At 57.2% G+C, this 57671-nt stretch carries 42 protein-coding genes and 11 pseudogenes (2 of these 53 running past the window's edge); 23 read left to right on the forward strand and 30 right to left on the reverse strand.

Translation table 11 applies throughout. The features are described from left to right. The 4 genes and pseudogenes from DJ75_RS10340 to DJ75_RS10355 all read right to left on the reverse strand — a co-directional run. Window positions 1-98 (reverse strand): annotated as a pseudogene (locus DJ75_RS10340) (hydroxyisourate hydrolase) (its annotated part extends 148 nt beyond the left edge of the window); the annotation flags it as partial. Further along, window positions 95-202 (reverse strand): annotated as a pseudogene (locus tag DJ75_RS10345) (IS6 family transposase); the annotation flags it as partial. The pseudogenes DJ75_RS10340 and DJ75_RS10345, both read right to left, overlap by 4 nt. A 163-nt stretch (window positions 203-365) precedes the next feature. Beyond that, the gene (locus DJ75_RS10350) at window positions 366-1433 is read right to left on the reverse strand and encodes an isocitrate/isopropylmalate dehydrogenase family protein (RefSeq protein WP_094524391.1); all 1068 of its coding nucleotides are present in this window, start codon (window positions 1431-1433) and stop codon (window positions 366-368) included. 413 nt (window positions 1434-1846) lie between these two features. Further along, window positions 1847-3178, reverse strand: a complete 1332-nt coding sequence (locus tag DJ75_RS10355; protein ID WP_094524392.1) for a glycerate kinase — start codon at window positions 3176-3178, stop codon at window positions 1847-1849. Between the two features lie 796 nt (window positions 3179-3974). Here DJ75_RS10355 and DJ75_RS19400 point away from each other — a divergent pair. Both DJ75_RS19400 and DJ75_RS10370 read left to right on the forward strand, forming a co-directional pair. Then, window positions 3975-4532 (forward strand): annotated as a pseudogene (locus DJ75_RS19400) (M20/M25/M40 family metallo-hydrolase); the annotation flags it as partial. Between the two features lie 287 nt (window positions 4533-4819). Further along, window positions 4820-5622: pseudogene (locus DJ75_RS10370) on the forward strand (IclR family transcriptional regulator). Between the two features lie 71 nt (window positions 5623-5693). Here the strand turns inward: DJ75_RS10370 and DJ75_RS10375 are convergent. The 3 genes from DJ75_RS10375 to DJ75_RS10385 form a co-directional block, all read right to left on the reverse strand. Continuing rightward, window positions 5694-6956, reverse strand: a complete 1263-nt coding sequence (locus DJ75_RS10375; RefSeq protein ID WP_094524515.1) for a Zn-dependent hydrolase — start codon at window positions 6954-6956, stop codon at window positions 5694-5696. A 126-nt stretch (window positions 6957-7082) separates the two neighbouring features. Then, window positions 7083-7499, reverse strand: coding sequence for a DUF3830 family protein (locus tag DJ75_RS10380; RefSeq protein WP_094524395.1), 417 nt, complete (start codon window positions 7497-7499; stop codon window positions 7083-7085). A gap of 44 nt (window positions 7500-7543) precedes the next feature. Further along, entirely contained in the window at window positions 7544-8914 is a 1371-nt protein-coding gene (locus DJ75_RS10385; protein ID WP_094524396.1) for a dihydroorotase family protein, read from the reverse strand. 222 nt (window positions 8915-9136) lie between these two features. Between DJ75_RS10385 and uraD the strand changes: the two genes are divergently transcribed. The 8 genes from uraD to DJ75_RS10425 all read left to right on the forward strand — a co-directional run bounded on the left by uraD (window position 9137) and on the right by DJ75_RS10425 (window position 19086). Next, window positions 9137-9640, forward strand: a complete 504-nt coding sequence (gene uraD, locus DJ75_RS10390) for a 2-oxo-4-hydroxy-4-carboxy-5-ureidoimidazoline decarboxylase (protein WP_094524397.1) — start codon at window positions 9137-9139, stop codon at window positions 9638-9640. 213 nt (window positions 9641-9853) lie between these two features. Next, window positions 9854-10789 carry a factor-independent urate hydroxylase gene (gene pucL / locus DJ75_RS10395; protein ID WP_094524516.1) on the forward strand — a complete coding sequence of 312 codons (936 nt, stop codon included), beginning with the start codon at window positions 9854-9856 and terminating at the stop codon, window positions 10787-10789. Beyond that, window positions 10786-11133, forward strand: a complete 348-nt coding sequence (gene uraH, locus DJ75_RS10400) for a hydroxyisourate hydrolase (protein WP_094524398.1) — start codon at window positions 10786-10788, stop codon at window positions 11131-11133. The genes pucL and uraH overlap by 4 nt, the downstream gene beginning before the upstream one ends. Before the next feature lie 261 nt (window positions 11134-11394). After that, window positions 11395-12765, forward strand: a complete 1371-nt coding sequence (locus DJ75_RS10405; RefSeq protein WP_094524399.1) for a uracil-xanthine permease family protein — start codon at window positions 11395-11397, stop codon at window positions 12763-12765. 200 nt (window positions 12766-12965) lie between these two features. Further along, window positions 12966-14300, forward strand: a complete 1335-nt coding sequence (locus DJ75_RS10410) for a 5'-deoxyadenosine deaminase (RefSeq protein ID WP_094524400.1) — start codon at window positions 12966-12968, stop codon at window positions 14298-14300. A 150-nt stretch (window positions 14301-14450) separates the two neighbouring features. After that, window positions 14451-15842 carry an NCS2 family permease gene (locus DJ75_RS10415; protein ID WP_094524401.1) on the forward strand — a complete coding sequence of 464 codons (1392 nt, stop codon included), beginning with the start codon at window positions 14451-14453 and terminating at the stop codon, window positions 15840-15842. Between the two features lie 177 nt (window positions 15843-16019). After that, complete coding sequence (locus tag DJ75_RS10420; protein ID WP_094524402.1) at window positions 16020-17249, forward strand: MFS transporter; 1230 nt, start codon at window positions 16020-16022, stop codon at window positions 17247-17249. 172 nt (window positions 17250-17421) lie between these two features. Next, window positions 17422-19086, forward strand: coding sequence for an adenine deaminase (locus tag DJ75_RS10425; protein WP_094524517.1), 1665 nt, complete (start codon window positions 17422-17424; stop codon window positions 19084-19086). 145 nt (window positions 19087-19231) lie between these two features. On the opposite strand, the gene DJ75_RS10430 is transcribed toward DJ75_RS10425, so the two are convergent. After that, window positions 19232-21673, reverse strand: a complete 2442-nt coding sequence (locus DJ75_RS10430; protein WP_094524403.1) for a xanthine dehydrogenase family protein molybdopterin-binding subunit — start codon at window positions 21671-21673, stop codon at window positions 19232-19234. Beyond that, window positions 21670-22218 carry a (2Fe-2S)-binding protein gene (locus DJ75_RS10435; protein WP_170938354.1) on the reverse strand — a complete coding sequence of 183 codons (549 nt, stop codon included), beginning with the start codon at window positions 22216-22218 and terminating at the stop codon, window positions 21670-21672. The genes DJ75_RS10430 and DJ75_RS10435 overlap by 4 nt, the downstream gene beginning before the upstream one ends. 489 nt (window positions 22219-22707) lie before the next feature. Here DJ75_RS10435 and DJ75_RS10440 point away from each other — a divergent pair, with 489 nt between their 5' ends. Both DJ75_RS10440 and DJ75_RS10445 read left to right on the forward strand, forming a co-directional pair. Further along, a complete protein-coding gene (locus DJ75_RS10440) occupies window positions 22708-24126 on the forward strand; it encodes an amidohydrolase family protein (protein ID WP_094524404.1) in 1419 nt (472 codons plus the stop codon). 218 nt (window positions 24127-24344) lie between these two features. Further along, window positions 24345-25175: an IS5 family transposase gene (locus DJ75_RS10445; RefSeq protein ID WP_094524405.1), complete on the forward strand. Its 831-nt coding sequence runs from the start codon at window positions 24345-24347 to the stop codon at window positions 25173-25175. A 149-nt stretch (window positions 25176-25324) separates the two neighbouring features. On the opposite strand, the gene DJ75_RS10450 is transcribed toward DJ75_RS10445, so the two are convergent. After that, a complete protein-coding gene (locus DJ75_RS10450) occupies window positions 25325-26488 on the reverse strand; it encodes an XdhC family protein (RefSeq protein WP_094524406.1) in 1164 nt (387 codons plus the stop codon). A 148-nt stretch (window positions 26489-26636) separates the two neighbouring features. On the opposite strand from DJ75_RS10450, the pseudogene DJ75_RS10455 reads away from it, so the two are divergent. Continuing rightward, a pseudogene (locus DJ75_RS10455) lies at window positions 26637-27637 on the forward strand (IS630 family transposase). 246 nt (window positions 27638-27883) lie between these two features. Here DJ75_RS10455 and DJ75_RS10460 read toward each other — a convergent pair. The 3 genes and pseudogenes from DJ75_RS10460 to DJ75_RS10470 all read right to left on the reverse strand — a co-directional run. Further along, a pseudogene (locus tag DJ75_RS10460) lies at window positions 27884-28210 on the reverse strand (PadR family transcriptional regulator); the annotation flags it as partial. A 49-nt stretch (window positions 28211-28259) separates the two neighbouring features. Then, on the reverse strand, window positions 28260-29576 hold the full coding sequence (locus DJ75_RS10465) for an RNA-guided endonuclease TnpB family protein (RefSeq protein ID WP_094524407.1): 1317 nt from the start codon (window positions 29574-29576) through the stop codon (window positions 28260-28262). 162 nt (window positions 29577-29738) lie between these two features. After that, the gene (locus DJ75_RS10470) at window positions 29739-30539 is read right to left on the reverse strand and encodes a hypothetical protein (RefSeq protein ID WP_094524408.1); all 801 of its coding nucleotides are present in this window, start codon (window positions 30537-30539) and stop codon (window positions 29739-29741) included. A gap of 115 nt (window positions 30540-30654) precedes the next feature. On the opposite strand from DJ75_RS10470, the gene DJ75_RS10475 reads away from it, so the two are divergent. Next, window positions 30655-31143, forward strand: a complete 489-nt coding sequence (locus DJ75_RS10475) for a winged helix-turn-helix domain-containing protein (protein WP_094524409.1) — start codon at window positions 30655-30657, stop codon at window positions 31141-31143. A gap of 212 nt (window positions 31144-31355) precedes the next feature. Further along, window positions 31356-31775 (forward strand): annotated as a pseudogene (locus DJ75_RS10480) (RNA-guided endonuclease TnpB family protein); the annotation flags it as partial. On the opposite strand, the pseudogene DJ75_RS19405 reads toward DJ75_RS10480, so the two are convergent. Beyond that, window positions 31761-32099 (reverse strand): annotated as a pseudogene (locus tag DJ75_RS19405) (heavy metal translocating P-type ATPase); the annotation flags it as partial. The pseudogenes DJ75_RS10480 and DJ75_RS19405 overlap by 15 nt on opposite strands. 23 nt (window positions 32100-32122) lie before the next feature. Here DJ75_RS19405 and DJ75_RS10490 point away from each other — a divergent pair. Next, window positions 32123-32326 (forward strand): hypothetical protein, encoded by a 204-nt coding sequence (locus DJ75_RS10490; RefSeq protein WP_094524410.1) that lies wholly within the window; start codon window positions 32123-32125, stop codon window positions 32324-32326. Window positions 32327-32733: 407 nt separating this feature from the next. On the opposite strand, the gene DJ75_RS10495 is transcribed toward DJ75_RS10490, so the two are convergent. Next, window positions 32734-35454, reverse strand: coding sequence for a type IV pilin N-terminal domain-containing protein (locus DJ75_RS10495; RefSeq protein ID WP_094524519.1), 2721 nt, complete (start codon window positions 35452-35454; stop codon window positions 32734-32736). 437 nt (window positions 35455-35891) lie between these two features. On the opposite strand from DJ75_RS10495, the pseudogene DJ75_RS19120 reads away from it, so the two are divergent. Next, a pseudogene (locus DJ75_RS19120) lies at window positions 35892-36106 on the forward strand (hypothetical protein). Here the strand turns inward: DJ75_RS19120 and DJ75_RS18240 are convergent. After that, window positions 36093-36641 (reverse strand): DUF6498-containing protein, encoded by a 549-nt coding sequence (locus DJ75_RS18240; RefSeq protein WP_141212011.1) that lies wholly within the window; start codon window positions 36639-36641, stop codon window positions 36093-36095. The pseudogene DJ75_RS19120 and the gene DJ75_RS18240 sit on opposite strands and share 14 nt — an antisense overlap. Window positions 36642-36873: 232 nt before the next feature. Between DJ75_RS18240 and DJ75_RS10505 the strand changes: the two genes are divergently transcribed. Further along, window positions 36874-37647: a hypothetical protein gene (locus DJ75_RS10505; protein WP_094524411.1), complete on the forward strand. Its 774-nt coding sequence runs from the start codon at window positions 36874-36876 to the stop codon at window positions 37645-37647. Window positions 37648-38475: 828 nt separating this feature from the next. Here DJ75_RS10505 and DJ75_RS10510 read toward each other — a convergent pair. Further along, entirely contained in the window at window positions 38476-38907 is a 432-nt protein-coding gene (locus DJ75_RS10510; protein WP_094524412.1) for an ester cyclase, read from the reverse strand. 181 nt (window positions 38908-39088) lie between these two features. Here DJ75_RS10510 and DJ75_RS10515 point away from each other — a divergent pair, with 181 nt between their 5' ends. Continuing rightward, entirely contained in the window at window positions 39089-39898 is an 810-nt protein-coding gene (locus DJ75_RS10515) for a winged helix-turn-helix domain-containing protein (protein WP_094524413.1), read from the forward strand. 420 nt (window positions 39899-40318) lie between these two features. Here the strand turns inward: DJ75_RS10515 and DJ75_RS10520 are convergent, their stop codons facing one another. Beyond that, window positions 40319-40861: a cupin domain-containing protein gene (locus tag DJ75_RS10520; RefSeq protein WP_198948034.1), complete on the reverse strand. Its 543-nt coding sequence runs from the start codon at window positions 40859-40861 to the stop codon at window positions 40319-40321. Between the two features lie 235 nt (window positions 40862-41096). Next, complete coding sequence (locus DJ75_RS10525) at window positions 41097-42092, reverse strand: helix-turn-helix transcriptional regulator (RefSeq protein WP_094524414.1); 996 nt, start codon at window positions 42090-42092, stop codon at window positions 41097-41099. 1607 nt (window positions 42093-43699) lie between these two features. Here DJ75_RS10525 and DJ75_RS19125 point away from each other — a divergent pair. Together DJ75_RS19125 and DJ75_RS10535 are read left to right on the forward strand one after the other, a co-directional pair. After that, window positions 43700-44101 (forward strand): annotated as a pseudogene (locus DJ75_RS19125) (transposase); the annotation flags it as partial. A 566-nt stretch (window positions 44102-44667) separates the two neighbouring features. Continuing rightward, window positions 44668-45735, forward strand: a complete 1068-nt coding sequence (locus tag DJ75_RS10535; RefSeq protein WP_094524416.1) for a methyltransferase — start codon at window positions 44668-44670, stop codon at window positions 45733-45735. Window positions 45736-45882: 147 nt separating this feature from the next. On the opposite strand, the gene DJ75_RS10540 is transcribed toward DJ75_RS10535, so the two are convergent. From DJ75_RS10540 to DJ75_RS10565, 6 genes are all read right to left on the reverse strand, one after another. Next, entirely contained in the window at window positions 45883-46905 is a 1023-nt protein-coding gene (locus DJ75_RS10540) for a class I SAM-dependent methyltransferase (protein WP_094524417.1), read from the reverse strand. A 133-nt stretch (window positions 46906-47038) separates the two neighbouring features. After that, complete coding sequence (locus DJ75_RS10545) at window positions 47039-47356, reverse strand: helix-turn-helix domain-containing protein (protein ID WP_254921557.1); 318 nt, start codon at window positions 47354-47356, stop codon at window positions 47039-47041. Between the two features lie 674 nt (window positions 47357-48030). After that, entirely contained in the window at window positions 48031-48318 is a 288-nt protein-coding gene (locus DJ75_RS10550) for a type II toxin-antitoxin system RelE/ParE family toxin (RefSeq protein WP_094524419.1), read from the reverse strand. Continuing rightward, window positions 48308-48604, reverse strand: coding sequence for a ribbon-helix-helix domain-containing protein (locus DJ75_RS10555; RefSeq protein WP_094524420.1), 297 nt, complete (start codon window positions 48602-48604; stop codon window positions 48308-48310). The genes DJ75_RS10550 and DJ75_RS10555 overlap by 11 nt, the downstream gene beginning before the upstream one ends. A gap of 422 nt (window positions 48605-49026) precedes the next feature. Then, window positions 49027-49500 carry a PIN domain-containing protein gene (locus DJ75_RS10560; RefSeq protein ID WP_094524421.1) on the reverse strand — a complete coding sequence of 158 codons (474 nt, stop codon included), beginning with the start codon at window positions 49498-49500 and terminating at the stop codon, window positions 49027-49029. Between the two features lie 11 nt (window positions 49501-49511). Beyond that, window positions 49512-49781: an AbrB/MazE/SpoVT family DNA-binding domain-containing protein gene (locus tag DJ75_RS10565; protein WP_094524422.1), complete on the reverse strand. Its 270-nt coding sequence runs from the start codon at window positions 49779-49781 to the stop codon at window positions 49512-49514. Window positions 49782-50460: 679 nt separating this feature from the next. Here DJ75_RS10565 and DJ75_RS10570 point away from each other — a divergent pair. Beyond that, on the forward strand, window positions 50461-53658 hold the full coding sequence (locus tag DJ75_RS10570) for a PAS domain S-box protein (protein ID WP_094524423.1): 3198 nt from the start codon (window positions 50461-50463) through the stop codon (window positions 53656-53658). Window positions 53659-54178: 520 nt separating this feature from the next. On the opposite strand, the gene DJ75_RS10575 is transcribed toward DJ75_RS10570, so the two are convergent. Beyond that, the gene (locus tag DJ75_RS10575) at window positions 54179-54469 is read right to left on the reverse strand and encodes a hypothetical protein (protein ID WP_094524424.1); all 291 of its coding nucleotides are present in this window, start codon (window positions 54467-54469) and stop codon (window positions 54179-54181) included. A 150-nt stretch (window positions 54470-54619) separates the two neighbouring features. On the opposite strand from DJ75_RS10575, the gene DJ75_RS10580 reads away from it, so the two are divergent. Continuing rightward, complete coding sequence (locus DJ75_RS10580; protein WP_141212012.1) at window positions 54620-54811, forward strand: hypothetical protein; 192 nt, start codon at window positions 54620-54622, stop codon at window positions 54809-54811. Between the two features lie 103 nt (window positions 54812-54914). Here the strand turns inward: DJ75_RS10580 and DJ75_RS10585 are convergent. The 4 genes and pseudogenes from DJ75_RS10585 to DJ75_RS10605 form a co-directional block, all read right to left on the reverse strand. Then, window positions 54915-55115, reverse strand: a pseudogene (locus tag DJ75_RS10585) (IS5/IS1182 family transposase); the annotation flags it as partial. Window positions 55116-55355: 240 nt separating this feature from the next. After that, on the reverse strand, window positions 55356-55994 hold the full coding sequence (locus tag DJ75_RS10595; protein ID WP_094524426.1) for a helix-turn-helix domain-containing protein: 639 nt from the start codon (window positions 55992-55994) through the stop codon (window positions 55356-55358). Between the two features lie 6 nt (window positions 55995-56000). Then, on the reverse strand, window positions 56001-56927 hold the full coding sequence (locus tag DJ75_RS10600; protein WP_094524427.1) for a helix-turn-helix domain-containing protein: 927 nt from the start codon (window positions 56925-56927) through the stop codon (window positions 56001-56003). Between the two features lie 328 nt (window positions 56928-57255). Further along, window positions 57256-57671 carry the 3' portion of a hypothetical protein gene (locus tag DJ75_RS10605; RefSeq protein ID WP_094524428.1) on the reverse strand. It continues 46 nt past the right edge of the window, so the window shows 416 of its 462 coding nt (coding positions 47-462); its start codon lies off the right edge, out of view; it ends in the stop codon at window positions 57256-57258.

A 57671-nucleotide genomic window follows, 5' to 3' on the forward strand; every position in this document is an offset into this window, starting at 1 on the left:
AGCTGATAGGTCCCTTCTTCCATTTCTTCGTCGGTCAGGAGAGGCTCATCCAGTCAACCATCGTCGTTTGTTATCCCCTGACTGATTGTTTCTGGTTCATCCGCACCCCGAACATCCTGACCGGTGTCGGAGTGCGCTCGTTCTCCCAAACGTCTTCACAATCCACGTCTACCGTCTGTTTGAGCAGGTCTGCGAGTGTCATGAGCACCACTCACTACGATCTGCTCACTTCTGAAACCACTTCAACTAGACAGTACCCGTCAAACTCATATTACCGTCAAATTACTGTACGCTAAGGTTGACACCCCTGGTGGAACAATTGTTCATGGTTATCTATGTAGCACCCTCTAAAACACTCAAGTAAATTACAAGACACGAGAGAGCAAATCTTCAGTGACGTCAACTGTTGACGATTCTCCGCCCAGATCCGGTGTATGTGGGGCAGTTTCGTCGGCGATTTGTGCTTGTACCTCCTTGCGTAATGTTTCGGCAGCCGCTATCTCACCGTCACCCAAGTATTCGAACATCATCGCGCCCGTGAGTATAGCTGCAAGTGGGTTTGCGATGCCTTGCCCTACGATATCTGGTGCGCTTCCGTGGACAGGCTCGAACATATCTGGATACTCGTTGTTCGGATTGATGTTGCCAGACGGGGCAAGTCCAAGGCTTCCAGTCGTGATCGCCGCGATGTCTGTCGAAATATCTCCGAAGAGATTCGACGCGACGACAACATCGAACTCTTCAGGTCGGCGAACAAGATCCATCGACGCTCGATCCACGAGGATACTCTCCACGTCAACTTCGGGATACTCTGTACTCACTTCATCGACAATATCATCCCAGAACACCATTGAGTACGCCTGTGCGTTGGACTTTGTGATGCTCGTTAGGTGTCCGTTCCGCTCGGTCGCCGCCTCAAACGCACTTCGGACGATCCGTTCGGTTCCCTTGCGCGTGAATACACCCGATTGAACAGCAATTTCGTTACTGAAGCCTTGATGTTCCCGTCCACCGACGTCCGCGTACTCCCCTTCTGTATTTTCACGATACACGACGAGGTCAATCTCACCTGCTTCGTATCCTTTTAGAGGACTATCGATCCCCTCGAAAAGCGTGTTTGGCCGTTTACAGATGTACTGGTCAAACCCTTTCCGGATCGGCAGTAAAAGACCGTTCAACGTGATATGATCGGGAACATCTGGATGACCCACAGCTCCGAGAAAAATAGAGTCTGCAGACTCTATTTGATCGAGCCCGTCGTTTGGCATCATCGAACCCGTCTCGAGGTACCGTTCAGTGCTCCAATCGTACTCTGTTTGATTGAGTTCGAATCCGTACTTTTCGGCCGTTGCGTTGAGAACATCTAACGCTGCATCAGTCACTGCAGGACCGATACCATCCCCTGGGATCACTGCAATATCGTACGTGCCCATAAAATAACATTTCAACAGGGCTGTTTAAATATTTCCTTTGATAAGAAATATTATATAAATGTTTATTGATTAGTGGACTACTCAGTAGCCAACGACCCCAAGACTGGTCTCGACGTGTTCGACATTTAGTCCACTTACTCAATATTTCTTGGTGTTGATTATGAGTCAGTTGTAGATGTCCGTCTCTGAATTCGATGGATAATAGATCTATCTTCTGTTGCTCCTCAGCTAGTAGATACCCAAGCGATGGGGGTAGATGAAAGAGTGTGAATCAGCAATTAGCGGTGCAGTCCTTGCGGCGGGATTAACTGCCTCAATTTCTAGAGTATTTGAGGATAAATGGACAGTGGGGCTCGTTATCTGGATAATTCCCTGCATTATAGGTCTCCTCACATGGGTTAACGTGGGTATGCTTATTTTGGATCGGGTATTGCAATGATTCGCAAGTCGTTGACGTTAGTTCCTGTTTGTCCGGTGTAAACTAGCGCATCTCGTCTCGAGAAATACGGATACGTGTCGTTCTGGTCTAGGGACTGCCTCGCGATATCCTTATTGGATACAATCGTCGAGGTGCCAAGCGCACCTGCCGCATCTGTCGCACCGTCTTCTCCGTCTGTATCCACGCTGGCAACGACCATCTCTTCTGAACTTGCTTGAAGTAGACTCTCAAGAACAAACTCTTGATTTGGCCCGCCGAGTCCACCGCCTCGGACCGTCACTGTTGCTTCACCACCGGATATTAAGACAGCGGGCGGCTCGATCGGTCGACCGGACCGAATTATCTCGTTTCCGATTGCACTGTGAACCCTCCCGATCTCACAGGCTTCGCCTTCGATGCTTGTAGAGAGCACGAACGGTGTGAACGGTGTATGTGTGATTTCATCGATTGCAGCGTCGATTGCAGTCGACGCGTCTGCGAGAATGTGTGTCGACACACTATCGAAGCAGTGATGATTTGACTGTGGTGTCTCTTCGAATTTTCTATCGGCACCATGCCTGAGATGGGTCTTAATTGTATTCGGTGGTTCGATATCGTATGACTCCAACACCGATATTGCATCTTGGTATGTAGTGTTATCTCCCACGATTGGGCCGCTTGCAATCGTACCTAAATTGTTCCCAGCTACGTCACTGAGAACGAGCCCGATCACTGTTGCCGGAGCCGCCGCCATGGCGAATTGTCCCCCTTTGATCTGGGATATATGTTTTCTAACCGTATTTATCTCGGTGATAGTCGCACCGCTGGTCAAAAGTTTCTTAGTCACCTGCTGCAGGTCAGTTAGCATCACATCCGAAACCGGGAGCGGAAGCAGAGAGCTACCGCCACCCGAGAGTGGGAATAAAATGAGCGTGCCTTCATCGGCCTTTTGCGCTCTCGATAATATCGCCTTTGCACCCGCCTTGCCACTTTCGTTGGGAACCGGATGAGATCCCTCAATCACATCGACTTGTTTGGTTTCTCGTGGGTCGTTTGTGACGACTACGCCTCCCGATATCGTGTTTTCGAGGATTGTTTCTAATGCCTTTGCCGACTGTGCGGCCGCTTTGCCGCCGCCGAGGACGACAACTTCCTCGAACTGAGTGAGATCAACTGTGGTGTCGCCGACGATAAGATTAGAGTCTTCCTTGGAGACCGTGTTTGCGACGGCGTTCTTCGGTTGGCTTGCTTCGATCCCGGCTGCAAGACAGTCTAGGACTACCTTGTGAGCAGGCGTTACTGCGAGTTGTTTTCTGTTCTGGATCACATTCGGAGTCCCTTGTGTGTCTGTAAAATACTATCCCTCGGTGTAGACTGGCTGGAAGTGATGGTAACTTGACGGTGACAAATAGACGCATGTAAACATTCCTATGGATGTGTTCGTGGCGGCGATCGAAAATTCACCAAGCAATAAACGAGTGGTACGAGCCCGACTATCACCGGCCGTTTACGCTGGAGAACGAACGTAGTCACGACGGGTTCGTCGTTCAGGTAACGGATTCGAACTAATGTATTCTTGATAATTCTCTGCCCCCATCTGATGTATTATGGGAAGTTTCATCTGTAATTTGTACTTGTACCTCCTCGCGGTCTGCTTCGGCAGCTACTGTCTCACCGTCACCCTTTCAAAAACTCTGCTCGTTCGTAATATGCGAAAATAGAGAACGGGATCAAATATAGAAGACGTTACTAGATAACAAACCTAGTCTTGTTATATACACATGTGTTCTATGTTCAACAACCGATCAAGCACCTGTTGAACGCAGAGATAATCCAGTACCCTGGGCCAATCAAGGGGTATAGCGAGAAACAGCACGAATATTCGATAAATACGAACAGAAATTTAGGTACGAGCTGGTGAACTTTCTGAATTATACCTATATCCCGTTCTGCCGAAAGCCCACCATATGAAAATCCTGAGCAGGGAGGGGATCAGCATAACGTCTTCTCATCGAATCAGTACGATCTGATGCTGTTGAGCGAGATTGCTGTTATTTGCGCATCGTCCGGGTCATCGTCTCCGATATATTCAAACTAAAGCCCGTTTAATAGGGGAATGGGTTATGAGTAAAGCGAAAGGAGCGCATCAGCGCGTCAGCGAAGACCGACTCCGAGACGATATCACGGAAACCGGGAAATTCGGAGAGGTTGTAACTGACCAAGGACACGGTCGAACTGTACTCACGGGAACGGAAGCAAACAGACAAGCGCGGGAGTATTTCATCGACCGCCTGGAGGCGGCAGGGCTTGACGTCCGCGTTGACGCAAGTGGGCAATATCGTCGGCCGCTGGGTGCCCGAGAGCGCCGATCCGACAGCACCAGCAGTCGCCTGTGAGAGCCATATCGACTCCGTTCCCGAAGGGGGTATCTCCGATGGGGTGCTCGGCGTCTACAGCGGGCTCGAAGCCGTACGGGCGCTTCAGGAGTCCGGCATCGAATTTGACCGGCCGATCTAGGTTGTCTGTTTCACCGCAGAAGAGGGAGCGAGATTCTCGAACGGCGTGCTCGGATCCTCCGTCGTAAGCAACATTGGACTGTTGAAGCGGCACTCACACTCGAAGACGTCGAAGGAGTCACGCTCGAATCCCCGCTCGAGGACATTGGATTTCGAGGCAGTGAGTGACTGGATGCGAGTAAGTTGGACTCCTGGCTCGAACTGCATGTTATCTCTGTTATTTTTCTTCGCGTATGGGTTTCATTTGTTTCCATATCAAAAACGCCCCGACGTATCGATCTCAGGCGGTAGAGATAATAATTAAACAAGCAAACATTCTTCCACCAAAACTTGAGTTTTCGAGTGATCTTTCTTCCAATAACCCGCTGATACACAGAATCTACTACAGTCTACGTTTGGAGTATGTGAACGATTAAGTGGTAGAATGTACTGTGTCAGAACATGACGATAGAATTGAACAAAAAAAAGAATCACCGCGTACGTTGAAAACGGTTGAGCGAACCGCTCAAATAATCAAAGCACTCGAAACACTCGACGGTGCGGGTGTCACCGAACTGGCTGCTCAGGTCGGGATGTCGAAGAGTTCGACATACCACTACTTGGCGACGCTTCGGGAGAAGGAGTGTATCGTCAAGAACGACGATCAGTACGAAATCGGTCTGCAATTCCTTCTGTCCGGCGAGTACGTCCGAAACCGCAACATCTTGTACCGCTACGGCAAGGAGGAAGTTGATGAGCTCGCAGAGATGACCGGCGAGTATGCGAACCTCTTCACCGAACAGCACGGCAAAGGGATCAACTTGTACAAGGTCTGCGGGAGCGACGCCGTCGGGAGCGGCTACCAGACGGACAAACTCCACCAACCAGACCAACTCCACTGTATGGCGACGGGAGAGGCAATTCTAGCCTTTCTTCCCGAAGACCCCGTGACGAGATCCTCGAACAGCACGGGCTCCAGGAACGGACGGCAAACACCATCACCGACCTGGAGACACTACACGACGAACTGGCGACGATCCGCGAACGGGGCCACGCGTACAACGATGAAGAGGAGGTGGAGGGTCTTCGTGCTGTCGGAGCGCCGGTTATTGACCACGAGGAAACCGTCCTTGGCTCGTCGAGCATCGCTGGCCCGACCAGTCGACTGAAAGGAACGCCGTTCAACGGGGACCTACCCGAGCAGGTCCAACGCGCGGCCAACGTCATTGAGGTGAACATCAATATGGCGACCCACGGCACCGGTTCGAAAGCCTAACTGCCTGAATATTCACCGGCTACGTTCGTTTTCATAGGTCAAACACCGTCGTCGCTCACTATCGAATCTCATTAGCGCGCCAGCTCCCCCAATCCGGCCGTCAACACCCTCGTAGCCGTCGCACAACTGCTCCAGTCCGTCCATTCGCGGGGGCTATGCGAGAACCCGCCGCGGGACGGTGCGAACAGCAGTCCCGTGTCCGTGACACTCGCGATGTGCATCGTGTCGTGGCCTGCACCGGAGTGCATGCACAGGGAATCCGCATCAGCTACAGCCGCCGCGTCTCGAAGCGCGGACGTACACCGCTCGCTCATCGTGCTCGGCGCGATGTCGTATGGTCGTTCGAGCATCGTCTCGACGCTGCGGTCGCTTTCGAGCGTCGAGAGATGGTTTTGGACGCGTTTGATGATTCGTTCCATATTCTCGTACTCGACGTCGCGGACATCGATTCCCAGTTCCGCGCGCCCCGGGACGACGTTGATGGCGTTGGGCCAGACGTCGAGACTCCCGACCGTCCCGACGACGGTGTCACCCTCCTCGGCGGCGACGTCGTTCGTCACATGTTCCACCTCAAGGACGAGTTCGCTCGCGGCGGTCAGCGCGTCCGTCCGTTCGGCCATCGCCGTCGATCCGGAGTGGTTCGCCTCACCTTCGATTTCGACTTCACATCGGATGGTGCCCGTTATCACCGAGACGATGCCGACGGCCGCGTCCGCCTCTTGAAGACGCTCCCCCTGTTCAACGTGGAGTTCGAGCCACGAATCCCACGTGCTCGCGTCAATGCGGCCGGTGCCTCGGAAGCCGATGTCGGAAAGCGCCGCTTCGAGACTCACGCCTGCGTCGTCTTCGAGTGCAAGGGCCTCTTCGACGCTCCGCTTCCCGCTCGCGACCGACGAGCCGAGGACGCCGTTGGAGAACCGCGCACCCTCTTCCTCGGTGAAACAGACGATTTCGATCGGTCGGTTGATCTCAACGTCGGCTGCCTGCAGTGCTCGCACGGCCTCCAATCCGCTGTAGACGCCGAGAACTCCATCGAAGATGCCCCCTTCGGGCACGGAATCGAGGTGACTCCCACACGCCACCGACCGAGCCGCCGGATCGGCCTCTTCGGGTACCCACCGACCGGTGATATTACCGACGGCGTCGACACGAACGTCGAGACCGGCGTCGTCGAATCGATCGACCAGATACTCCCGTGCCTGCCGGTTCGCGTCCGTGCCGGTTAGGACGGTTCGTCCCTGCCCCAACTCTGTCTGAATGGCACCAAACTCCGCGTTGGCTGTGATATCCTCGCGGAGACGCTCCTCGCTTACACAGTGTTGTTCCGATTTCATGCTGCCCATGCTCTATCACCTCTTAAGAATGCTCTAAGCTTAATATACCAGTATATCAGTGCTCCTGCAGGCCGATACGCGCCGCTCTCGGCGTCTGGACCATAGCGAATCTGAGCGGCCATCGGCCTATCGCTCTCTGACGACGATGTCCTTCGCGCCGGTCTGTAGCGTCTCTTCTTCGATCTCACGGAGTTCCTCTCGGGATGCGTCAAGGCATGCGATGTGGTTGCCGGCGAGCTCTCCTGCGGGGCTCTTGAAACACGTCGGGCCACAGGGAATGAGAATTTCCTGTTCGTTCCGGTACCCTGGATAAAGCAGGATATCGCCTCGAGACGGGTAGACTGTGTGGTTCTCGCGTGGAATCTCCGGGAGTTCGATTTCGTCGATATTGATCCACGTCGCGTGTCCGCTCCAGCGGACGTGCATCAGTTCCGATTCGAGCGGGAGGAATTCCCGGAGTGCTTCGACCGATCGAGGTGCCTCATCCTCGAGCAAGTCGGCTGTGAACACACGGCCATCGACATCGAATTCTAGTTGTGTCACGTCGACTTCAACGACAGTACGCGAAATAAAAGTTCCGTCGCCACTTACCCCCAGTCCGGCACCTCACGCCGCAAGAAGGTCCCGTGGCCGGGGTTCGCGACGATATCGCCGTCGTCGGCGACGAGCGTCCCTCGCACGAAGCTCTGTTTCACTCGACCTGTCACCGTCCGGCCTTCGTACACAGAGTAGTCCGCATTCGAGTGGTTCCGCTCCGCCGTGATGGTGTACGTCTCATCCGGATCGAAGATGACGATATCGGCGTCGGCACCGGGTTCGATCCGCCCCTTCCGCGGTAAGCCGAACGTCTGTGCCGGATTGCGGCACATGAGTCGGACAAGATTCGGATACGAGAGGCCACGTTCGTTGACGGCCACGTCGTGGAACACGGGGAGGCTCGTCTGGAGACTGTTGATCCCGAAGGCGCTTTCCCACCACGGCCCGCCCTCTTTCCGTTCGCGAGGCAGCGGAACGTGGTCGGTCGAGACGACCGAAAGTGTCCCGTCGCCGAGTCGGTCGAAAATGGTATCCATATCCTGAGACGACCGGAGGGGAGGAGACATGATCGCCCGGTTCCCGAGTCGTTCGTACGTTTCCTCCGTGAGCGTGGTATAGTGCGTACACGTCTCCGCCCTGACGTTCGAACCGTCAGTCTGCACCTCCGCGATCGCGTCCGCCGCCGCCGCCGACGTGGTGTGGACGCCGTAATACTTTGCGTCGGCCGCGACGGCGAGTCGGGCGACGGAGCCGGCCGACATCGCTTCCGCGTAGTCCGGGCGGGACCGCGGATACGCCGATGGTGATTCACCGCCGGGTTCGCTTTTCACCGCGTCCGTCCGATGCTCGCAGACGGAGTACTCTTCGGTGTGAACCATCCCGACGGCACCGATGTCGGCGAGCCGCCGGAACACCTCTCCGATGAATCCGTTCGACAGTCGGATGTCGTCTGTGGTGAAGAGTTTGAACGACGTGATGCCGTCGTCGACGAGCGTCGCCAGTTCCTCGAACACCGCGGGAGATTCTTGTGTGATGACCGGATGGACCCCACAGTCGATGAGTGGTGCCGCGCCATCGCGATGCCGTTCGACGGCTCCGGTCAGCGTCCCCCGGTCGTCCCATTCTCCGTCGTCCCATCCCTGCCAGGCGAAGGTCAGAAGACTGGTGACGCCGCCGACTGCAGCGGCCGCCGTTCCGGTCTCGTAGGAGTCGATTGAGTTGTAGCCTGCGAGATGGGTATGTGGGTCGACCACGCCTGGAAGGACGAGGTTCCCGTCCGCGTCGATCCGGTCTTCCGCGTCCGGAAACGCATCTTCGTTGCCTACGCCTACGATCGTACCGTCGTCGATGGCGACCGCCCCCTCGAACATCGCCTCGGCGGTAACGACGGTCCCGCCGGTGACGACGGTGTCAATACTCACCACCGGTGTCCACCCTGACTTTGGACATCGACCGCGTTCCATCCACAACATTCGAGAGTCACCGCGAAGTTGTATCGTCTCGCTCCGTTCACCGTGCTAACCATACCCTGGAATACTCGATACCTGTTCTTAAGGGTTGTTCCGTTGTCGCCGCCTCAGCTCCGGGCCGACTGTGAGTGCGAACGAGAATTTAAGTGACGGGCGGTCTGACCAGCGAGGACGATGAGCAAACGAACGATCACGGACGTGAACCGATCGGATAGAGAGAGGTTTGTCGACCTCTTGGGCGGCGTGTACGAACATTCCCCCTGGGTGGCCGAACGGGCTTGGTCCGACCGACCCTTCGAGTCGGTCGACGACCTTCACGAGACGATGAAGCGCGTCGTCGAGGCTGCCGATCGCGATCGGCAGCTCGAACTCCTGCGGGCACATCCGGACCTCGGCGAGCAGACCGAGATGACAGACGCCTCCGTCGAAGAGCAGGCCTCCGCCGGACTCGATCAGTTGACTCCGGAGCAGTATGAGGCCTTCCAGCGACTGAATGACCGGTATCAGGACAGCTTCGGCTTCCCGTTCATCATGGCCGTACGAGACGAATCGCCCGACGCGATCAGGGCCGCGATGGAAGAGCGGGTCGAACACGCACGACCCGAGGAGTTCCGGACCGCCATCGATGAGGTACACACCATTGCGCGCCTGCGACTCGACGAAATACTGGAACCGTAGCGGCGGGTGCCCTCCTGGTGAAAATGACAACGAGCGACCAAAAATGGTTTACCTATGCGTATGAACTTCGTTGGTAGACGGTGACAAGCGCACTACGTAAAGCCAGATTTTGTAGCCCGGAGCACAGCGATCGCTGCACGCAGCAGGGATGACCGACGACGATACCACTGACGGCCCATGATAAACACACCACAAGACACCGACGACCGAACGATGAACTACGGGAAAAAACATGTTAACGTCTACCGGACGTACGCAACCCCACTGACGGGGCTCCGCGAGATTCCCGAGTCGACATTCACTGGCAAGCCGAACACGCTCCTCGGGATGGAGGTGCGTGCGCAGGTCGAGGGCGAGGAGTTCCTCCCCTCGTTCCGAGACGGCGACAACACGAAGGTGGTGGCAACGGACACGATGAAGAACTTCATCTTGCACCACGCTGGCGAGTACGACGGTGCGACCGTCGAGGGCTTTCTCCATTACGTCGGCTCGGAGTTCCTCAACACCTACGATCAGATGGAGGGAGTCCGCATGTCTGCCGATGAACTCCAGTTCGACCAACGACCCGTTCCAGACGGCGAGGGCGGCTTCGAACCGAGCGAACTGGTCTTCCGCGTTTCCGACAACGAGTCGGCGTACGGCGAGTACTACCTCAAGCGGGAGGACGGCGACATCGTCATCGAGAATCAGCGAAGCGGTGTCACCGATATCGAACTCGTGAAGGTGAAAGACAACTCTTTCGTCGGCTACGTTCAGGACGAGTACACCACACTTCCGGAACGAGAGAATCGGACGCTGTATATCGGACTCGACATCTTCTGGACGTACGACGACCCCAAGGCGGCGCTAGGTGACGATCCAAAAGAGTACGTGCCTGCCGAGCAGGTGCGAGATATCGCACAGGTGGTCTTCGATGAGAAAGACGTCAACTCGATCCAAGACCTCGTCTATCAGATCGGACTCCGAATCCTCGAACGGTTCCCGCAGCTGGCCGAAGTGAATTTCGAATCCAGGAATCAGACGTGGCTAGGCGTGCGGAATGACGACCTAGAGGGTGACGCGAAAGTGCTTCGAGAACCGCCTCGGCCGACCGGATTCCAGCGGTTCTCGATGGATCACAGCGACCTCGACGAAGGGGGCAACGTATGAGCGCAGGACTGACCACGCACGTACTCGATACAAATCGCGAAGGACCGGCGGAGGGCGTGGAAGTGACGCTGTATCGACTCGAAGAGGGAGACCGCGAGCAGATCGTGTCAGCGGTGACGAACCACGATGGCCGAGTCGACGAGCCGTTACTCGACGCCGAGGAGATCGAGGCCGGAACGTTCGAGCTCGTCTTCGACGTGGGGACGTATTACCGCGAGGGTCCCACGGAATCTACGTTTCTCGACGAGGTTCCGGTGCGGTTCCTGATCGACGATCCGAGCGAGCACTACCACGTGCCATTGCTCCTATCTCCTGGGAGTTACACGACGTACCGTGGGAGCTGAGCTACGAGTACAACCGTCGCCGTCCAGACGCCGGTCCCGTTGACACGACATCCCCCGCGGAGCGATTCGATGGCTGACCGTGTCCGTTCGGAGGTGACTGTTCCCGACCCGTTCTCGAACGGCGCTTCGTCGGAACCTCATACAGCGAACGCTATCCGCCCGATAGATGTGCGAACCAGCATATTCCGTGATATCTTGGATGAAATATAGTAGATCAATAGAAGATTTTAATTATTAGAAGTCTCATTGGTATGTCGGAACATGCCTGGAAACACAGACGAAGGAATCGATCTCGCATACGGTCTGGAAGAGAAGCCACCGTTGTCGAAATCGTTCCTGCTCGCGCTACAACACGTATCGGTCATGATTGTCCCGTCGACTGCAGTCGCGTTCATCGTCGCGGGAGCCGCGGGATTGAGCTCCGCAGACACGACGTTTTTGGTTCAGATGGTGATCCTCTTTGCGGGAGTGGCGACCGTCGTCCAAGCATACGCCGTGGGTCCAGTCGGCGCGAAACTTCCGATCGTGATGGGAACAAGTTTCGCCTTCGTCGGTGCGATGTCATCGATCGGCGCGAGTTCGGGCCTCGACGTCGTGTTCGGCTCGATCGTGGCCGCGGCAGTCGTCGTTCCGTTCCTGTTGGGCTGGCAGTTCAAACGACTCCAGTCGTTCTTCCCGCCGCTTGTCACGGGACTCATCGTCATCATCATCGGTCTGTACCTCGTTCCGGTCGGTATCCAGTACGCCGCTGGCGGGGTCGGTGCCGAAGACTTCGGCTCGATGCAGAACCTCGGGCTTGCAGGACTGGTCTTGACGATCTCGGTTCTCTTCAATCTGCTCTTGAAGGGAGTCTGGCGAATGCTGAGTGTCATCATCGGAATCAGCGCCGGCTACGTCGTCGCGATCATGTTCGGCGTCGTGGACTTCACGCCCTTCTACGAAGCGGCGTGGATCGCGGTCCCCACTCTCGGCCGGTTCGGATTCAGTTTCGAGTTGGTCCCGCTTTTGACCTTCGCGTTCCTGTTTCTCGTCTCGGGTATGGAAACAATCGGCGACATGTCCGGGATCACCGCCGCCGAGGGACGCAACCCCACCACAGAGGAATTCCGAGGCGGAATCTTCGCCGACGGGTTCATCAGTGCCCTCGGAGCGGTCTTCGGGTCCTTCCCGCAGACATCGTTCTCCCAGAACGTCGGCATCATCAACTTCACCGGCGTGATGAGCCGTCACATCGTCGGGATCGGCGGTGGGATTCTGATCGTGCTCGGACTCGTCCCGAAGATCGGAGCCATCGTGACGACCATCCCCTCCGCCGTCTTCGGCGGTGCCGTGCTCATTATGGTCGGCATGGTGGCCGCCAGCGGCATGCGGCTGTTGTTCCTGAACATCGAGATGAATCGTCGAAACATGGTCATCATCGCTACGGCGCTCGGACTCGGGCTCGGCGTCGCGACGGTGCCGAATGCGCTCTCGGGACTGCCATCGGGTACACAAACGTTCTTCGGCGAACCGGTCATCGTCACCGGCCTGGTGGCGCTCGCGCTGAACACGTTCGTCCCCGGCGAATCCAGTCCGCTGTTCGATCGGGCCGACACGGTCCCGCCGATCTCCGAACCAGTCGACGACGATTGAGGTCCGACGGAGGTCGAGCAAGTATGTTTCCCTGTGCCGAGTTCCGCTCGTCTCCACCGCGCTGGAAGGCCCCGTCGAGTGATCCGTGAGCACCGACACGAGTGAACCGCGCCGGTCCGTGGCAGGTCACCCGGGGTACCACTCCGCCCGCACCGCCCGCAGGGGAAATTTTTTGTCCTGCGACTGATTACGGTATATGTATGTTATTGACCGGAACAGTGGTCGCAGACACGAACACGGTACTCCAAGACGGAGCGGTTGTCGTCTCGGGGTCACGGATCGAGGCGGTGGGCGAACGATCCGAGATCGTGCCACAATATGCCGACCACGAACACCAATCCTACGACGTCCTGCTACCGGGACTCGTCGGCGGACACATCCACTCCGTTCAGAGCCTTGGGCGGGGAATTGCCGACGATACCGAACTACTGGACTGGCTGTTCGACTACATCCTCCCTATGGAGGCCACACTTTCGGCCAGAGAGATGGAGATCGCGGCAAAACTGGGATATCTAGAGATGATCGAAAGCGGGACGACAACCTGTGTGGATCACCTCTCGGTCGCCCACGCGGAGGAGGCTTTCGATGCTGCAGGTGAGATCGGTATCCGTGGCGTCCTCGGCAAGGTGATGATGGATCAGCGCTCGCCCGACGATCTCCTTGAGGATACACAGGAGGCCCTTGACGAATCCGAGCGGCTCATTCAGGAGTACCACGGCTCGTTCGATGACCGCATTCGGTACGCCGTGACACCTCGATTCGCGGTTTCCTGTACCGAAGAGTGCCTCCGCGGCGCTCGCGAACTGGCCGACGCGTACGACGGGGTCCGTATCCACACCCACGCCAGTGAGAACCGAAACGAAATCGAGACCGTGAAAAATGATACCGGGATGCGAAACATCCACTGGCTCGACGAGGTCGGGCTCACCGGCGAGGATGTCGTGTTGGCCCACTGTGTGTGGACTGACGAAAGCGAGCGCGAGGTACTCGCCGAAACGGGGACGCACGTCACGCACTGTCCGTCTTCGAATATGAAACTCGCCAGCGGCATCGCTCCGATATGGGACTATCTCGACCGCGGCATCAACGTCGCCCTCGGCAACGACGGTCCTCCATGTAACAACACGCTCGACGCGTTCACGGAGATGCGTCAGGCCAGCCTCCTCCAGAAGGTTGATCGGCTGGATCCGACCTCGACCCCGGCGAGCGAGATATTCGAGATGGCGACGATCAACGGTGCGAAAGCCGCCGGGTTCGATGAACTTGGCGCGATTCGGGAGGGATGGCGAGCTGATATCATTGGTCTCAGTACGGATCTCACGCGGGCGACGCCACTGCACGATGTGCTCTCGCATCTGGTGTTCGCCGCTCACGGCGACGACGTTCAGTTCACGATGGTAGACGGTACTGTCCTGCAGGATGACGGAGTAGTGACCGCCATCGACGCCGAGTCAGTCCGTCGGGAAGCATCGGAGATAGGCCTCGATATGGACCTAGAGGAGGCGCGTGAGTCCGCTCGGAAACAGAAACCCTGAGTCAGCGCGCATGGCGCGCGCCCTCCATCACCTCAGGGACGAACACGCAGTTCATATGTCCCTACAGCCCTGTTTCAGAGTGATCTGGGCCGCTGGCAGTAATCATGTGGCCCCACATTTATTTAAGTCTGGTAGATAACGGGTTCATGGATGACAGACACTAGCAAGAACCGGTCACGCCTAGCGTCGTTCTTCGAGTTCGAAAAACATGACACCGATGTGAAAACGGAACTCGTCGCCGGGCTCACGACGTTCCTGACGATGTCGTACATCATCGTCGTGAACCCCGCCATCCTGTCTGCGGCGATCTCCATCGAGGGGTATTCCGACGGCCAAGTGTTCCAGATGCTCGCTATCACGACGATTCTGGCCGCCGCCGTCGGTACCACCGTAATGGCGCTGTACGCGAACCTGCCGTTCGGGCTCGCACCCGGGATGGGGTTGAACGCGTACTTCGCATTCACCGTCGTAATCGCGCTCGGGATTCCGTGGCAGACCGCACTGGCCGCGGTGTTCGTCGAGGGTCTCATCTTCATCGCGATGTCGTCGGTCGGTGCGAGACGATACATCATTGAATTCTTCCCCGAACCAGTGAAGTTCGCTATCGGTGCCGGTATCGGCCTGTTCCTGCTATTGCTGGGCCTTATCGAGACCAACATCGCCGTTGCGGACGACGCAACGCTCGTTTCGCTCGGCAACGTCGCGTCCGACCCGGTCGCCCTACTCGCACTCGCCGGGATCGGGTTCACAGTTTTCTTCTACGCCAAGGGGGTCACCGGCTCGATAATCCTCGGCATCCTGACGACGGCGGCCGCCGGATGGGGACTGACCTTCGCCGGTGTTGTCGACGGTGGTATCCTCACGCCAGAGAGCGTTCCTCCGATCCAGTACGACATCACACCGCTGGTCGGGGCGTTCCTCGACGGCTTCCAGAACATCGAGCCGATTTCCTTCGTCATAGTCGTGTTCACGTTCTTTTTCGTCGATTTCTTCGACACCGCCGGCACGCTGATCGGGGTCTCGCAGTTCGGCGACTTTCTCGACGAGGACGGGAATCTCCCCAACATGGAACGGCCGTTGATGGCTGATGCCATCGCAACCACCTTCGGTGCGATCATCGGTACGACAACGGTGACAACCTACGTCGAGAGCTCTACCGGCGTCGAAGAGGGCGGTCGGACCGGGCTCACTGCCCTCGTGGTCGCGCTGTTGTTCGTCGTGTCACTCGTCGCCGTCCCGGTGGTCGCCGCGATCCCAACGTACGCGTCATATATCGGGCTCATCCTCGTCGGCCTCATCATGCTTCAGGGGGTCACCGACATCCAGTGGGACACGGTTGATTGGCTCATCCCGGCCGGTCTAACCATCATCATGATGCCGTTGACGGCCTCGATCGCGAACGGGATCGCCGCGGGGATCATCAGCTATCCCATCGTCAAGACTGCACGGGGCGACTACCGTTCTATCCACGTGGGGCAATGGATACTGGCGGCGGCGTTTGTCCTCTACTTCTACGTCACCACCGGCGGTGTAATGAGCTGACACGCGGCCTCCGCCCAGCGTTTGATCGTCGACATCTCGGAATTACAGACCGCTTTTTCCGGTTGAGTACACATCTTTGGCTCTCGATGCGCTGTACTGGGAAACTCCGTCGGATGTCTCCCATCTCTGATGAGGGGATTTTTTGCTCACGGCGCTGCATCTCCGATACGAGTTCGAATGTCTTCAGAGGAGCGTATCGAAATCCCTTGGTCGTCTGCCGCCTTCCAGACGGTGATCGCCTGTTCGCTCATCGGCGTCATGGGAGTCCCGCTCATCAGTCCCATCCTGCCCGAACTCCGTGGGGTGTTCGGCATCTCCGACACGCAGGCCGGGCTCATTATTACGGCTTACACCCTCCCGGGCGTACTTCTCACGCCGTTTATCGGATTTCTCTCGGATCACTTCGGCCGGCGACCCGTCGTCTTACCGCTCCTGTTCCTTTTCGGCCTGACCGGCGCAGCCATCGGCTTCGCTCCGCCTTTCGAGATCGTGTTACTCCTCCGACTTCTACAGGGAGTCGGCGCGAGTGGGCTGATGGTTCTCGCGATCACCCTTATCGGTGATTTCTACGACGACGAACAGCGTCACGCGGTCATCGGCGTCAACGGCAGCGCGATCGGCATCGGCGCAGCGACGTATCCGCTGATCGGTGGTGCACTCGCGTCGATCGGATGGAACGTCCCGTTCGCGTTCTTCGGCGTCAGCCTCGTCGTTGGCGTCGTCGCGCTGTTTTCGCTGACGGAGCCGTCGATCGATTCGCCGCCGTCGTTTCGCACGTACGCCGATCGGCTCACCGCTGCAGCACTCATGCCACAGGCCCTCGGGCTCTGGGTCGCCGCCTTTTTCACATTTTTTCTCTTCTACGGAGGCGTTCTCACGACCGTCTCCTTGCTGTTTAGCGACGTGTATGGCCTCGCTGCCGGGGAGATCGGGGTACTGTTCAGTATGGTCTCGATAGCCAACGCCACGATGGCATCACAGTACGGACGGGTGTCACAGCTCCTCCCGGCAAAACAACTGGTTGCACTCGGATTCGTCGGCTTCGGGGTCAGCCTGCTCGGCGTCTGGGCCGCCGGGACACCGATCGCAATCGGCGCGATGCTCGTCTGTTTCGGTCTCGGATTCGGGGTCGTGATGCCGTCGCTCGACACCACGACCGCCGGACTCGTCTCGGGCCAGCTTCGGGCGAGCATGCTTGGCGTGTTGACGAGCATGCTCTGGCTGGGACAGACCGTGGGTCCCATCGTGTTCACCAGTGTCGCCCAGAACGCGTTTGGTGATGCCGTCGCAGGCTACCGATTCCTGTTGGTATTCTGGGGAGCAAGCGCGGTCGTCGGCGGTTTGAGCGTGTTCGCCTACTTGACGCTCACGGCTAGAGCGGCGACTCACCACGCCGAGACGTCGTGAGGGGGCACCCGCGGCCAGCGAGTCGCGTGTGGGTGTTCGTGTTCCGGTCCGTCTCGGCTAAGCCGAACCACTTTTTGTCCGTGGTGACAGTCACTCAGTATGCGTTACGTTAGCACGGTATTCGAACGGAGCGCTGTCACGTGTGCTGAACGGTGTCCGAGTCGTGGGGCCGATGACTGACGCGGTCGACACCCTCGTCCGCGGCACAGTGGTAAATGTCAACACAGGATCGCTTGAAGACGGTGCCGTCGCCATCGACGACGGTGAAATCGTCGCGCTCGCGGAGCGTCCGGCCGAGCGCACTCTCGACGCCGGCTACGTCGCCCCCGGACTCATCGACGCCCACATGCACGTCGAGTCGAGCATGGTGACGCTGCCGGAGTACGGCAACGCGGTCCTGCCCCGGGGCGTGACAACCGTCATTCACGATCCGCACGAGATAGCGAACGTGCTGGGAGAGCCCGGCGTTCGCGCTGTCGTCGAGGACGCGGCGTACACGCCGCTGAAGGCCCGGTTTACCGTCCCTTCGAGCGTTCCGGCCTCTTCGCTGCAAGACGCCGGTGCGACGCTCTCCGCGGCGGCCGTGGACTCGCTGCTCGACCTCAATCCCGTCGTCGCCCTGGGCGAGGTGATGGATATCCCGGGACTGCTCGCGGGCGACGAGGAGGTACACGCGAAAATAGCGTCGGCACGGGAGCGCGGCCTCACGGTCGACGGTCACATGCCCGGCGTCGACGGCGCGGCTCTCCACGAAGCCGCCCGGTATCTCGACACAGACCACGAGAGCATCACGCTCAGCGAAGCGCGAACGCGAGCGGACCTCGGGATTCGGGTCTATCTGCGCGAGGGCTCTTCGAGCAAAAACCTCGCCGATCTCCTCCCGCTGACTGACGCGGTCGACGCTCGGCGGCTCTCGCTCTGTACCGACGACAGGGAAGTCGTCGACATCGTCGACCACGGTGGCGTCGACTTCGCGGTCCGAAAGGCGATTGACAAGGGTGCAGACCCCGTCGAGGTCGTCCAGATGGCGACGCTCAACACCGCCGAGAGCTACGACCTGCCCTTCGGACGGATCGCGCCCGGAGCGCCCGCCGACCTCGTGTTGCTCGACGATCTGGAGTCGTGGGACGTTTCCCACGTGATGGTCGACGGCGAACTGGACCCCGCAGCGTCGGAGCGGACCGGGGTCACGAATCTGGCGACGGACACCGTCCAGTTCGACCCTGTCGCGGGGACGGACCTCGTAATCGAGGCCCCCGCCGACGCCGCGGAGACGGCCTCCGTCCGCGTCATCGACGCTGTCGGCGGGCTACAGACCGAACCCATGGACGCCACCGTTCCAATCGACTCGGGCGTGCTGGTCCCCCCCGAGGACGAGGGCATCGCTTCGCTGGCCGTCATCGAGCGTCACGGTCGCGGCGGCGGTATCGGACGGGGATTCGTCCACGGTCTCGGCCTGCACCGCGGCGCTATCGGCTCCACCGTCGCCCACGACGCCCACAACTGCGTGGTCGCCGGCGCGGACCCCGACGCGATGGCCATTGTGGCAAACCACCTCCGTGATATTGACGGCGGTATCGCTGCTTTCGACCCGGCTACTGACCAGACTGTCTCGCTCGCGCTACCGGTCGCGGGGCTTATGTCCGACGCCCCGATCGAAACGGTGTACGAGGAGTACGAGCGGGTCGAGGCGTTCGCGACCGACCTCGGCCTCGTCGACAGCGGTCTCATGGAGCTGTCCTTCCTCGCGCTGGAGGTCATTCCGACCTACCGCCTGACGAACAACGGGTTGGTCGACGTACCGTCGGGCGAATACGTCGACGTGCTCCGGTCCTGATTAAGATCTCGATGGCGATCCGTTTGGGGCCGTCGGTGCTTTCGTGTCACTGCCGCCGTGTCCGCTCTCCGACGAGGCCGTGCGTGTACCGGCAGCGCCCTCGGCGTCGACGATGTATACAGAGCTCCGAGAGCGGCGAACCGCCTCAGTCGTCGTCCAGTGCGGCCGCGATCTTCTCCGGGGTGATCGGCATGTCGCCGATCCTGACTCCAACGGCGCGACGGACGGCGTTGCTTAGCGCCGGCGGGACCCCGTTGACCGGAATCTCGGCGACCGACTTCGCGCCGAAGGGGCCAGTCGGCTCGTGGGTTTCGACGATGAGGGAGGTCAGCGGAGGCTGATCGGCCGTGGTTGGCATGTCGTAGTCGCGGAACCCAAGCGTCTGCGGCTGGCCGTCCTCGTCGAATGTGATACCGTCTCCGGTCGCCAGCTCATAGCTCATGTGCATCGCGCCCTCGATCTGCCCTTCGACGAGGGCAGGGTTGAGCGCCACGCCGCAGTCGACGGCGTACACCATATCGTGGATCTCGAACTCCCCGGTCTCCTCGTTTACCGTCACGTCGACGAACTGCGCGCCGAACGGTGGCGGCGATTCTTCGGTGCAGTGGCTCGCGTCACCCATAACTTGGGCGCGCACCTCGTCACCGTACATCGACTCGTACCCGATCTCTTCGAGCGAGACCGACTCGCCGGTGATCTCCGAGATGACAGCGCCGTCGTCGACGGTGAACGCCGACTCGGGTTCGCCAAGCATCCGCGAGGCGAACTCAAACAGCATTCCGCGAGCCTCCTCGGCGGCTTTCTTGACCGCCTGCCCGGTGATGTACGTCGTCGACGAGGCGTAAGCCCCGTGGTCGAATGGAGAGATATCCGTGTCCGACGGCTGTACGAGCACGTCTTCCGGGGGTACGCTCAGCACCTCCGCCGCGATTTGCGCCATCACGGTATCGGCTCCCGGTCCGATGTCGACGGCACCGGTCTGGAGGATGAACGAGGCGTCCTCGTTCATTTTGATATGCGCTGCGCCTAGTTCCTCGCCGGGGACGCCGCTGCCTTGGATTGTCAACGCCATGCCGCAGGCCCGGTGGAGATGGTCCGGTTCGGGTTGGTCGACATCGTCCCAGCCGATCGCCGCGCGCCCCTCAGCGATACACTCGTCCAGCCCACACGAGCGGATGCGTCGGCCGTACTCCTTGTCTTTGAGGATGCCGGAGGCCACCTCTAGGTCGCCCTCCGAGATCACGTTCCGCGAACGGAGATCGATTGGGTCGATATCGAGTTCGCGGGCGATCTCGTCCATGTGACCCTCGACGGCGAGGTGACCTTGCGGGGCACCGTAGCCACGGAAAGCACCTGCGATAGGCAGATTCGTGTGGACGGCGGTCATCTCGTAGCGGATGTTCGGTGTGTGCGTGTACAGGGGTAACGGCTTTTTGCCGACGGCGCTGGCAACGGTCATTCCGTGGGGACCGTACGCGCCAGAGTTCGTGACGGCTTCCATATCTATGGCTTCGAGTTCGCCGTCATCGGCCACGACGCTCCGTAGTTCGACGCGGGCAGGGCGGCGGTTGCGGAGTGCATGGAACTGTTCACGCCGCGTCGTCTCGACTTTTACCGGCCGGTCAGCGGCATCCGTGAGCGCCATCGTTAGCGGCTCGGTAATCATTCCTTGTTTCGAGCCAAATCCGGCCCCGATACGCGGCTTCGACACCTGAATATCTCGAATCGGCACGTCGAAGAGGTGGGAGAGCTGTCGGCGCGTATGGTACGGCACCTGCGTGCTGGAGATTAAGTGATACCGGTTGTCTTCGTCACGGTGGGCAATCGTGGTGTGGGGTTCGGGCACGCAGTGGGACTGGTACGGTGTCTCCCACTCAGTCTCGATCACCGTCAAATCCTCGCTCTCCTCTGCCTTTGAGAAGGCGGCGTCCACGTCACCGATTTCGCCCGACATCTGCGCCTCGATGTTCCGCTCGTAATCCGCGCCCGGCTGGAGGTTCTCCACGTCGTCGGCGCTGTGGAGTTGGGGCGCGTCAGGCTCCATCGCTTCGGCGGTATCAAAGACCGCGTCGTACTCGTCGTACGTGACGTCGAGTTTCCGTGCGGCCTTGCTTGCGGTGTCCTTGTCTTCGGCGACGACGGCGGCGATGGGGTCACCGACGAAGCGGACCGTCCGCCGGAGTACCCGGAGGTCCCACGGGGACGGCTCGGGATAGGACTGCCCGGCAGAGGTGTAGGGTTTCTCAGGAACTTCGGGGGAGTCAGGCGTGACGACGGCGTAGACGTCGTCCATCGCCTCCGCTGCACTCGTGTCGATGTCCGTCACGACGCCGTGTGCGATGTCCGATCGAACGACCTCGGCCTCAGCCAGGTCCGGGAACTCCCGGGCGTAGTCGGCAGTGTACTTCGCCTCACCGGTCACGATCTTTTTTGCGTCGTCCTTCTCCTCACTGTGTGAAACCGTTCGGCGCTCATTCGGTGCCTTCCGGTTATTCGGCGCCTCGTCCCAGTGGATCGGGTTGGATTCCGCTATTTTTTCAGTGTCGGTTGTCTTGTCTTCCGAATCTGGATCGTCAGTTCTGCTCATTTGTCGCTCCCTCCTTCGAGACAATCACAACCGTGACATGTGGCGTCGGTGGAAACACGGCCGCCGTCGGCCGCTACGTCTGCTTCGCCGGACATCCGGGTCGACGCGTCTTGGACCGCATCGATGATCTTTTCGTAGCCCGTACACCGACAGAGGTTCTCCGAGAGGGCGTCACGGATGTCAGCCTCGTCGGGATCTGGGTTCTCTTCCAGTAACGCCTTCGAACGCATGATCATGCCCGGAATACAGAACCCACACTGGAGTGCGGAGTTATCGACGAACGCCGACTGTACCGGTCCCAGATCGTCTTGCGTTCCCAGGTTCTCGATAGTCTCGACCTCTGTGCCGGCGAGTTGGCTCACCGGTCGGATACAGGACTTGACTGGATCGCCGTCGACGATCACCGTACAGAACCCGCAGTTCCCGGTGTCACAGCCCCGTTTCGCACCCGTATATCCGTTGTCTCGAAGGACATCGAGCAGTGTGTCAGAGCGTGCGATCTCAAACGTTACGTCGTCGCCGTTCAGTGTAATATCTATTTCCATATGGATCACTGTTGATCGTTATCCCGAGAGCAGTAAACATCCTCGGGCGAGATGCCGGGCTACAAACGCCCGTGATGGGGTGTCCGGGCGACGGGTCGAGTATTGATTCCCAATGCCCGGAATGCTAACTTGTCACAGAGAATAATACTTAAAATTTTTCATCGGGTACCTCGATTTCGGGTAGACGTGACCTATCCCCCTACGACGAGTACTTTTCTCGACAGGCCGTAGCCGACTCGATTCGAATTCGCCAGGGCTCTGCGGTCTCTTCGCACCGACCGTCATCACTCCGGTGGCTCCGATTCGAACTGCACGAGGGTTGGTACTGCAGGTGCGGCGTTAGACGCTTGGGGGTCGTGGACATTTATTACACGACGGATTCAATCCGCTACTCATGGGACTCGTACAACCACGCCGACGAAGTGACGGAATGCCGACGTGTAACAGTGACCCTGCTGACTGCTGGGCGAGTAAGGGTAGGCGAGGAGAATGACAGACGTACTGGTTACCAACGGAACGGTCGTCACGCAGAACGGGAGCCGTGAAATCATCGACAACGGTGCCGTCGCCGTTGAGGATGACAAGATATCAGCGGTCGGTCCTGCCGAGCGTCTCGAAGACGAGACGAGTCCGGACCGGATCATCGACGCCGAGGGCGGGGCGGTAATTCCCGGATTGGTAAACGCACATACCCACGTCTCCGATATCTTCCTCCGCGGAGCATTCGAAGGCGATCGAGGGTTGTACGATTGGCTGTTCAACGTGAAACAGCCTGCCCTCGCAGTGATGGACGCCGATGAGCACGCTCTCGCGGCGCGACTGTATTGCGTCGAAGCCATCCAGTCGGGAACGACCACGTTCGTCGAGAACGCAACGGCCCTCGACTGGACCGATCTCAAGCCGACACGACGGAAACTCGACGTCTACGACCAGCTCGGAATTCGAAACGTCTACGGCGCTGGACTCAGGGACCGCTCCCCGGACGAGGATTTCAGACGTCTGTTCGAGGAGATTACAGGCTCCGGGGGTGGATCCGTTCATCCGGGACCCGACGCACTCATTGTCGAAACCGAGGATGGGTTGGCGGATGTCGAATCACTCATTGAGGCGTATCACGAGCCTGAGGAGCGACAGTCGGTCTGGCCGGCCCCAGCGACGCTCGCGACTACAACGTCAGATATGCTCCGGGGAGCGTACCGGCTCGCCGAAGAATACGATGTGATGACGACAGCCCACGTCGCGGAGGCAGAAGCGGAGGTGAGAGAGCGAGGGGCGATATCGAGTATCGAATATCTTCGCAATGTCGGCTATTTAGGCGAGCGCGCACTGCTCGGCCACTGTGTCCAGACGAACGATCGAGACGTCCGCCTGCTCGCGAAGTCGAATACGCCGGTCGTACACAATTATCGGGCGAACATGCAGCTTGCGACCGGTTTCGCGCCCATTGTCGATATGCTCGGCCGCGGCGTCACCGTCTGCCTCGGGACCGACAACACGATTCTGAACGACACGGTTAATCCCCTTTCCGACGCTCGAGCCGTTGCGACTGCACACAAGGGGTACCATCGCGATTCCGGAGTCGTCCCCGCAGGGACAGCGTTTGATATGGTGACGCGGGACGCTGCTCAGGCCATTGGACGCGGTGATGAACTCGGATCACTCGAACCCGGCACGCAGGCCGACCTTGTGGTGATCGACCTCGATCGACCGCATCTCACGCCAACTCCGGATCCAATACACACCCTCGTCTACGGCCTCCAAGGGGGAGAGGTCGAGACGGTCCTCTGTGCCGGCGAGGTTGTAATGGATAATCGAGAGCTGCTCACGCTGAAAGAACCTCTCTCCGAACTTCTTTCAACGGCCGAACGTACGGCCGCCGACATCGTTCGACGGGCTAACATCGAATGAACGACTTCGACCGATAGCCCCCGGAGTGGAGATTGACCCGCGGTTGTACGTGAGTTCGTGAGGAACTCTAGCTTCGATATCGCATTCGACAGGCTTGGTGAGGTAAAGTCGACCGTCGCCGAGAACAGGCGAATTATGTTTAGAGTGCTCTGTTGAATCCACAGAAGACAGAGAGATAGCGTCGCTCTGAAGGTGGAAGCGAAGCGGAAGAGCCGAATGTGCCGAAACTACTCTTCCGCTTCGTTAAGCAAGCCGCGTCGCTGGCTCAAAAGCGCTGTGCCGCCAGTACAACGGCGGTGAGTGATCCGACTGGCAACGGATTTCCCGGGTGGAAGCATGTCACACTCCACTTTTTGCGGGTTCACATGGATGCGACGTACCGCGAGATCGTCGATTGGGCGAGTGAAATGGATCGTGTTCGTGGTCTGTTACAGCTCGCTCGAACGGCATTTCCCGCACCCTCAACGCTGTACCGGTCGTTTGAGAGGGTGCCCATGTCGGTGTGGCGCGGTTTCCTTCGGGAGTCTGCGACCATCTGCGATCCGGGCTCGCACGGAGCCATCGATGCCACCTATTTCGATCGAGAAACGGCATCGAGACACTACCAACACCACTCGGATCGCCACATACGCACGCTCAAAACGACGGCCATAGTCGATACAAACTCGTGTGCCATCCTCGATCTTCACTGCTCGGCACACTGGCCTCACGATACGCAAACTGGCCGTCGAGTCGCCCTGCGTAACACCGAGAGAATCGAGAGTCTCGCCGGCGACAAAGGCTATGACGACCAATCTCTCCGGGACGCCCTCCGTTCAGCGGGCGTCCGGCCGTTGCTGCGTCACCGATTGTTCGCTGCGTACGATCACGCGCACAACGCACGGTTGGACAGCGAATTATACGGCCAACGCTTGATGGCCGAGACCGCCTTTTCGGCCATCAAGCGTCGATTCGGCACCGCTGTCCACCCTCGCGCGTGGTACCGCGAGTTCCGCGAGTTCGTGTTGACCGCCACAGTCTACAACCTCGAACAGGCTCTCAAACAGTGATCCCCACGCCGTCATCGGATTCAATAAAGCAGACTCTTCTATAGCCGATTCCCCCACCATAGCTCCTGGAGATCAGTAGATCGCTGGGTCAAAGCCTTCGCAGCTCTCCACAATGTCATCATCTAACCTTGACACTCTCGTGGGTATGATTAGGAATTCTGGATGGTAACAGAGACACGATCGTGGATTGGTCCCTCCTCGTCTCGCAAACGACCGCCCGACCGGCCATTGTGAATCGCGAGTGTCTCGCTCACGATGCTGAGGGCAATTTGGACTGGTTCACCGCCCCCAAGGTCAAGTCCAACCGGTGTCGATACCCGTTCGAGCTGGTCCTCTGTGAACGTCGCCCCATCCTTGGCGAGTTCGTCTTGAATCTGTTCAAAACGCTTTCGGGGCCCCATAAGTCCAATATAAGGGATTTCGGATGACTCCAGAAGCGCCTCAAGGGCAAGGCGGTCGTCGAGAAAGTTATGCGACATCAGGACTGCGTAGGTCATCTCGTCGGCCAGTTTTGCGAGATCGGTGGGACGCGTCGCCACAACCTCATGGGCGTGGGGAAAGTCTTCGTCAGCCGCCATAGCGCCGCGGGCAGATGCGACCACAACTTCGAATCCAACCGTGCGACCGAGGCGAGAGACCGGTTGAACGTCGTTCTGGTTTCCAAACAGGAGCAGTTGAGGCGCCGGTTTGATGCTATCAACGAAGACCCTAACCTCGCCATTCCTTGATGAGACCTCGACCGTTGCGGACTTCCCCTCGGTACGGAATTTCTTGGTGACAGACACGATTTCGTCAACGACCACCTCTGGAAGCGATTCACGTTCACTGGAAGGTGTGGGGTTACCGTTCGCGTCGACGACCGTGCGATCTCCTATCGAGACCGTTGGGTCGGTGGATTCGACGGAGGTCAGGACTGTCATCGGTTCCCTATTTTCCAGCACCGAAAGCATGGGCTCCACCGAGTTGTCTACGGGTTCCAACAGGAGGTCGATGACCCCGTTACACCCCAACCCGAGCCCCCACTCATCGTCGTCCATCAGATCGAACGTCTCGATCTGAGGACGACCAGTATCTCTGATTGACACCGCCAAATCGACGACCGGCCCCTCAAGACAGCCAGCCGTCACCGCGCCGAGGCTTTCCTCGTCGGCAGGGACGAGCATTTTTGCGCCCGGGCGGCGATAGGCAGACCCCTCGACATCGGTAATGGTCACAAGTACTGCGGGTTTGTCGTTTCTCAAGCTACGTCGTAGCTCTCGGAAGAGTTCCGGTTCTGAGATGCTCCATGGATCTGGGTCGCTGGGATTACTCATAGTCGCATATTCGTGTGCTTGTTTATTTACTTGCTCCTTGAACCGGTACAGGATGGACCGCCTTACTTTCGTTAAGCGCTCGGGATGAGGAGAGTTCGCACTATAGTAGCCGGTAGAACTTTTTACTCAGAAAGTGACATTGTCTATAATGGAACACCTCAATGAGATCTCTGTCGAAGAACTCCAAGAGGCGCTTGACAATGTTGACGGAAACAAACCCACACAGCGGTTGTTAGCCGCGATCGCGTACAAAAATGATGTCGCGCAAACCGAACTTGCCGAGTGGTACGATACAGAACGAAAAACGATCTATAACTGGCTCAAGCGGCTCGATACGGACGACCCACTTGAACAGGCTGTTTCAGATGTTCACCGATCTGGACGAAAGCGAAAACTTTCAGAAAAACAGCAACAAGAGTTTGAGCAAACGGTCCACGAATCACCCCAAGAGATCGGCTTTGACGCGCCGGCGTGGACGCCGGCGCTCGTACAAGAATATCTTCAAGAAACGTACGGCGTTGAGTACTCAGTCCCGAGCTGTCGGCGGTTATTGAAAGAGGTTGGATTGAGTTATCAAAAACCACGTCGTTCAGCCGCTGAATCCGACGATGACGAGCAAGACGAGTTCTACGACGAGATTAAAAAAAGCGGCGGGAAATAGACGCCGCAGTAGTGTGTATCGATCAAACCAAGAAATCTGTCCAAGCTGAGCCGCGTGCCGCGTGGTTTCCGCGGGGCACGCGGCTTTCTGTTGAACTTTCAGGCCAATGAGACTGGACGTGTCTGCTGGGCGCGATCACCGAGGACGGTGATCGCTTCTTCTCTCGATTCACAGAGTACATCACCGCCGATCACGCGAAACATTTCATTTTGGCACTATGTGAAGAATTTGAAGATGATCTAATCATCGTTCTCGATGGAGCACCATACTTTCAGGCGTCGGCCGTCACGGACCTCGCGGCCCGTGACGACCTCGCATTTGTGACGCTCCCCTCGTACTCGTCGGAGTTGAACCCGGTCGAGGAATGCTGTAGACATCTTCAAACAACCCTTAGCAATCAGTTCTTCGACTCGCTCGACGAATTTACAGCAGCAATCGACACCGCTCTCCTTCAACTCTCGATACCAGACGTGAGTAATTACTTCTAGTATTTACTATAATGCTTCAGCGTAGCGTGCGATGTAGCGGAGCTGCTCAGGCGAGTACCCATTGAGGGTGTCGACCATCTCTGCCGAGAGGTCTGCCGGCGGGGTCGGTGACTCGTAGGACATCAGCGGTCGCCCCGTGTTAACCAACAGAGCGGGTATCGGCATAGATTTGTTGGTTAATCAGATATCGTCTCTTCACGGGTTGAAGAGTATGAATAGCAAACTATTCGGGAATAGAGCGCCCCATTAGATGTCGTCGGGACGGGGCGCGTTCTCGTACTTGACCATCTTCTCGGATTTATCGCTGATGGTGTCGTAGATCTGTTGGAGTGTCTCTTCAGCGGCGAGCAGGTTGTGCTCCTCCAGGAACTCCTGACCCTCTTCGGTGAGACCGTAGAACTTCCAGGGGTAGCCCTGTCGGCGCTGGTCGTCGTCCAGGGCGACCTCCTTCACGATGCCCTCATCGATCAACTTCTGGATGTGCTTGTCGACGGTCGCATCGCTCACACTGGGATTGAGCTCCTCGAGTTCGTACATCGATGGGAGCTGTTGGGGGTGAGCAAGAATATCGCTGTTGACATCCTCCTCCGCGTGAACGCGGAGGAATCCCGAGGTTGGGATATTAGGGTTTGGAGTCTCCCACCTCTCGTTGCGGTTGGAATCCACAGGAGAGGTCGTACAGGTAGACTCCGGGCTGTGCCAACCAGCCGGTACTCCTATCCCCGGACAACTGCCCGGTAGACTCGGAGTTACTTTCCTCGTTGATGTCCAGACGGATGTTTTCCGCCCCGTTCACGTCCGCGTTGAACGCCGCATCACACGACTCGCAGACGTACAACCCGCGTTCGACACGCTGGCTGTCGTCTTCTCTTCCACAAACGCAACACGTTTTACTCGTGTCACGTTCGGACACTTCCATGACCTCGATGCCCTCAACTTTCGCTTTGTACTCGAGGATCGACGTGAAGCGGTCGAACGCCCACCCGTGTAGGTCGAGGTTTCCGTGCCGACCCCAGTTCTTCGACTTGCCGTTCTCGTCCTCGCGGACGCCTTCCAAGTCCCCGACATTGATGCGACCCACACTACGCTCGATACATTTCTCCACGATGTGTTTGGCGAGACTGTGGAAGAAGTGGGTGCGGCGTTCCGACCATTTGTGATGAAGTCGCGTGGCCCTGTCGCCACTGCTGTCGTCACAGTTGGCGATTTCTTTCGGGAAGTAGTACCCGTCCTGTTTCAGGCGGTTGCCGGGATAGAGGTCGGCGTCTTCGGTGCTGTAGGCGACAGCGGCGAAGTTGCTGATACCGAGATCAATGCCCGCAGTCTCGGTTCCGGGAGCGGCGGGCGTCTCGATTTCGTCCTTGCAGACGAGGTGTAACTCCCATCGCTCCTTTGTTTGGTCGTAGACAGCACGAACCTGTTGCAGGTTCTCAACCTCGACGCCGGGGCGTGTCTCGTATTCGACAAGGATGTACTCCCACGCTTTCGGATGTTCTTTGTGGCTCGCTCCCTTGGAGAGGCGGACACGGTTGTTCTTAGTGTCGTGTCGGATGCCGTTCTGTTTCCACGTCACCGTACTGCGTGGGTGTTCTTCGTGGACGCGACGACCCTGTTGGTCGTAGTAGTTTTGTTTGCGGTAGCCGGGCGGATTGTCTCGTTCGTCATCACTGGAGTACCACGAGTTGAAGGCTTCAGCGAGTTCCTCCAGAACCCGCTGACTGGACTGACTGTGCAGTCCCTTGTACTTGTCGTGACCTTTCAACTCGTTTTTCAACTCCTCGTGGTCGGGAATCTCCCCGGTCTCCTCCCAGACTTGGCGGGAGTGGTAGTTGGCGACGTTCCAGAGTTTGCTGGCACTCCACCCGTGTCGGTCAAGCGAGCCCTCTACCTGACTGTAATTGAGGATTTTCGCTCGATGGGTTCGGTGGACTTCCAGCATTCTGAACGCCTGTATAATTGCTTATAATCGCTTCTCTTCTAAAGAATGGGATTGAGAACGGTGGAATATCCAGTCCTGTCGAAGTCAGTAGAACGTGTCACGGAGTGACGGCGCGTATCCACGGCCTGAAGGCCGTGGTATTGCGCCAATTCAGCGTATAATTCACTGGTCCTCACGCTCTTCCCACTCCGGACGTGGTGTCGGGGACGGGAGTTCGTCAACCTCAGTTCGAAGTTCGTCCTCTGTCGTCCACGGGAAGCATCGTTCGTGGAGTTCGAATTTACGGAATTTGTTGAGATGGACCCAACTGTACGTTGTCGGCTCTTCGTCCTCATCTGCCCGCTCGTCGATCACATCCCACACCTCCTGTTCGTCGATGTCGAGACCGCTCTCTTGGGCGCGATCGACGAGCGACTCGACGTTTGCTTTGACTTCATCCGTCGACAAATCCTCTGTGAACGCTATCTCAAGGGCGGCCTGAATGACGTGCTGTGGCGAGTCAAGGTTCTCGTCAGTCACCCACGCGTAATCACGTGGGAACACGTACGACTTGTCGAAATACGGCGGGTCATCGATCTCGCCCAATTCAGGCGCCTCCCCACCACTCTCCTTCTCGAAGACCCCAACGATGTAGTCGCTGTACGTCGCGAGCAACGAAAACATGATATCGAACGTATTGAGGCGGTCAGTCGAAAGTTCGAGGAGATCACCCATGATGAACGGATAGGCACCGAGCTGCTTCGTGAGTTCGTTCTGGACGGCGCGAAGCCGGCGGATATAGGGGTCGCGATAGCTCCCCAAAATAAAATACGATGTCCGCTGACTCCAGAGATACGGCAATTCACGCTGGGTGAACCGCCAGATTTCCCGTTTCTCTGCAGGCTCAAGTTCGATGCCCCCGACGGCCTCGTGAACAACGGTCATAATATCCCCAGCGTCCGGCGGCGGGCTTGGGTCGGTCATTAGCTGTTGATTCAAACCACATCACCTTATCCTTTCTGAACCACTTTGATTTTTTCTGATTTAACTAACTTGGACGACCCTAACTGTTATAGCGTCCTACACCGTACTGCCACGTATGAGCGAAACCGACGCTGGCCCGGCCGATGGAGGGCCGTTCGCGGAACAGCAGCGGCTATTCAAGCTGCTGTCCCAAGATACGCGCCACCTTATCATCCAGGAGCTGCTGGGCCATCCCGCCCATCTGATGTCGCTCGCCGAACTCGAGTATATGACCGGGAAGAGCCAGGCGGCCATCAAAGACCAGTTGGAGACGTTGATCGACGCCGGGCTCCTCGCACGCTACACGTACGATCCAAGCGAGGGAAAGCGTGATCTCCCCTCTCAGTTCTACGGGTTCACAGAGCGGGGGGTCGAGGTCCTCCACGACTACAAGTATCTCCGTGGCCTTCCGGTCGCACGTGCCCTCTACGAGAACACGCGTAAGACCGAGAAAATCGAGCGCCACGAATCGGCCCCACGTCCGGAGCTTCCGGATGCTGTCGCGGCAGCCCTCGAGTTCGACGAGCCCGTTCTCGACACAGTCGATGGTGGCACAAACTCGTAGTTCGTTGTCGAACAGCACGGTTCTCGACGCTGCAGAGACGGGACGTCGACTTCGTACCTTGGTCAGCGTATCCGGGGCGGAACCTCCAGCCTTGAGGAGTGGGCGAAACGAACGAGTAGGCCAGAGAGCAAGTCGACAACTCCACCACATTTGACGGACTGTTGCCGTTCTCTCTCCCAGTATTTATAAACTATCAGACACATATCTGACATATGGAGGTGCGGCGGACCGTCCAAATCAAACTCAACGTAGATAGTGATGACGCCGCACTTCTCCGTGAAACCGTCGATGAATTTCAATGGGCCGCCAACTACGTCGTTGATCACGCTTGGCAGGGCGAATACAAAACAACGAGCAAGGCCCAGTTACAGGAGGAAACCTACGGCGACGTGCGTGACCAGACGCGATTACACGCCAATCTCGTCCAGAACGCTCGCAACAAGGCCGCCGACGCCATACAGAGCGTCGTCGCCCGTTGGAAGCAAGGCGAGTATGCGGGGAAACCGCACTTCTCGACCCCGACTATCGTTTACGACAAGCGATGCGCGACCTTCCACGACGAGTACGTCTCGCTGGCAACTGTTGACGGGTGTATCGAAATCGAGTACATCCTGCCAGACGGCGGCCGCGAGCGAGAGCAACTCGTCGGCAGTCAGCGACTCGTCCGCGGGGCCGTCCCGCACGAACACGTCCGTCAGCTGTGTTTCGCCCCGCGTGAGCGTGCCCGTCTTGTCGAATGCGACCGCGTCGATGTTCGCGGCCGTCTCGACGTGTTCGCCACCTTTGAATAGAACGCCCTGCCGGCCACCGGAGGCGATTGCTGATAACACCGCCGCCGGCGTAGAGATGATGACGGCACACGGCGACGCGGCGAACATCAGGGTTATCGCACGATTGAACGTGCTGGTAAACTCGTTCCCGATCAGGAGCGGTATCGGGATTGCCGCGTTCGTCAGCACTCACACTCGCCAGATACCCCGTGTCGTCGATCACCCGGGACAGCAGGCGGTTCCACGGGAGGACCTCATCTTCGGACGGCGTCGCACAGCCGCTGAGGGTCCGCCGCGTTGTGAGGAGGTCGAACGTGACGCTGGAGGTGAAAATGACTAAGTTGATGACGACCGCCTTCGACATCGAAACAACGTGGTTCGAGACCGATGACGAACTCACTAAGAGTTCGTGAACACTGTCACCTCTGATTGTACGCTCAATTTCGAGCTCTTTTGAGAGAACATCTTGGGGTCCATGAGAGAGCAACTTCTCCACCGGACCCATTCTGTATTCCGGCGATAATTTTCACCGTATCACCCTTATGTAGGTCTAATTCATACGTCTGATCTCGTTGTGTCGTGTCATCGACACGGACATCATCAGAGCCTCTTTTCAATGCCGAACAACTCCCCGGGGGCAGATGCTACAGTCACGCTTGTTGCAGACAGATATGCTCTCCCGTCCATGTATGCGGTTTGAACGGGAGAGCATAAAATAGATGTTTAGAAAATACGGATAGTTTAGTTACTTACACAGATGCGTTCTGTTTCTGCATCTGTAGTGTATTGGAGTTGTGTTCGAATAGAGAGTTACAGTCCTCTACCTGTCTTGGTTAAGCGGTTCGCGGTGGAGTACCTCGCTCTCATTGAAGACGACAATGGCCATCTCAGGCTCCGAGTCGATCGTAACGCTAGTCTCGTCGCCGGCGGTCACCTCGTCGGCGTCGGAATCCCAAGAGCGCAATCCGTCGGTCGCGGGTTCCACGACCACGTCAACCTGGTCAGCGTCTAGCGCGTCACCGCCGGCGTGCGTGAACGTCACGACGCCCCCGTCGCCATCCTCAGCCGGTTCATACACGACCTCGAACGTCGCCTGCGGGGAGATCACGTACTCGGTTACGGTTCGGGTCTCCTCGCCAGCAGTCCACTCGACAGTGATCGTTGTGCCGGCGGACAGATCACCAAGCGACAGCGTCTCCCCACCGGTCAGTCGGTCCGTCTCATCGGCGGGCTGGTCTGTTGTGGGCTCACCATCGATCAGAACCTGGAAGACATCGGCGTTGCGACGAACCTCGCCGACGTAGCGGAGCGTCGTCCCCGACGCTTCGTTGTCGCCCCCGTCTCCTTCGTCAACGACGAATCCGCGGCGGGGTGCCGCCGAGAAGTGAGCGACGGAGCTGGTCGCCGACCCCTTCTCAAACTCGGTGTGGACGCTGACGACAACGGTGTCGTCGAGCCCGACGTCGTCGACCGTGATCGTGTCTCCCGTCGTTAGTTTGTCGTGCTCGGACGCAAACGCCGACTCCTGATCGTCTTCTCGTCCCTGGAAGTCACCAGCACTGTTCACCGACACGCGCAGTCGTTCGGGGTCGGCAGGCTGTTCGCCGACGTACTCGATCGTCATCGCCTCGGAGTCAATATCGTAGGTCGCCGCGAGTGCGTCGCGTGCCGTGGTTGTGCCGCCAATATGGTGTTCGCGGTCGCCGCCGGTCCACACGAGTCGGACCCGCAGGAGTGGGGGTACTGGAGCAGTGAATGAGTCATCCGGACCAAACTCGTCGAGTTTGTCCGCGGGCTGGACATCGGCCGGGGTGCGACCGACCTGGAGCGCTAACTCTGACGCTGGAAGCGCCCGACCGCCTCGGTGTTGGACCGTAATCTCGCCGGCGTCCGGGTCGTATTCGATCGATGCGCGCGTGTTCGGAACGACCTCATGTTCGGCAATGACAACCGGTTCGTCTGGCTCCTGCCACTCGACTGCGACTGTACTTCTCAGGGGAAGTTCGCCGAGAACCATCTCCTCGTCGCCCGAGAGTGTATCGTGTTCGTCAGCAAACTGCGTGTCAGCTGTCTCTCCGTCGACCAGCGTCACGAACGCGTCAGCAGGGCGAGACTCCTCTCCGTCGTACCTGACTGTGGTCCCGTCTTCGGCATGTGAGTGGATCCAAACACGCGGGGGGCGGGCACGGTAATGGATGAGCGACCTGCCACCCATCGGTTTCTCAACGTCGAACTCTAGCTGTACACTGTCGCCAATCGACACGTCCGTGACGGTGACTGTATCGCCAGGTTCGAGGGTTCCGTCGGTGAATTCCTCGCCGACTGTTTGGACGCCTCCCTCGCCGCGGTGGACCAGCTGAAGGCTACTTGCGTCGGCGGGGCGCTCGGCCTCGTAGCTGAGTTTCAACGTTTCGGCATTCATCTCGTACTCGACGTCGAACGCCTCGCGGTCGACCTGTTCGCGAGCGTACGTGTCGTAGACATTCGCGTCCGGGTCGAACCACCGCAGCATCACGGTTGCGATCAGTCCAGTCTCGACAGCGATCTCATCGCCGGCCGTGAATTCCTCGCCGTCGAAGACCGTGTCGCTCACCTCATCGCCGTCGTGCCACACTTCCAGCTCGTCGGCCGGCACCGCCTCGCCTTCAACATGCTCGAACGTCACGGTGCCGGCAGCGCGGTCGTATTGCGACCGGATGTGGGCATCCGGTGACGCCTCACGGTCAAATTCCGGCGGGGCCTCGACGACGGTGTCGACGAGTACGAGTCCGTCGGTTCGGGTGATGTCCATCTCGACCGGGACGGCGGGGTCGACGGTACGCACGAGTCGCTCGATGGTCTCGTCGTCGAGCCCGTCGGCGTCATCAGCCGGGCGGATCACATACGCGTTCTCCGCCGTTCCGTCGAGGTCTCTGAGCTCGTCAGGATCGGTCTCGAAGCCGGCGGCGAACGCGTCTACGTCCTCGGGGACCGCGGGCGGAAACGGACCATCGGCAGCGTCCGGAATCAAAAGCACCGTCTCGAATCCACCAAGTCGAGGGAGGGCGGCCGCGCCCAGCGGCGATTCCGCAAGGCGATCGACATCGTCGGCGGCCGCACGGCCGGCGGCGCGAGCGACTTCGATCCGCCGATCGCTCCTGTCCTCTTCCGCCGAGTCCGAACGACTGCGAGGACTTGGCGAATCCCCACTGCCGGTCGCAGTGGCCGCCACGCCGTCACCGGTGAGGAACGCGGTCTCACCGTCATCGGCGAGTCGCCAGTCGGCAGGGAGTTCGTCCGTCGTCTCGGCCTCCGCGGGGACCTCGTCGTCCGACTCACCGCCGGTATCACCGCCTCCCTCGCCGACCGCAATCGTCTCACCGCGGTCGAGTCGGTCGAAGCCGCCAGCTGCCGTCACCAGCTGGAACCCACGTTCGGCCGAAGTGACCGCGACCGTCGCAGACAACTCGTCGGCGTCAATGTCGAGCCGCTCAGTCGCGGAACGGGCGCGGTGGCTCAGTTCCTCTGCCGCGTCGGCGTCGATGCGCTCCGCAATGACTATCGCGTACGTCGTCGACAGCGCGTCGCCCGCCGGAACAGGGAGGAAGGCGTCGGCGAATGGTGCCGAAATATCGATGTCAAGGGCGGTCGGTGTCCCGGCCGGTCGGCCAGAAACGTTCACGTCGGTTTCAGAGGTGAGAACACCTGTCAGCGCTGCGAGCGTCAGGGCGCTTCCTCCGAGGAAGCCCCGACGGGAGGGTCGTACCATACGCAGAGATACCGACACCGCACATAAAAACGGCCGATAATACAAATCGTTATTGTAGTCTTCAAGCATCGGCTGCTCCCGTTATGCCATCGCTGACCGCCAGCTTCGCTATTTGCGTGTGAGACTGATCGCTCAGTACAGATAGTTCAACGAATAGCATTTTTATGCAGCATTGTATCTGGAGGATAATAGCTCACCAGAGCTGAATAGTTGTAATGAGAGATGTTCGAATGACAGGAGATAGCAGTTCCAACCACGTTGCCAGTCAACCGGTTGTTGTTCAGGAGGTACCCATCAGAACGAGATACCAGACAATATCGACTCAGAGCTGTATTCGGCAGAATGCCACATCAACTCGTTCCACGAATTCAAAATTGTGCCTGGAGGCGAGCTTGTTGAAGCACTCCGCAACAACGGATACACGGTAGATTTCAGAGACCGATAATGACAATGAGCGTCAACTGAGCGGGCGTTCGGAGTAGTTCTCGCGCAGAGACGTTGGTGTACTCTCGCCGTCCGAGATACCCGATCATGAACTCGGCACCGTGTGCGAACACCAACGCGCCAATTCCGAGTAGAAGGTTGATAGACAGCACTATTGAGCGATCAACTGACAGCCAGTACAACGCGCTTGGTGGGACGACTGAGAGCGCCCATGTGCCAAGCATTGAGAGTCCAAACGGGACGTTTCGCGGATAGATCGGCGGCCATCCGGGTCGAGGACACCACCCGCCTCGTTTCTCGCGGAGTTCGTGTAACGGTTCGATCTGACCGACAACGTCGGGGGAGTCACGCTCATCAAAGAGTATTTTTCTGACTCCCAACAGCACCGTGCTGAACGCTTCAATCCAATATATAATGAGGAGTGCCCAGGGGCCCCATCCCAAAACAATAACCCCGATAAGCGGCACGAGATTTGCACCGATGAGGACGAGGCTTTCGAGCGAGCGGAGTGGCGAGGTGGAGGGCGATGCGTGCATACTTCGGTACGGGTATTGACCGATTGAGTCGACTCTTGAATATATAAGATGGTTCGTACATCACCGATGGCAAAGTTTCTGACGCGACAGCACCGAATTAGAGAAGAGAGTGTGTACACTGCGCTCTTGAGACAGCGAAACAGGGACGATTCCGTACCGATACCCCCTCAGAGTGAGAATATCGCTCTTATTTCGGGCATTTTATTGGAGGGGACTAAGAGATACTACTCGAATGGCCCTCCAACTCAGCCATGCGGTTAGCGACGGTATTCGGCGTACACTCACCCGAACTGGTGGAATCCTCTTCGTTGGGTTCCTCGTGATTCAGTTCGGGATTCAAACAGCTGTCAACAGTACTGTTCTCGGGTATCTCCCGCCCCAAGCCGCGGCGCAGTTTAGCCGCAACGCTGGGCTCGCGCTTCCGATGTCTGGAAATGTCGGACTTGCCTTGTTTGGTGTGCTCATCATTCTGAGCTCGGTGTACTTTGTGATTCTCTCTCGAACGTTTGCTCAACCACTGAGCGAGATGTCGACGTTTCCCGCGCCGGCGACGCAGCGACTCGGGCGAGCCACGGCAATCGCGCTGGTCGGTGGACTGATCGTGAGCATCACGGTGATGATTGGCTTCTTCCTCCTGTTCATCCCGGGGCTGTTCTTTGCGGCCTCGTTCCTGTTTTTCATCTTCGCCGTTGCCGTCGAAGATCGCGGCATCATCAGTAGTCTCAAACGGAGTTGGGGGCTGGCTCGCGGTTCCCGGCTTAAACTCGGCGTCCTTGTCGTTGTGTCCGCCCTGTTCGGCGGGGTTATCGGTGGTGTCGCACCGCTGTTGGATCTCGCAGGTGTGCCGGTCGCCGCTGATGTCGTAACGGTCGTTCTCACGACAGTATTTTTCCTGCCGTACTATGCGATCATCGCGTCGGCGTACCTCCAACTGCGTGACGACCGAGACGTTTCCAACCGGTCGACAACAGAGCCCATCGACGCGTCACAGGTACCTGAACTCTAGTCGGTTCGCTCACCCCTGCTGAAACCCTCGGTACGCAATATATCCCTGTGCGGGTACGGTCACCACAGTATCTTCACGTGATACCGGATAATTCGCTCAGCAGTCAAACGAGGACTTTCACGAAAATAACAGTTCACTCCCATTTCGCAACATGACCGCCAGCTGAGAGATATATTAAATCTCTCACTAATTTGTACGCACTGGAGGTTCAGAACTCGAAAGCTGTTCCACTGTGGGTAATGAAATCCGTACTGATCAGGGCCGTCCTGCTGATTTCCGGGGCTCTGTATTCAAATATGATAAATATATGCCAACTCGTTTCGATAAGATGCCCACAGTGGACAGAGACAAACGTCTCGAGGAAATTCCCATGTCCGCCCGTCGATGGGGTGTAGACATCAACCACAAAGAATCTGTTTAGAGGATTGTATTTTTGCCCGGACATGTATTGTGCCCGCCGCCGCGCCCTCTAACTGCCCGGCGCTTCCGCAGTTCCGACCTCAACAGTGGGTTGTCTGAGTCCACATAGCCTCGATGAGTACGCGCTTATTGCAGACGAACTGGACCTTTCGTCGGTCGGTCAGCCGTATCTAAAGCCCGACCTGGCGGAGATCGAAGCTGTGACGCGAGTCGATTTTTCCACCGAAATGAAAACGCGGGGATTCCAGCAAGCTATTTCAAAGAATCCGTTTAATCATCGTGCTGTCTAGCGGTTTGTGTGAGAGAACAGGACGATGATGTCATAGACACACTGAAATTGTTAGTTTGTCAAAATATGGCACAATCAGCGCGCTGAACACGGAAGTCACAGTGACCGAACGTTCGTCCTCAGTCTTCCGTGAGGCCGAGTTGCTCAGGTACCTCCTGCGGGTCGTAGTAGAGCCGAGCTTCCTGCACCCTGCCGTCCGCGATTATATCCTTCGCCATGCCGTTGATCTCGATATCACGCCCGGTCGGTGGCACACTCTTATACTCCCCTTTGTGTGTTCCCGTTATTGTCCATTCTTTCATAACGATCCCGTCATCCACGAGCAAGTCCTCGGCGACGACGTGCCAGTCGGGAAACGCCGACCGAACCTCTCGGAGGTACGCTTCGAATGCCTCGCGTCCATGGAGCTCACCTTCGGGGAGAGCCGGATCGGAGAGCGCGATCGACTCGGCAACCACATCTAGCTTCGAGAGGTCCCCGTTCCACAGGTCCTCGTAGTCCTGATAGGTATTCAGGGTCTGTTCGTGCTCGGTGGTGCTGGCTTCCGACATGGGTTGATCCACCCGATTCAGAGTCGGTGACACGAGCGGATATTATTACCCGATGAATGCGTTCCCAACCCCTGCGAACGTTTGCGCCCTGTGCAAAGGCTGTCGGACACCCCCCTCTCTATACTGTCCCGCGCTTCTCCCAGACCAACTATTAGATAGAACGTGACCGTATGCTCTGTATATGGCAACGTATGACATGGATTCTGCGCTGGAGGCCATCCAGTTCTTTGCGAATTCGGCCAACAGCGTCCGGGTGTTCGAGGCACTCGCCGACGGGGTGACGACGAGCAGTGCCCTCGCCGAGCGCACGTGTGCATCGCGGTCAACGGTTGCCCGGATCCTTGATAAGGGGGAATCGCGGGGGTGGGTCGAATCCGAGGGAAGTCAGTATGAACTCACGTACATGGGAGAAATTATGACCGAAAAGTTTCGCGCTTATCGGCAGACGGTTCAGGGGGTCCAGCAACTCGGGGAAGCGGTCAATTACCTCCCGGAACCGGCTCAAGAACTCGATATCCGCCATTTCCGCGATGCCAATATCACGGTTCCAACAGAAGACTGGCCGGAGGCTCACCTCAATCGGGCACTGGAGCTGTACCGGACCGGCGACACATATCAAGGACTTACACAGAACGCTCCGGATATATTCGTCCGGACGCTCGCTGACTTGGTTGACCAAGGGCGACTGGAGTTTGAGGCAATTATCGAAGCCGAATTTATTGAGTATCTCACTGACGACCCGGAACGGGCGACTCCGTGGCATTCGATCGCCGATCAGGTGTGGCTGTACGATGGTCCCATCACGTTCAGCATGCACATCATAGATGAAACAGTGGTGTTGTGGTTGGGCTACATTGAGGATAATCAATGGATAGGTCCGGGGCTGCTAGAAACCGAAAACCCGGTCGTCCGTGAGTGGGCCGAGTCGCTCTACGAGGAATATCGGGCCGAGGCTGAGCCACTCGATCCAGAGGTATTGCCCGAGGCCTGAGATACGCGGGGCGAAGTCACACAACACTTCCAATCGGGGACGACAATCGATTTACTATCTCATCCATCCCCGAGTCGTATAACGCGAATCCGGGCCAAAGACGAACCCCGACACGACCCGTAACGGATTCTACGCGAATTCAGCAATGCTGTTCTCAGCGGGCGGTAGAGGCCATGAAACACTCGATAATAGCGGGTGGGGTGGAAGTGGACTCGCGGGGAATCCATTACACCGCTTCAAAGAAATCGTTTAATTCCCGCCTCGTCCGGGGGTTCGTGAGTAGTCGGTCAGAATGATGTCACAGACGCCGCTGGCACTTTTGAACTCTCAAAAACTGACACTGTTTGCATGTTAGACGGAGAGCACAGGTGATATTCGGAGTTGCGAAGAGATTCGCTTCCCGTAACTCAACGTCGCCGATTAGTCTGGTATGTCGTATCTTAGCACGCGGCCGATGCCAGCCAAGATTCTAAAAACCCATTGCGGTGGGTTTACTGCGCGGACATCCTCTTCATGTTCTGTCGTCAGCATCGCTATCAACACGATATCACTGAAACCCCCTGGCGGTAATGACACTCCTCGCTCCGCTACGAGCTGATGAAACCTCCGAAAGAACTCCTCGTGCTGTAGCGCAGGCTCATGGATATTGATGAGCTCGACGGGCGTCTTGTTCCTGAACGTATGCGGGTTCCCTGGAGGGACGGTGTGTTTCTCGCCTGCGGGCACGTCCATCCACTCTCCGTCCTCGTACACTTCCAGAACACCCGAGAGCACTTCGTAGCTCTCCTCGGCGTTTGGGTGAGTGTGGACAAACGGGCCGTCCTCGGGGACGGATTCGATCTCAAATCGCATTTCCAACAGTTCGCCGTCCGTCTCCTCAGTCGATCTCGTGATTTCCCACCGTCCAGGGAAATCTCCCCAATCGAGAATACGATTCTGCCTGCTTTGCTCTGTGGCCGTCATGCTGTCGCCCCCAACCAGAGACGGTCGATGTGTGGGTTCGTGTTGTTTGGTGGTGTCATTGGCTGCCTCCTGTGGCATCCAGCCGAGGTCTCGATATTTCTTTTCGGTCCTTCCACGGGACGGACGCCAAGTCGCTCGGGTCTTGGTCTGCTACTGGCAGACGATACTAGATGCGAGAGTGGACTTATATGTTAGGAGAATAATATTTCTCTTATCGAACCGAGGCAAATCCGGGTTACGAGGTAGCGGTTTCAGATCGAGGCCTTCGGTCGAGATCGAGGACGTTCATGTCGTCGTCCAGCGTGATAGTGAACGTACTCGTCACGCCCTCGATGGTGATCGAGACACGAAGCGGACCCTTCGAAACAGCGGTCTCGACGCTGCTTTGAAGCAAGCTGACGGCCTCCTCGAAGGAGGGGGAGTGGATATCCAGTTCTTGACTGTCTATCAACCCGGTTGCCATGGCCAGACCGGTGGCAAACATTTCGACCGGCAACCGCTTGGCGAACCCGCAGGTATCACACCGCATGTCTGCCCACACCGGGAACGGCGTCCCACAGGTGACGCAGGGCTGGCCCCCCTGACTTTCGTGAGCATCACAGACCGTCACGGACGAGGAGATGTGGCCCGCACACTCCCGACAGATACCGTACATCAGATAGGTGATATCCAGCGCACACCGGTAGAGGCCGGTTGCGAGTGCTTGGTCAGGGTTGCGGGTCATCATTCCAGCGGCCGGATAACTCGTGAGGAAGAGGGTCCCCGTCGGTGCCTGGTCCCCGAACAGTCCGTCGCACTCAGTACACCTGATCCGAAGCCACTGGTCCTCATAAGTGGCCTCTAAGTCTGCTCCACATAACGGACAATCGTCTTCGATCTCCGTAGAGAAGTCGAGTCGGTCCGTTCCGGAAACAGCTATTACCGTTCTGGCAATTTGTTTGCCCGCACCGCTCAGGCGGTATCCATCGTCAGTACGACGGATGAAATGAGGCGCGAGTTGTGAGAGATGATAGTTGAACTTCCCATTATCATCAATATCGACCTCATCTTGCAACCCTGAATACGACATCGTAGTAGCAGTATCAGAGCCGTCATCGTATTCGTGAGCAGCGTCTGCACGCCAGAGGACCCGGATAATCTCTAACCGGATTTCATTTCCTAGAATGGCAAAGGCCTCATTTGGCGAGAGTCCATCCAAGTCCAGATCCGGAGTGAACCGAGTTTGATCCATGGTAACTAATCGCGTGGCAGAACGAATAAACGTACCTCCAGGAGGGTTCCGCAGGCTGAACCAATTACAAGATATCCGTATGCATTTATTAGAATCTCGATAACTGTCCAGTCCGTATGGATGAACAGTGTACTGGTAATGTGTAGGATGCCGTGAGAGGGTTCGTATTGATATCAATGACCGATTGATTATCTCATCCGCCACCGAGTCGTGGAACGCGAATCCAAACCAACAATGGATCCCAACACGACTCGTAACAAATTCTCCCCGGTTTCAGTAATCGCATACTCGGCAGGCGTTAGAGGGTCTGGAACACTCGAAAATGATGGATAAGCTGGAAGTGGACTCACCGGGATTCCGGTACGCTGTTTCAAAGAATCCGTTTAATCCCGGTGCTGTCGGTCGATCATGCGATCCTAAATTTGTACACTGTAGGCTCCGGTTCGACCACCGTTTGAATACCAGACGATCTTCTGAAATCAGGATACACTATCGGATACGTCCTGTACACAAGGCGAGCTCCTACACTCGCCCCATCACTTTTGACTCGCTACGTGGTAACTACCCACATGACCGATTCGACCGTATCCGAGTCGCCGCTTGAGTCAGCGGCCGGGGCCGCTGAACCCCATGTAACTGAGGCGTTCAAACTGTTGAGCGATGAGATCCGGCTTGCGATCCTGCTGTCGCTGTGGGAGGTGTACGATCCTCAGGCCGAGAACAACGCTGTCTCGTTTTCGCAGTTGTTCGACCGCATCGGCATTCACGACAGCGGGAATTTCAGCTACCATCTCGACAAGCTGGTCGGTCACTACGTCGAAAAAACGGACGACGGCTACCGACTTCGGAACTCCGGACTCAAAATCGTCCGGGCAGTTATCGCGGGCTCGGGTCTGGAAACGCGCCGTCTCCCACCAACCGAGATCCCTCGATCCTGCTACCACTGTGGTGCTCCAGTGGAACTCAGTTACGAAGACGAGCGACTCTACCAGATCTGTTCGGAGTGCGAGGGGAACATCGGCCCCGAGTCAGCCGAACGGACGCCAGAGGGGACGCTCATTGTGTACGACGATTTCAATCCCGCCGGCTTGGCTCACCGGACGCCTGAGGAGGTCTTCGTGGCGGGAACGATCGAGTACCTGCAGGGCGTCAAGTTGCTCATCAGGGGTGTGTGTCCGGAGTGTTCAGGGCCGATCGAGGAATCACTCCACATCTGTGACTCTCACGACGCTCCGGCGGGGGAACTCTGCCCCAACTGTGGCACGTCGGTGCGTGGCGGCTGGAACGAAGCTCGGGTCAGGTACGTGTGCTCGGTCTGCAAGCACAGCGCGTCCTATCCGGCGTGGGTGGCTGTCTTCGATCACCCCGCCGTTGTCACGTTTTACCACGAACACGGATTCGACATGACCTACGATCTGGACGACCCCGAGGTCTGTGGCCGGTTGTTCGAACGCCTCAAAAAAGACCAGACGGTCGTGTCCAGAGATCCCGTTCGGATTCGCGTGACCGCCACATGTGATGGAGCGGAGCTCTACCTGACCCTCGATGGGAGTCTCACTGTTGTAGATGTCGGCCTCGACGACCTCGGGACTGATCGAGACTCGGCGATGGATGTAAGTAAACGGGGGACGAGTGATTCTTCTCCTGACATCCCACCCTCGGGAAGACAGGAGAGCGACGATCCGGTCAGTCTTCCAGACACCGATGACTGCCTACAGGCACTCCGACGCTCTCGGTGGCCGAATGGACCTCATTGCCCGAACTGCGACAGTATGGATACGATCAAGAAAGGAACGACGAGCAAGGGCGCACAACGGTACAAGTGCCACGCCTGCGATCGCAAATTCAACGACCTTACGGGGACGCTCTTCGCCGACCATCAGCTTTCCATTCCAGAAATGATCCATATCGCCCGAGAGATGGACACAGCAGAGATGACAGAAATTTCGCAACAGCTCGATCGTTCCTACAAAGCCGTCCTGGAATTCGCTCACGAGGTCCGGGACAGCAGTACAGCGAGTTCCGAATCGACTGTCCTGGCAGCCGTAAAGCGGTCGAACTTGGCCTGACGATCAGCCTTCGATAAACAACGGACGTGACCGGATGCCCGCAAGTGCTCCGGGGCACTGAAATCACCCTATACCTGTTCTATCACTCGGTCACAGACGAAGCCAGATCCGCGGTCAGTTCTCTCGGACGGCAAGCCGAGTTCACCCGACGAGACAGAAGTATGATACGATGCCTTATTCTGATCTCGTCCGAGTCCTGGTTTCTACATATGACTTCGTAGAGTCTTCGAACTCCATTCCCTGTGTCATCAGAATCGCGCCGTGACCAGCAACGCGCCTGTGTCGCCAAGACACGGGGTACAGAGTGAATCAGACAGACAGTGTGCTAACTGAAATCCAATACAGATTACACTTTTAGCCCGCCCAACAGTATCAGTAGGTGAGTCGTGAGGGAACGATGTCGGCCGCCAATGCCCGCTAAACAACCCCGTGGACGACCACTGGCACAGAGGATTACGTAGGATGTGAAGCAGAACCGACAACAACCGATTACACGGTGAGTACACATGGCAGAAACAACATCAGACGAAAGAGAACACACGCCCGAAGAAAGCGAACCGGACCCGGAACACATCATGCAGGTGGCGACGGGGTTTTGGGGGACCAAAGTGTTGGGTGCAGCCGTCGATCTCGAACTGTTCACCGTCCTCTCAGACGGAGGGCTTCGAGCCTCCGAGATCGAACGGGAGCTCGGTTTGCACCCCCGGGCGACCAGAGATTTCCTCGACACGCTCGCGTCGCTCGGATTCCTTGAACGTGACGACGATGGGAACGATCCCCGGTATCGGAACACGCCGGAGACTGCGGCATTCTTGAACAAGAACGATCCACGGTACATCGGTGGCGCGATCGACATCTTCAACCAGCAGGTATACGACGTGTGGGGAGGGCTCGAAGAGAGTCTGCAGACAGGCGAGCCACAGGGGGTCATCGACGAGACGGGCGAGCCGTTTTGGGAGGAGATGTACGATGACCCCATGGAACTAGAGGCGTTCGTCGAGGGGATGGCCGGGCTGTCGAAGGGGAACTTCGTCGCGTTCGCTGAGCAGTTCGATTTCTCGGACTACGACTCGATGACGGACGTTGGGGGTGCCCTCGGCGATCTGTCTCGGATCGTGGCCCGACGCGAACCCCACCTTTCGATCACGACAACGGACCTGCCGGAGGTGACTGAACTGGCCCGTGAGCGTATCCAGGCAGACGGCCTTGAGGATCGGATCGACGCCGTCAGTAGCGATTACAACGAGGAACCCATTCCCGACGCGGACCTCGTGACAGCGAGTCTGGTCCTCCATCAGGAAAATCTGGAGACGAAGAAGACGCTCATGCAGAAGTTCTACGATGCCGTCAACCCGGGCGGAACCTTCGTCGCTATCGACCATATCATCGACGACGACCGCCAGGCGAATACCATGGGTCTGATGATGTCGCTGAACATGCTCGTATATTACGGTGATGCCTTCGACTATACTGGCGAGCAGTTCATGACATGGGCGGAGGAGGCGGGCTTCGAGGACGTCCAGATTCAACATTTGAACGGGCCAGCGAGCATGGGCATCGCGCACAAGCATTGAATTCTCCGGTTCGACTGTTAAACAATCATTTCTCCGGACAAGAGGCAATCTAATTCGGCCGTCTCAAAACCGTACTTTATTACAACCGATACGTGGACCTGCACTTCCCGTGCAAGAGAAAGGGTGAATATGTACCACACGACAGATTTATTTCCGCGCCAGAACCATCGTTTCGGGACCTGGTAACTCCCTGGCTTCCCCGCCTTCGAACCCGCTTTCGTGCAGCCACTGGATACACTGACTCGGTGTGTAGTCGAATCCGTTCGGCGTTTCGACCAACATGTTCAAGTTCATCAGCAGTGGCATTTCGGCCTCACGACGCTCCTCGTCGATCATTGTCCCGTATATGATGACAGTACCGCCGGGGTTCACTGCTTCGGACACTTTCCTGAGAACCTCCTGTTTCCGATCGAGACTCCAGTCGTGCAGGATGTGCCCGAGGATGTAGACATCTGCTGCCGGGAGCGGGTCGGTCCCAAAGAAATCGCCCGTCCGGAACTCGATACGGTCGGTTGCGGGGCTGTCACTCGTGAATTCACGGAAGTGGGGTTCGACCCGTGGCAGGTCCAAGCCGATGGCAGTGATGTGGTCGTTTTCTTCGGCGACCAGCTTTGGAACTACTCCCTCACTGGTGCCTAAATCGACCATCGTATCGTATTCCTGCCACGGGAACTCGTGTGCGAGAGTGTTCGCGACGCCCATACTCAGTCCCGTCATCGCGCCGACGAACTGTTCGAGATTCTCATCGTTCTGGTAGATGGCTTCCTCGAAGGGGTGGGTCTGATCATCTTCAAGTTCGTTGGTGGGTCGTCCTGTCCGGAGCGCCTCTTCGAGGTCACCCCAAAAGCCGTAGAGGCGGTCGTTGGCCATCTCCAGCAACCCGCCGATGTACGATGGCTTTCCCGAGACGAGGAAAGCATCGATCGCGGGCGTGTTCCGGTACTGGCCATTCTCACGGTCGAGGACATCTAATGCGACGAGTGCATCAAGGAAATCCTCCGCTCCCCGTGGGTGGAGGCCGAGTTCCTCTTCAATGTCTGCACGCGTCTTGGGACCAGCAGCCAGCGCGTCGAACACCCCGAGTTCGACCGCCGCCAGGAGTGTCTTCGATGCTTGGAAACCGAACCCGAGTTCCATGAGGTGACCGGGCGTTGGCCCGTCTTTTGGCATGTGTATTCGCCTCCGTGGTCAGCCTGACCACGAAGTGGAATTCGCACCGGACGAAATTATAACTTTTGTGATACTAATAGAAGTTAGTGATAGCAGTATTGCTTAGTAACTAGAAGTAAGTCCGAACCGTCAACTATTCCGGTTGGGGTAATGACTCGCTTTCGCTGTCCGCTGCGGTCCAATCATCAGCCCACTCTTCGATATCATCGAACATGATGGCGAGCGATTCGCCCTTCTCGGTCAGATCGTAATAAGTGGCAATCGGGCGATCTTCTAAGCGTCGGCGAATGAGGTTTCGCTCCTCTAGTTCCTTGAGAACTCGTGAGAGAGTTGAGGAATCGGCAGGTGTCTCTTCTTTTATGTTGTTGAACCGCTGTTCACCGTTCATCACGAGGTAGTGCAAGACGACGAGTCGCCATTTCGATCCAATCTCCTCGAATGCTTGTGTCATCGGACACACCTCAAAGTGGTCTTCGTCGTCGGTCTCGGACCCGTGGGGATTCGATGTCATCGGCGCTCACTTGCGTGTGAATGTTTAACACAGAAGGCAATAAAACCCACTGTGCCAAAATTATGGGAGAGCGTTTTCTGGCCATCTTGAACAGACTGGTTCGGACCAAATTCTGTACTAGAATGCGATTCTGATAAATAGACCGCCTCTACGTCTTGTATGTGGTTCTAATGATAATTCACAGAGATAGAAAGCCGCACCGGTATATCATTTGTCTGTAACGACCGATCCGATTTGTCGAAAACTTCTTGCGAGACTCGCGCCTGTATGCAACAGCATCTGGAAAATCTATCAGTCCTACTCATTTCACCGGGGCTACATTACTTCTGGTATAGGCGGCGTCACAAGACGAGTGCAATCGGGAGCAATGACTGATCGATTATCTCGCCCGTCTCCGAGTTAGGGAACGCGAATCCAAACCAGCCATGACCACCGTTACGACTCGTAACGAATTCTACCCGAATTCAACAATATCATACTCAGTAGACGGCAGAGGGTCTGAAACATCCGAAAATGCCAGATGAAGCAGAAGTGGACTCGCGGGGGTTTCGTTACACTGCTTCAAAGAATCCGTTTAATCCCCGTGCTGTCGTTCGGTTGCAGATCGGATTCCGTCAGTCGTCGTCAGCGGTGTAGGCACCGCTTCGGTGTTCGATCCGATGGACCTCCAGCACCGACTCACCCCGGTCGAGAATGCAGGCGAGCCGATACTGACCGACGCGGAGTTTCGCGAACGGACCGCCGGTCAGCGGTTCGAGGTACTCGTCGGGGTCGCGCCACTCCGACTCGACCACCTCGTCGAGTTTCGAGACGATGCGGTCCTGCACGTGTGGGTCGAGTGAGTCGAACTGATCCGCAGCTCGCGGCGTGAATTTCCAGGTCCAGTCGTCCTCACTCGTCATTTTCGTCTCGATCCATCATCTCGACGACTTCCTCACGAGAGACCAGCTCGGCGTCGCCCGAACGGAGATCGTGCTCGCTCGCCGCGATCTGTTTCCACCCCTCGCGGGAAAATTCTGGATGTTTCACCGCGTCTCGGGCAGCGTAACGGAGGAACTCGCTCCGGGAGTTGAACCCCTGTTCCTGCCACGTCGTATCGATGTCTTCGAGGAACGCTTTGCTGAGTCGGAGATTGATCTGGACCATTTCGGGCCCATCGTCACCATTTGCGGTATCCGCATCAGACATATACAGATGCTTTGCGTCCGTATATACTAAGTTGTATCGTCGCCGTGTGGATGTCTGCACGACTCGTAACGAATTCTGCCCGAATCCAGTATTGCTTCTGTTAGCGGACAATAGAGCCACTGAAACGTCTAAAAACGGCAGTTGAGATAGAAGTAGACTCGCGGGGGTTTCGTTGCACTGCTTCAAAGAATCCGTTTAGTCCCGGCGCTGTCCGTCGAATGGTCGGATCGGCGATTCTGGTGTATTCGTGCGTTTCACCACCGCGTGTGAACGATTCTCAAAAGCCTCTTTGTGGAATAGCTATCGATGTAATGATATTTTCACTGGTTACCGTATAAGACATACAGCGCATATCTCGCATGCCCTGTGATCAGGGCAAATCAGCAGAATCGTCAGGAAAGAGCGTCCACGGACCGCTAACCCTAGATGAATGTTAATTTGCTGCGCTTGTCGGGCGGAATGGGATTGGTGTATGTAACGTCCTCACCATCGCACAGTTCCTCGAAATCATCGTCAGTCGTAATCAGGTAGTCAGCATCATATGCCCGTGCGAGCGCCAGGATGAACGAATCGTAGACATCGTGATTTTTCTCGGCGCTGATCTCGTATGCCTCCAGAAGCGTGGTCGCGGTCGCACCAACGATTCGTGCCGGACTCCGAACGAGCGATTGGATTGCGTTTCGAGCAGCAACTTCGTCAACTCCGAAATTATTCGTCATGAGATACTGTGTCCGGAGCGGATAGTAGTCGAAGACGAGCAAGACATTTGGCCCATCAAGAGCGTTCTGGATCCACGGATACACATCGTCATGCGCCGGATGATCGTCAGTCAGACCGATGGCAAGAATATTCACATCAGTGAGGACGGTTACCTCGGTCGGGAGTGAATCAGTCATCGGTTCTCCGATCACTGATCCATCGGCCCAAAGAGTGCGTCTCCCGCATCGGTTGGTGTCGTCTCATCCCAGTCATCCCGCCCGGCTGTTGCTAGCTCAAGCTTCGAACTCGGCTTCGGGTTGAGTTCAAGCACGGAGCCGACGAGTGTCGCCGGGAGCTCGTCGTTCGATTCGATTCCCAACCGATCTCTGACTTCTTTCGGGAGAGTGACTCGACCCCTATCGTCTACGGTGAGTGTCAGCTCTTCCTCGTGGTTTCCATCGATCGACGTCTTTCCCATTTTTCTTTACCTAATACCCACTACTATACTGATAGATAAAACTGTTGTGCCCCACAGAGTATCGATACGTCCGCATCCACAGTGAGCAGTTGGTTCAGATCGAGGTATCTGGAGCAAATGAAGGCGCTGTGCTGACTACACGCTCTGAGTCTTGCGCTACTCTACCTACGAAATTTCATACACACCACTATGTCACTGCCTTCGGGAAGAACCAAACACACCGTCACAGCGTCATCGACCGATCGATTATCTCTCGTGTCTTCGAGCCCCGGAGCACCAAACGAGGTCAAGACGGATTCCGACAGGACTCGTAACGAATTCTCGCCGAGTTCAGCAACCACATACTCAGAAGACAGTAGAGGGGTCGAATCGACTGAAAATGGCGGATAAGGTAGAAGTGGACTCGCCGGGAATCCGTTACGCTGCTTCAAAGAATCCGTTTAATCCCTGTGCTGTCCGTCGGTTTGCGCGATAGTTATAAGCACCACAGAGGTCACTAGCACCGTTGTATATTGAAACTGACACGGTCGGCGTGACCGATACAGAGGATGTAGTCAGCAATGGAACTGCTTATTTCTCCATCTGAATCCTGAACCACCTGATAGAATGCGCTTGCGAATCTTGCGCTCACGGTCTCGCATTCCGCAATTGATAAAACAACTCATCTATTTTAAATAGTATGCTAACTTTTTACACACCCTTAACCATCTCAGGGGACCCAAGTACGGTTCGCTGGGGGCTTTTTCTCATTTTCACCGGGATTGCGGTCAGTTGCTTCGTGGGTGCTGCGTACGGCTCACGGCTACGGCGACGAGATACGCAGTTCGGGCTCAGAGCGGTCCTCCTTACCAACGGATTGTGGCTGGGGTTCCAAGCGCTTGGGCTGGTTACCACCAGCGAGTCGCTTAGCAACGCGCTCTACATTGGGGGACTCATCTGGGGGCTCACGGGCGTGGGTGCATGGATGTATTTTATCTCCGCGTACACCGGTCGGTCATACCATCGCGACCGACGTTACCGTGGACTCGCTGTCGGCACCTATCTCGGGCTCCTCATCGTTAAGCTCACGAACCCGCTGTACGGACTGTACGTCTCGACGGAACTACAGCAAAGCCCGTATCTACACCTCGTGGTTGAACCGCAGTTGTTCTACTGGGTCTCGTTCTCGCTCACGTACGCACTCGTGGCACTCAGTTTCTATTGGTTGCTCACGACGGTGCGTGAATCGGCGTTTCCAACTGGGAGTCTCGGGGCGCTCGGAGTCCTCGCGCTGTCACCGATCATACCGCGGTTGGCTGTCAGCACGCTACCGACCGAGCTACTACCGCCTATTATGCTGGGATTGAGCTTCGAACCGGTCGGTGTGACCGCGTTTCTCGCGGGAGTGTTAGTGTTCGTTGGGAAACCCTTCCGACAGATCGAGCAGTCTGCCCGCTCACGATTCTTCGAGGAAGCCGACGACGCGACGTTCGTGTACGATACTGACGGTGAACTCGTCGAAACGAACACGCAGGGACAGGAGTTACACTCAGCGACCGATAAAGACCTTACGACTATTGAGGCGTTCGAGCGGTCGTTCAGTCCGAATACCGAGCTTGAGGATACGGATCCTGTCCCTGTGGAAGTTGATGGCTCCACCCGATACTTCGAGGTAATAACGAACCGGATGGCTACCGGAGCTGAACTTGTCGGGACGGTCGCAACCGTTCGGGACATTACCGAGCGGCGAGCGCGAAAGCGCGAACTCGAGGAGCGGAAGAGAGAGCTCGAACTGAAAGAGCGAGCGATGGACGAGGCTATCGTCGGGATCACGATCAGCGATCCCGACCGCGAGGACAATCCGCTGATATACGCTAACGACGGGTTTGTCGAACAGACCGGCTACACCAGAGAGGAAACACTCGGACGGAACTGTCGATTTCTCCAAGAAGACGATAGAGATCAGGAGGCGCTTGACGAACTCCGTGAGGCGATTGCCGCCGAGGAACCGGTGACTGTCGACCTGCGGAACTACCGCAAAAACGGCGAGCAGTTCTGGAATCGGTTGTCGGTGACGCCGGTGTACGATGACGGCGAATTGGTCAACCACATCGGTGTCCAGCAAGACGTAACCGATGAAGTGCGCCGCAAACAGCGGTTGTATGAGGAACGCGAACAGTTCCGCCTGCTAACCGAGAGCGTCGACGAGTACGCCTTTCTCATCGTCGACGAGGACGGAATCGTTCAAACGTGGAACACCGGTGCCGAGGACCTCTTTGGGTACGACGGTGACGCGGCGGTCGGAATGTCGATGGCTGAACTCCATCCTGAGTCCGACCGCGAGTCCGGCCTCCCAGAGCGGTTGATACAACAGGCGCGTCTCGCCGGCGAGAGCGCCGACGAGGGCTGGCGAGTTCGCGCCGACGGGTCGGAGTTCTACGCCGACGTCCGGTACGCGCCGCTCGAATCCGACGATGGGGTGTTTCGCGGGTATGCGGTGATCGTCCGCGACATGACCGAACGCCGTCGCCAACGGCGCCGAACCGAGCGATTCGTCGAAGAGTCCGAGGACGTCGTTACAGTCCTCGATCCCGACGGGACAATCACCTACACCAGCGGGTCGGTGACGCGGGTGTTCGGCTACGACCCCGACGCCCTCGTCGGTGAGAATCTCTTTGATTACCTCCACCCTGATGGACGCGAGCACGCGATGGAGGCGTTCTTTAGTTCGGTTGAGGAAACCGAAAGCGTCACAGCAGAGTGTCGACTCAGATCTCCGGATGGCGGGTGGTTCAACATCGAAAGTCGATACCGGAACATGCTTTACGACGACGCCATCGACGGGGTGATCGTCTACCTCAGGGATGTGACCGAAGCCAAAGACCGTGCTCGGCGGTTCGAGAGCATTTTCAACCAGACGTTCCAGTTCACGGGCTTGTTGGACACCGACGGGACGGTCATCGAGGTCAACGACGCCGCCCTCGAGTTCGGCGGGTTCGAGCGCAGCGACGTCGTCGGGAACCCCTTTTATGAAGCCCAGTGGTGGACACACTCCGAGACAGTCTACGATCGGGTTCAGGACGCAATTGAGCGAGCCTCAGGCGGGGATTTCGTCCGCTACGAAACGGAAGTGCGGGGCGCTAACGGCTTCGCAACAATCGACTTCTCGATAAAACCCGTGACAGATGAAGACGACGAGATTACCCTACTCGTTGCTGAGGGGCGCGATATCACAGCCCAGCAGCGGTATGGTCGCCACTTGAACGTCATGCAGCGCGTGATGCGACACAACATGCGGAACGATTTGACAAAAGTCCGAGGCTGGACAGAGCTGATGAGCAGAGAGACGGACGCAGAAAAACGGGCGGAACAGTTCGAGACCGTCAAACCGATTCTTGACAAGTGGGGGGAGATGATAGAGAAAATGAAACAAATAAAACAAGTCCTCAATCCGGAAGGTGGTGGGGCAGCCACGACAGAGGCTGGCCCACTGATCGGAGAGGTCGTTAATGAAATCCGAGAGGAACACGAGGACGCAACGATCCTGACTGAGATATCTGGCGATGGGTCGGTGCAGCTACAGACGACGCTCGGAGAGGCTATCCGTGAGTTGGTAGAAAATGCCGTGAAGCTGAACGATAACGCTACAGTCGAGATCGAACTCGTCGAGTTGGAAAACGAGTGGATTGAGGTCCACGTGCGAGATGACGGCCCCGGCATGCCGGAAATGGAGGCGGATATCCTCGAAACGGGAGAAGAGACGCCGCTCAATCACGGCGGAGGGCTCGGTCTGTGGATGGTTCGAATGATCGTCACGCAAGCCGGCGGTGATGTGTCCGTAGCGACAACCGACGGGACGGAGGTTAATTTGCGGGTGCCGGCTATGAGAAGTTCATAAATTGTTGCTGTGAGCCAACAGCGTACGCGGTGAAGAGAACTCTGTGGCGGCGTAGTTATCATCAGAGACAATCTGCGTCAAATTGAATAAGTGTTGGTTCATGCGAGAACACGGTTGAGAGTGAAACGGTGGCTGGGATATCTTATCGGGACGCTGCCGATGTTCAATTATTTGTGCTGATTGTAACCCACATATTTCACCAGATTTCTAATGGATATAAGATAGATCTTTATTCGTCGCGGTATATGTGTACCCTGTACTGACCGATCACTCTTTCTTTACAAACTGACCCCTGTTTGTGCCCGGTTCGCGCTCTCTATCTTGCATCTCTGAATCGATATATCAATATTACGTTAGATGGCGGATGACCGATACAGAGGCTCAAGTCAGCACGGGGGTAAGTTACTTTTTTATCTGAATCCTGAATCAGCCGATAGAACACGCTTGCGTAGTTACCGACCGACCGTTCCGGATTGCCACCGAGAAATATCAGAGATATATCAGTACCGGGTGCCATCCCTTACGCTAATAGTAATCCAGGGACCGATGCAAGGACACCGAGGAAGACAACGAAGGTACCGACGGCTAGCATTCGAAGTGTTCCTGCTGAACGTCGTCGGTCCGGTGGCAGCGACTCGGCGACTCCGGAGAATCCAAGCCCGATAGCAAAAAAGATGAAAAAGTCAGAAGCGTTGAGCACGACACCAATGTATACCCAAATAAGGAGGCTGATGAACGATAAGAACAGCATGATGAGCCCCTTCCTTCGTCCATCTGGCTCACGGAACACCATCTGTGGAAGTAACTCCATATGTACCAGCAAGAGTTCGGCCGTGTAAAGCGTGCGGATAACTGAAAACCGGCCTGTACTCTCTCTTTCATTTGCGTCTTCCGGGGATCTATTTGCCAGCAGTGGAACACGGTTACTAAATTTATTATGCAGCCTCAGATAATGGAGAGTATGGCCCTCCAGACAGAGAATTCGAACAGGACACAGCAGGGTGGTGTTGTCGCAGGCAGTGCTGCAATTATGTTTGCTGCTGCAGGAACGACCGAAGGGCTGTTTTCAGGTGTGATGTTCGTCGCAGCGATGGTGACGATTCTCTCCGCGCTTGGGCTCTATGCAGCCGCGTACCGGGAGAGAAAGGACTGATCACGAAGCACAGTAATCGGCTCGGTTGTTGGTCAATCCTCCGACATGTACGTAATTATCGTATGCCGGATACGCGCTCTGGGGCTTGTTTAGACGTGGACGATCACGGTGATGAGGTGCTGACAGCTTGTTCTATGTTTCTGACGGCAGCCTTTAGAACGAGCACTCTGAACTGCCCAAACCATCTTCTAGCCCGTAATGTCTCGCCGAACCGACGCTTCAGTGCGTAGAAGATCGCCTCGATGAGCGACCAGCGGTGGTAGGTGTCCTCGTCGTGGCGGGCGTTGTGTGCTTTGTCAAGCGCGAGAACATTCGACAGAAAGTATCTCCGAGTCCCGCCACGGATGGCGGTGATAGGAGTAACGGCTGGTTGGCACAGCTATCGACGTTCCTGTTTGACAAGGAAACTGGTGGGTTCGCTCATCGCATTCTCTCATAGGACGGGAGGGGCGGTCGGATTATCTCCCACGTTCGTGGGTGGGTTTATACTCTCTCACAGACCGATATACCGATCACAGACACGATTGTTCGGAGAAGCGTCACACTACATCGCCTCCAGTATGTCCGTGAGAAGATTCTTTTGTGCCCGCTGGAGGTGTTCAGGCACAGTCGACGGATCGAGATCGAGTGCCGTGGCGAACTCATCAGTCGTCACTTCCATGGGAACCTCGAAATAGCCCATATCGAAGGCGGTTTCCAGCACCTCCTGCTGGCGTGGCGTCACCGCATCGAGCGGGTCAGCAGGCCCCTCGTAATCGGTCAACGTCCGGAGGAGAGGATCTGCGCCTGTGTCGCCGTACTCGTGCACTCGCTCGGAGAGGGCATCCTGGTTCCCGACCATCGTTACGTCGACGCCGTCGCCGGCGACCTCGACAGCACTCTGTGAGGCATCCGTCTCGTGGTGCGGGTCGAATCCCTCATCGAAGGCTGGCACCGCGAGCTTACAGAGGTAGGTCACGCCGCCCTCGCGGTTGAGACGCTCCCACCACTCCAAGTTCTCCAGCGTCGAGAGCTGGTCGGTGGGGATCGGCTCCGTCACCTCGATAGCGAGGAGGCACCCAGGTCGCTGACACTGGAGTTCGGTGACCCGTTCCAGCCCGGTCATCTGGATCACTGAGACGAACTCCTCGATCCCGAACGCCGCCAACTCCTCTTTGGACAGGTGGATTGTCACTTCGCGCATCGGTTCTTATCTGGATCGGCGGTCGCGCTGGTCTCGTCGCTGGACGCGCTCGGTTCGCGTGACCGCGGCATTCTCATCGAGGTACAATCTGAGTGTTGCAGCATCGCGTCGCAATGCGACGCGGTACTCGTCCGGGTCGGTCTCAATCTGCTCGGCGGTCCACTCCCCGTCGTGGAGATAGCGATGGAACTCCCACATCCCTGTTCCCATGATGTCGACGCCGTGTTCCCAGTGAAACGCGACCGATTCGGGGTGATAGGCAACCGCGTGCGTGAGCGGGAGACTCATGAATCGCAGGCACTGCTGGCACTCGCTGCTCGTCGCGAACGACGCTGGAACGGTATCGCCGACCGGCTGGTCGCTCGCATCTAACACCTCGGTGTCGATGCGCCCGGCGCAGTCCGGACAGACGCCCTGGCGCATCTTGACCAGATCTCCAACTAATGCCCACGTGACGGCATCGATCAAGGCAGCCCCGTCGTGGGCCTGCACTTGGGCCGGCGTAACGGTGTACGAGAAGTTCGGTCGCTCACAGGCCGCACACTGCAGCAGGAAGTACTGGTCGTGAAGCGCCGCCCGGAGGCCCGTCTCGCCACAGTGCAAGCAGGCGCCGTCAGTCTCGATTGTCCCGATATCCGAGGGATGTCGGTAGTTCTCGGCGAGGACGAACCGGACCATCTGCTCGCCAGCGTGCGTGAACGCGTAGCCGCCTTCGTGTTTCCTGAGAAACGTGCCGGTCAGCTCCCCGAGGTGGTAGGATAATTTGGACGTGCCATCGACGTCAACGCGGTCGTGGATATCGGAAAAGGACAATTTGGCGATTCCTGTCTTTCGATTCTCCTGTTGGGCCCTGGCGACGGTCCGAAGAATATCGAGTCGTATCCCGTCGGCCAGCAGTCCAAAGACATCGTCCGCTGTCCGATCGGTCTCCATACAGGTCTGACGACTGGTATCCCAGTGAAAGTAGGGCTGTCTGGAGGCGGTGCGATTCCTGTCTTTCCGGCTTTGTTAAAATCCTATTCTTCAAACACATTCTCGCCTGAAACAGGCGTTCGATGAGAACTGCATATCGACTACCGAGGGTTTTACCAGTTCAAAGAGATGTCCCGGTAGCCGTGCGAGATACAACGCGCGAATGAAGCAGTGACTCACCGGCTATGGTTCGGCGCTTGAATCGGTCAGTCCAGACGAACCACGACTCGATATGCCACCGAGATGCTGTTCACTCAATCGAAGATCAAAGTCGGTGAGTATGAGATTATTATAATGAGTAGACGATAGAAATAACAGTAAGTGGGACTGCAAAGAGCGCCGTGTACCAGATAGCCCCTGCTAAAAGTAGCGCCCACGTTGACAGGCCATATCCAGTCGAATCCCAGTCAACGCCGACCCGCGGAAGCACGACAGCACCGACAAGCGGGATAGCGACGAGATAACCGGCTGAGACGACAACCACTACGGTAAACAGTGCACGCCCTGTATCTGCGACCGCCAGAGAAGCTGCTAGACCGAGCAGGTACGGAACTGCTGCTCCGACACCAACAACGCCGTACGTGAGAGAGAACGATTCGAACGGCGGAAGTCGTTCAAACAGTTGCCGAAACCGTCCCGACAGGAGAAATGGAGACCAACAGAGAGTTGCAAAAACACCCACTCCTAACAGGATGCTAATGAGAC

The sequence above is a fragment of the Halorubrum sp. Eb13 genome, from assembly GCF_002252895.1.
Lineage (GTDB): Archaea > Halobacteriota > Halobacteria > Halobacteriales > Haloferacaceae > Halorubrum.

What these genes read in the sequence shown, in the direction of transcription:
- DJ75_RS10410 (WP_094524400.1), top strand. Translation starts at nt 12,966, where the DNA reads ATGTTATTGACCGGAACAGTGGTCGCAGACACGAACACGGTACTCCAA.
- uraH (WP_094524398.1), top strand. Translation starts at nt 10,786, where the DNA reads ATGAGCGCAGGACTGACCACGCACGTACTCGATACAAATCGCGAAGGA.
- DJ75_RS10545 (WP_254921557.1), bottom strand. Translation starts at nt 47,356, where the DNA reads ATGACACAAGCATTCGAGGAGATTGGATCGAAATGGCGACTCGTCGTC.
- DJ75_RS10510 (WP_094524412.1), bottom strand. Translation starts at nt 38,907, where the DNA reads ATGTCGGAAGCCAGCACCACCGAGCACGAACAGACCCTGAATACCTAT.
- DJ75_RS10350 (WP_094524391.1), bottom strand. Translation starts at nt 1,433, where the DNA reads ATGGGCACGTACGATATTGCAGTGATCCCAGGGGATGGTATCGGTCCT.
- DJ75_RS10425 (WP_094524517.1), top strand. Translation starts at nt 17,422, where the DNA reads ATGACTGACGCGGTCGACACCCTCGTCCGCGGCACAGTGGTAAATGTC.
- DJ75_RS10520 (WP_198948034.1), bottom strand. Translation starts at nt 40,861, where the DNA reads ATGACGGCCACAGAGCAAAGCAGGCAGAATCGTATTCTCGATTGGGGA.
- DJ75_RS10420 (WP_094524402.1), top strand. Translation starts at nt 16,020, where the DNA reads ATGTCTTCAGAGGAGCGTATCGAAATCCCTTGGTCGTCTGCCGCCTTC.
- DJ75_RS10540 (WP_094524417.1), bottom strand. Translation starts at nt 46,905, where the DNA reads ATGCCAAAAGACGGGCCAACGCCCGGTCACCTCATGGAACTCGGGTTC.
- uraD (WP_094524397.1), top strand. Translation starts at nt 9,137, where the DNA reads ATGAGCAAACGAACGATCACGGACGTGAACCGATCGGATAGAGAGAGG.
- DJ75_RS10450 (WP_094524406.1), bottom strand. Translation starts at nt 26,488, where the DNA reads ATGAGTAATCCCAGCGACCCAGATCCATGGAGCATCTCAGAACCGGAA.
- DJ75_RS10535 (WP_094524416.1), top strand. Translation starts at nt 44,668, where the DNA reads ATGGCAGAAACAACATCAGACGAAAGAGAACACACGCCCGAAGAAAGC.
- DJ75_RS10595 (WP_094524426.1), bottom strand. Translation starts at nt 55,994, where the DNA reads ATGCGCGAAGTGACAATCCACCTGTCCAAAGAGGAGTTGGCGGCGTTC.
- DJ75_RS10440 (WP_094524404.1), top strand. Translation starts at nt 22,708, where the DNA reads ATGACAGACGTACTGGTTACCAACGGAACGGTCGTCACGCAGAACGGG.
- DJ75_RS10515 (WP_094524413.1), top strand. Translation starts at nt 39,089, where the DNA reads ATGGCAACGTATGACATGGATTCTGCGCTGGAGGCCATCCAGTTCTTT.
- DJ75_RS10470 (WP_094524408.1), bottom strand. Translation starts at nt 30,539, where the DNA reads ATGACCGACCCAAGCCCGCCGCCGGACGCTGGGGATATTATGACCGTT.
- DJ75_RS10435 (WP_170938354.1), bottom strand. Translation starts at nt 22,218, where the DNA reads ATGGAAATAGATATTACACTGAACGGCGACGACGTAACGTTTGAGATC.
- DJ75_RS10465 (WP_094524407.1), bottom strand. Translation starts at nt 29,576, where the DNA reads ATGCTGGAAGTCCACCGAACCCATCGAGCGAAAATCCTCAATTACAGT.
- DJ75_RS10560 (WP_094524421.1), bottom strand. Translation starts at nt 49,500, where the DNA reads ATGACTGATTCACTCCCGACCGAGGTAACCGTCCTCACTGATGTGAAT.
- DJ75_RS10405 (WP_094524399.1), top strand. Translation starts at nt 11,395, where the DNA reads ATGCCTGGAAACACAGACGAAGGAATCGATCTCGCATACGGTCTGGAA.
- DJ75_RS10555 (WP_094524420.1), bottom strand. Translation starts at nt 48,604, where the DNA reads ATGTCTGATGCGGATACCGCAAATGGTGACGATGGGCCCGAAATGGTC.
- DJ75_RS10475 (WP_094524409.1), top strand. Translation starts at nt 30,655, where the DNA reads ATGAGCGAAACCGACGCTGGCCCGGCCGATGGAGGGCCGTTCGCGGAA.
- DJ75_RS10415 (WP_094524401.1), top strand. Translation starts at nt 14,451, where the DNA reads ATGACAGACACTAGCAAGAACCGGTCACGCCTAGCGTCGTTCTTCGAG.
- DJ75_RS10575 (WP_094524424.1), bottom strand. Translation starts at nt 54,469, where the DNA reads ATGGAGTTACTTCCACAGATGGTGTTCCGTGAGCCAGATGGACGAAGG.
- DJ75_RS18240 (WP_141212011.1), bottom strand. Translation starts at nt 36,641, where the DNA reads ATGCACGCATCGCCCTCCACCTCGCCACTCCGCTCGCTCGAAAGCCTC.
- DJ75_RS10430 (WP_094524403.1), bottom strand. Translation starts at nt 21,673, where the DNA reads ATGAGCAGAACTGACGATCCAGATTCGGAAGACAAGACAACCGACACT.
- DJ75_RS10505 (WP_094524411.1), top strand. Translation starts at nt 36,874, where the DNA reads ATGGCCCTCCAACTCAGCCATGCGGTTAGCGACGGTATTCGGCGTACA.
- DJ75_RS10550 (WP_094524419.1), bottom strand. Translation starts at nt 48,318, where the DNA reads ATGACGAGTGAGGACGACTGGACCTGGAAATTCACGCCGCGAGCTGCG.
- DJ75_RS10565 (WP_094524422.1), bottom strand. Translation starts at nt 49,781, where the DNA reads ATGGGAAAGACGTCGATCGATGGAAACCACGAGGAAGAGCTGACACTC.
- DJ75_RS10525 (WP_094524414.1), bottom strand. Translation starts at nt 42,092, where the DNA reads ATGGATCAAACTCGGTTCACTCCGGATCTGGACTTGGATGGACTCTCG.
- DJ75_RS10600 (WP_094524427.1), bottom strand. Translation starts at nt 56,927, where the DNA reads ATGGAGACCGATCGGACAGCGGACGATGTCTTTGGACTGCTGGCCGAC.
- DJ75_RS10375 (WP_094524515.1), bottom strand. Translation starts at nt 6,956, where the DNA reads ATGAAATCGGAACAACACTGTGTAAGCGAGGAGCGTCTCCGCGAGGAT.
- DJ75_RS10580 (WP_141212012.1), top strand. Translation starts at nt 54,620, where the DNA reads ATGGCCCTCCAGACAGAGAATTCGAACAGGACACAGCAGGGTGGTGTT.
- DJ75_RS10570 (WP_094524423.1), top strand. Translation starts at nt 50,461, where the DNA reads ATGCTAACTTTTTACACACCCTTAACCATCTCAGGGGACCCAAGTACG.
- pucL (WP_094524516.1), top strand. Translation starts at nt 9,854, where the DNA reads ATGAACTACGGGAAAAAACATGTTAACGTCTACCGGACGTACGCAACC.